This window comes from Allobosea sp. UNC402CLCol, from assembly GCF_000745475.1.
In the GTDB taxonomy this organism is placed as follows: Bacteria; Pseudomonadota; Alphaproteobacteria; order Rhizobiales; family Beijerinckiaceae; genus Allobosea; species Allobosea spartocytisi.
Window position 1 is genome coordinate 225,592 of sequence record NZ_KN050692.1, and the last position, 54,091, is coordinate 279,682.

The 54,091-nt window shown below is 66.0% G+C and carries 60 protein-coding genes (1 of these 60 cut by a window edge); 32 read left to right on the forward strand and 28 right to left on the reverse strand.

Features of this window, described 5'->3' with window-relative positions:
* Nucleotides 1–100, reverse strand: the 5' end (the start) of a protein-coding gene (locus GY40_RS23580; protein ID WP_038368706.1) for an NADH-quinone oxidoreductase subunit A. The gene continues 266 nt to the left of window position 1, outside the view; the window shows 100 of its 366 coding nt (coding positions 1–100); the start codon lies at nt 98–100; its stop codon lies off the left edge, out of view.
* A 347-nt stretch (nt 101–447) separates the two neighbouring features.
* Here GY40_RS23580 and GY40_RS23585 point away from each other — a divergent pair, with 347 nt between their 5' ends.
* Nucleotides 448–1,164 carry a DUF882 domain-containing protein gene (locus GY40_RS23585; protein ID WP_038367721.1) on the forward strand — a complete coding sequence of 239 codons (717 nt, stop codon included), beginning with the start codon at nt 448–450 and terminating at the stop codon, nt 1,162–1,164.
* Between the two features lie 34 nt (nt 1,165–1,198).
* Here GY40_RS23585 and tam read toward each other — a convergent pair whose 3' ends face one another.
* The 9 genes from tam to GY40_RS23630 all read right to left on the reverse strand — a co-directional run bounded on the left by tam (nt 1,199) and on the right by GY40_RS23630 (nt 9,518).
* On the reverse strand, nt 1,199–1,987 hold the full coding sequence (tam, locus tag GY40_RS23590) for a trans-aconitate 2-methyltransferase (protein WP_038367722.1): 789 nt from the start codon (nt 1,985–1,987) through the stop codon (nt 1,199–1,201).
* A 118-nt stretch (nt 1,988–2,105) separates the two neighbouring features.
* Nucleotides 2,106–2,894 carry an amino acid ABC transporter ATP-binding protein gene (locus GY40_RS23595; protein WP_081925630.1) on the reverse strand — a complete coding sequence of 263 codons (789 nt, stop codon included), beginning with the start codon at nt 2,892–2,894 and terminating at the stop codon, nt 2,106–2,108.
* A gap of 89 nt (nt 2,895–2,983) precedes the next feature.
* On the reverse strand, nt 2,984–3,820 hold the full coding sequence (locus tag GY40_RS23600; RefSeq protein ID WP_051988452.1) for a transporter substrate-binding domain-containing protein: 837 nt from the start codon (nt 3,818–3,820) through the stop codon (nt 2,984–2,986).
* A gap of 43 nt (nt 3,821–3,863) precedes the next feature.
* The gene (locus GY40_RS23605) at nt 3,864–4,514 is read right to left on the reverse strand and encodes an amino acid ABC transporter permease (protein WP_038367723.1); all 651 of its coding nucleotides are present in this window, start codon (nt 4,512–4,514) and stop codon (nt 3,864–3,866) included.
* Nucleotides 4,515–4,523: 9 nt separating this feature from the next.
* Nucleotides 4,524–5,192 (reverse strand): amino acid ABC transporter permease, encoded by a 669-nt coding sequence (locus GY40_RS23610; RefSeq protein ID WP_038367726.1) that lies wholly within the window; start codon nt 5,190–5,192, stop codon nt 4,524–4,526.
* Nucleotides 5,193–5,303: 111 nt separating this feature from the next.
* Nucleotides 5,304–6,065: a 3-ketoacyl-ACP reductase gene (locus tag GY40_RS23615; RefSeq protein WP_038367728.1), complete on the reverse strand. Its 762-nt coding sequence runs from the start codon at nt 6,063–6,065 to the stop codon at nt 5,304–5,306.
* A 1-nt stretch (nt 6,066) separates the two neighbouring features.
* A complete protein-coding gene (locus tag GY40_RS23620) occupies nt 6,067–6,840 on the reverse strand; it encodes an enoyl-CoA hydratase/isomerase family protein (RefSeq protein ID WP_038367730.1) in 774 nt (257 codons plus the stop codon).
* Nucleotides 6,837–8,429 (reverse strand): acyl CoA:acetate/3-ketoacid CoA transferase, encoded by a 1,593-nt coding sequence (locus GY40_RS23625; protein WP_038367731.1) that lies wholly within the window; start codon nt 8,427–8,429, stop codon nt 6,837–6,839. Before GY40_RS23625 ends, GY40_RS23620 begins: the two co-directional genes overlap by 4 nt.
* A gap of 21 nt (nt 8,430–8,450) precedes the next feature.
* The gene (locus GY40_RS23630; protein WP_038367732.1) at nt 8,451–9,518 is read right to left on the reverse strand and encodes a LacI family DNA-binding transcriptional regulator; all 1,068 of its coding nucleotides are present in this window, start codon (nt 9,516–9,518) and stop codon (nt 8,451–8,453) included.
* Nucleotides 9,519–9,683: 165 nt separating this feature from the next.
* Here GY40_RS23630 and GY40_RS23635 point away from each other — a divergent pair, with 165 nt between their 5' ends.
* Entirely contained in the window at nt 9,684–10,847 is a 1,164-nt protein-coding gene (locus GY40_RS23635; RefSeq protein WP_038367735.1) for a dihydrodipicolinate synthase family protein, read from the forward strand.
* A 23-nt stretch (nt 10,848–10,870) separates the two neighbouring features.
* Entirely contained in the window at nt 10,871–12,007 is a 1,137-nt protein-coding gene (locus GY40_RS23640; RefSeq protein ID WP_156116094.1) for an acyl-CoA dehydrogenase family protein, read from the forward strand.
* A gap of 21 nt (nt 12,008–12,028) precedes the next feature.
* Here the strand turns inward: GY40_RS23640 and GY40_RS23645 are convergent, their stop codons facing one another.
* Complete coding sequence (locus tag GY40_RS23645) at nt 12,029–13,387, reverse strand: sensor histidine kinase (protein WP_051988551.1); 1,359 nt, start codon at nt 13,385–13,387, stop codon at nt 12,029–12,031.
* Nucleotides 13,380–14,045 (reverse strand): response regulator transcription factor, encoded by a 666-nt coding sequence (locus GY40_RS23650; RefSeq protein WP_038367741.1) that lies wholly within the window; start codon nt 14,043–14,045, stop codon nt 13,380–13,382. Before GY40_RS23650 ends, GY40_RS23645 begins: the two co-directional genes overlap by 8 nt.
* Nucleotides 14,046–14,152: 107 nt before the next feature.
* Here GY40_RS23650 and GY40_RS23655 point away from each other — a divergent pair, with 107 nt between their 5' ends.
* The 4 genes from GY40_RS23655 to GY40_RS23670 all read left to right on the forward strand — a co-directional run bounded on the left by GY40_RS23655 (nt 14,153) and on the right by GY40_RS23670 (nt 19,465).
* Nucleotides 14,153–14,932: an ABC transporter ATP-binding protein gene (locus GY40_RS23655; protein WP_038367742.1), complete on the forward strand. Its 780-nt coding sequence runs from the start codon at nt 14,153–14,155 to the stop codon at nt 14,930–14,932.
* 16 nt (nt 14,933–14,948) lie between these two features.
* The gene (locus tag GY40_RS23660) at nt 14,949–15,815 is read left to right on the forward strand and encodes an ABC transporter permease (protein WP_038368710.1); all 867 of its coding nucleotides are present in this window, start codon (nt 14,949–14,951) and stop codon (nt 15,813–15,815) included.
* 152 nt (nt 15,816–15,967) lie between these two features.
* Entirely contained in the window at nt 15,968–16,984 is a 1,017-nt protein-coding gene (locus GY40_RS23665) for an ABC transporter substrate-binding protein (protein ID WP_038367744.1), read from the forward strand.
* A 141-nt stretch (nt 16,985–17,125) separates the two neighbouring features.
* Nucleotides 17,126–19,465, forward strand: a complete 2,340-nt coding sequence (locus GY40_RS23670; RefSeq protein ID WP_051988453.1) for a xanthine dehydrogenase family protein molybdopterin-binding subunit — start codon at nt 17,126–17,128, stop codon at nt 19,463–19,465.
* 126 nt (nt 19,466–19,591) lie between these two features.
* Here GY40_RS23670 and GY40_RS23675 read toward each other — a convergent pair whose 3' ends face one another.
* From GY40_RS23675 to GY40_RS23700, 6 genes are all read right to left on the reverse strand, one after another.
* A complete protein-coding gene (locus tag GY40_RS23675) occupies nt 19,592–20,683 on the reverse strand; it encodes a hypothetical protein (RefSeq protein ID WP_038367747.1) in 1,092 nt (363 codons plus the stop codon).
* A 1-nt stretch (nt 20,684) separates the two neighbouring features.
* Nucleotides 20,685–22,220: a class I adenylate-forming enzyme family protein gene (locus GY40_RS23680; protein ID WP_038367748.1), complete on the reverse strand. Its 1,536-nt coding sequence runs from the start codon at nt 22,218–22,220 to the stop codon at nt 20,685–20,687.
* A 10-nt stretch (nt 22,221–22,230) separates the two neighbouring features.
* Nucleotides 22,231–23,994, reverse strand: coding sequence for an ABC transporter permease subunit (locus GY40_RS23685; protein WP_038367751.1), 1,764 nt, complete (start codon nt 23,992–23,994; stop codon nt 22,231–22,233).
* Nucleotides 23,991–25,049: an ABC transporter ATP-binding protein gene (locus GY40_RS23690; protein ID WP_038368714.1), complete on the reverse strand. Its 1,059-nt coding sequence runs from the start codon at nt 25,047–25,049 to the stop codon at nt 23,991–23,993. The genes GY40_RS23685 and GY40_RS23690 overlap by 4 nt, the downstream gene beginning before the upstream one ends.
* Before the next feature lie 23 nt (nt 25,050–25,072).
* A complete protein-coding gene (locus GY40_RS23695) occupies nt 25,073–26,140 on the reverse strand; it encodes an ABC transporter substrate-binding protein (RefSeq protein WP_112762082.1) in 1,068 nt (355 codons plus the stop codon).
* 69 nt (nt 26,141–26,209) lie between these two features.
* Nucleotides 26,210–26,983 carry an enoyl-CoA hydratase/isomerase family protein gene (locus GY40_RS23700; RefSeq protein ID WP_038367755.1) on the reverse strand — a complete coding sequence of 258 codons (774 nt, stop codon included), beginning with the start codon at nt 26,981–26,983 and terminating at the stop codon, nt 26,210–26,212.
* A gap of 120 nt (nt 26,984–27,103) precedes the next feature.
* Here GY40_RS23700 and GY40_RS23705 point away from each other — a divergent pair, with 120 nt between their 5' ends.
* From GY40_RS23705 to GY40_RS23720, 4 genes are all read left to right on the forward strand, one after another.
* The gene (locus tag GY40_RS23705; RefSeq protein ID WP_349236415.1) at nt 27,104–27,928 is read left to right on the forward strand and encodes an IclR family transcriptional regulator; all 825 of its coding nucleotides are present in this window, start codon (nt 27,104–27,106) and stop codon (nt 27,926–27,928) included.
* Nucleotides 27,929–28,034: 106 nt separating this feature from the next.
* Nucleotides 28,035–28,367 (forward strand): (2Fe-2S)-binding protein, encoded by a 333-nt coding sequence (locus GY40_RS23710; RefSeq protein WP_051988454.1) that lies wholly within the window; start codon nt 28,035–28,037, stop codon nt 28,365–28,367.
* Nucleotides 28,360–29,721: an FAD/NAD(P)-dependent oxidoreductase gene (locus tag GY40_RS23715; protein ID WP_038367759.1), complete on the forward strand. Its 1,362-nt coding sequence runs from the start codon at nt 28,360–28,362 to the stop codon at nt 29,719–29,721. Before GY40_RS23710 ends, GY40_RS23715 begins: the two co-directional genes overlap by 8 nt.
* On the forward strand, nt 29,718–30,872 hold the full coding sequence (locus GY40_RS23720) for an NAD(P)/FAD-dependent oxidoreductase (protein WP_038367761.1): 1,155 nt from the start codon (nt 29,718–29,720) through the stop codon (nt 30,870–30,872). The genes GY40_RS23715 and GY40_RS23720 overlap by 4 nt, the downstream gene beginning before the upstream one ends.
* Nucleotides 30,873–30,925: 53 nt before the next feature.
* On the opposite strand, the gene GY40_RS23725 is transcribed toward GY40_RS23720, so the two are convergent.
* The 3 genes from GY40_RS23725 to GY40_RS23735 are packed head-to-tail and all read right to left on the reverse strand — an operon-like array spanning nt 30,926 to nt 33,801.
* On the reverse strand, nt 30,926–32,233 hold the full coding sequence (locus GY40_RS23725; RefSeq protein WP_211200308.1) for a TRAP transporter large permease: 1,308 nt from the start codon (nt 32,231–32,233) through the stop codon (nt 30,926–30,928).
* Nucleotides 32,234–32,239: 6 nt separating this feature from the next.
* Nucleotides 32,240–32,761: a TRAP transporter small permease gene (locus GY40_RS23730; protein ID WP_051988455.1), complete on the reverse strand. Its 522-nt coding sequence runs from the start codon at nt 32,759–32,761 to the stop codon at nt 32,240–32,242.
* A 53-nt stretch (nt 32,762–32,814) separates the two neighbouring features.
* Nucleotides 32,815–33,801 (reverse strand): TRAP transporter substrate-binding protein, encoded by a 987-nt coding sequence (locus tag GY40_RS23735; protein ID WP_038367764.1) that lies wholly within the window; start codon nt 33,799–33,801, stop codon nt 32,815–32,817.
* A gap of 203 nt (nt 33,802–34,004) precedes the next feature.
* Here GY40_RS23735 and GY40_RS23740 point away from each other — a divergent pair, with 203 nt between their 5' ends.
* The 6 genes from GY40_RS23740 to GY40_RS26765 all read left to right on the forward strand — a co-directional run bounded on the left by GY40_RS23740 (nt 34,005) and on the right by GY40_RS26765 (nt 42,099).
* Nucleotides 34,005–34,922: a LysR family transcriptional regulator gene (locus GY40_RS23740; protein WP_038367766.1), complete on the forward strand. Its 918-nt coding sequence runs from the start codon at nt 34,005–34,007 to the stop codon at nt 34,920–34,922.
* 129 nt (nt 34,923–35,051) lie between these two features.
* Entirely contained in the window at nt 35,052–37,178 is a 2,127-nt protein-coding gene (locus GY40_RS23745; protein ID WP_051988456.1) for a hydantoinase/oxoprolinase family protein, read from the forward strand.
* Nucleotides 37,171–38,880, forward strand: coding sequence for a hydantoinase B/oxoprolinase family protein (locus GY40_RS23750; protein WP_197062807.1), 1,710 nt, complete (start codon nt 37,171–37,173; stop codon nt 38,878–38,880). Before GY40_RS23745 ends, GY40_RS23750 begins: the two co-directional genes overlap by 8 nt.
* Before the next feature lie 109 nt (nt 38,881–38,989).
* On the forward strand, nt 38,990–39,754 hold the full coding sequence (locus tag GY40_RS23755; protein WP_038367769.1) for an HpcH/HpaI aldolase family protein: 765 nt from the start codon (nt 38,990–38,992) through the stop codon (nt 39,752–39,754).
* Nucleotides 39,755–40,605: 851 nt separating this feature from the next.
* Nucleotides 40,606–40,824, forward strand: coding sequence for a hypothetical protein (locus GY40_RS23760; RefSeq protein WP_038367771.1), 219 nt, complete (start codon nt 40,606–40,608; stop codon nt 40,822–40,824).
* A gap of 435 nt (nt 40,825–41,259) precedes the next feature.
* Nucleotides 41,260–42,099 carry a class I SAM-dependent methyltransferase gene (locus tag GY40_RS26765; protein ID WP_197062808.1) on the forward strand — a complete coding sequence of 280 codons (840 nt, stop codon included), beginning with the start codon at nt 41,260–41,262 and terminating at the stop codon, nt 42,097–42,099.
* Between the two features lie 286 nt (nt 42,100–42,385).
* Here the strand turns inward: GY40_RS26765 and GY40_RS23770 are convergent, their stop codons facing one another.
* On the reverse strand, nt 42,386–42,598 hold the full coding sequence (locus tag GY40_RS23770; protein ID WP_156116054.1) for a hypothetical protein: 213 nt from the start codon (nt 42,596–42,598) through the stop codon (nt 42,386–42,388).
* Between the two features lie 136 nt (nt 42,599–42,734).
* On the opposite strand from GY40_RS23770, the gene GY40_RS23775 reads away from it, so the two are divergent.
* The 12 genes from GY40_RS23775 (at nt 42,735) to GY40_RS23830 (ending at nt 49,478) form a co-directional block, all read left to right on the forward strand.
* On the forward strand, nt 42,735–43,736 hold the full coding sequence (locus GY40_RS23775; protein ID WP_038367776.1) for a hypothetical protein: 1,002 nt from the start codon (nt 42,735–42,737) through the stop codon (nt 43,734–43,736).
* 241 nt (nt 43,737–43,977) lie between these two features.
* On the forward strand, nt 43,978–44,748 hold the full coding sequence (locus tag GY40_RS23780) for a DUF5131 family protein (RefSeq protein WP_051988458.1): 771 nt from the start codon (nt 43,978–43,980) through the stop codon (nt 44,746–44,748).
* A 16-nt stretch (nt 44,749–44,764) separates the two neighbouring features.
* On the forward strand, nt 44,765–45,376 hold the full coding sequence (locus GY40_RS28060; RefSeq protein ID WP_038367777.1) for a hypothetical protein: 612 nt from the start codon (nt 44,765–44,767) through the stop codon (nt 45,374–45,376).
* Nucleotides 45,366–45,995: an HNH endonuclease gene (locus GY40_RS27305; RefSeq protein WP_197062809.1), complete on the forward strand. Its 630-nt coding sequence runs from the start codon at nt 45,366–45,368 to the stop codon at nt 45,993–45,995. The genes GY40_RS28060 and GY40_RS27305 overlap by 11 nt, the downstream gene beginning before the upstream one ends.
* Complete coding sequence (locus tag GY40_RS23795) at nt 45,985–46,272, forward strand: hypothetical protein (protein WP_038367779.1); 288 nt, start codon at nt 45,985–45,987, stop codon at nt 46,270–46,272. The genes GY40_RS27305 and GY40_RS23795 overlap by 11 nt, the downstream gene beginning before the upstream one ends.
* Nucleotides 46,269–46,691 (forward strand): hypothetical protein, encoded by a 423-nt coding sequence (locus GY40_RS23800; protein WP_156116055.1) that lies wholly within the window; start codon nt 46,269–46,271, stop codon nt 46,689–46,691. Before GY40_RS23795 ends, GY40_RS23800 begins: the two co-directional genes overlap by 4 nt.
* Nucleotides 46,691–46,927 carry a hypothetical protein gene (locus GY40_RS23805; protein ID WP_038367784.1) on the forward strand — a complete coding sequence of 79 codons (237 nt, stop codon included), beginning with the start codon at nt 46,691–46,693 and terminating at the stop codon, nt 46,925–46,927. The genes GY40_RS23800 and GY40_RS23805 overlap by 1 nt, the downstream gene beginning before the upstream one ends.
* Nucleotides 46,924–47,730 (forward strand): WYL domain-containing protein, encoded by an 807-nt coding sequence (locus tag GY40_RS23810; RefSeq protein WP_038367787.1) that lies wholly within the window; start codon nt 46,924–46,926, stop codon nt 47,728–47,730. The genes GY40_RS23805 and GY40_RS23810 overlap by 4 nt, the downstream gene beginning before the upstream one ends.
* 101 nt (nt 47,731–47,831) lie before the next feature.
* A complete protein-coding gene (locus GY40_RS23815) occupies nt 47,832–48,476 on the forward strand; it encodes a hypothetical protein (RefSeq protein ID WP_156116056.1) in 645 nt (214 codons plus the stop codon).
* Complete coding sequence (locus GY40_RS23820; protein ID WP_038367792.1) at nt 48,463–48,681, forward strand: hypothetical protein; 219 nt, start codon at nt 48,463–48,465, stop codon at nt 48,679–48,681. The genes GY40_RS23815 and GY40_RS23820 overlap by 14 nt, the downstream gene beginning before the upstream one ends.
* The gene (locus GY40_RS23825; protein WP_038367794.1) at nt 48,674–48,931 is read left to right on the forward strand and encodes a hypothetical protein; all 258 of its coding nucleotides are present in this window, start codon (nt 48,674–48,676) and stop codon (nt 48,929–48,931) included. The genes GY40_RS23820 and GY40_RS23825 overlap by 8 nt, the downstream gene beginning before the upstream one ends.
* A complete protein-coding gene (locus tag GY40_RS23830) occupies nt 48,921–49,478 on the forward strand; it encodes a hypothetical protein (RefSeq protein ID WP_156116057.1) in 558 nt (185 codons plus the stop codon). Before GY40_RS23825 ends, GY40_RS23830 begins: the two co-directional genes overlap by 11 nt.
* A gap of 188 nt (nt 49,479–49,666) precedes the next feature.
* On the opposite strand, the gene GY40_RS23835 is transcribed toward GY40_RS23830, so the two are convergent.
* The 3 genes from GY40_RS23835 to GY40_RS23845 all read right to left on the reverse strand — a co-directional run bounded on the left by GY40_RS23835 (nt 49,667) and on the right by GY40_RS23845 (nt 51,344).
* Complete coding sequence (locus GY40_RS23835) at nt 49,667–50,359, reverse strand: SOS response-associated peptidase (RefSeq protein WP_038367799.1); 693 nt, start codon at nt 50,357–50,359, stop codon at nt 49,667–49,669.
* 72 nt (nt 50,360–50,431) lie between these two features.
* Complete coding sequence (locus GY40_RS23840) at nt 50,432–50,800, reverse strand: hypothetical protein (protein WP_051988459.1); 369 nt, start codon at nt 50,798–50,800, stop codon at nt 50,432–50,434.
* Nucleotides 50,801–51,116: 316 nt separating this feature from the next.
* On the reverse strand, nt 51,117–51,344 hold the full coding sequence (locus GY40_RS23845; protein ID WP_156116058.1) for a hypothetical protein: 228 nt from the start codon (nt 51,342–51,344) through the stop codon (nt 51,117–51,119).
* A 59-nt stretch (nt 51,345–51,403) separates the two neighbouring features.
* On the opposite strand from GY40_RS23845, the gene GY40_RS23850 reads away from it, so the two are divergent.
* The 3 genes from GY40_RS23850 to GY40_RS23860 are packed head-to-tail and all read left to right on the forward strand — an operon-like array spanning nt 51,404 to nt 52,376.
* Nucleotides 51,404–51,655 carry a hypothetical protein gene (locus GY40_RS23850; protein WP_038367804.1) on the forward strand — a complete coding sequence of 84 codons (252 nt, stop codon included), beginning with the start codon at nt 51,404–51,406 and terminating at the stop codon, nt 51,653–51,655.
* Nucleotides 51,652–51,942: a hypothetical protein gene (locus GY40_RS23855; RefSeq protein ID WP_051988460.1), complete on the forward strand. Its 291-nt coding sequence runs from the start codon at nt 51,652–51,654 to the stop codon at nt 51,940–51,942. Before GY40_RS23850 ends, GY40_RS23855 begins: the two co-directional genes overlap by 4 nt.
* Nucleotides 51,943–51,959: 17 nt before the next feature.
* Nucleotides 51,960–52,376 carry a hypothetical protein gene (locus GY40_RS23860; RefSeq protein WP_038367806.1) on the forward strand — a complete coding sequence of 139 codons (417 nt, stop codon included), beginning with the start codon at nt 51,960–51,962 and terminating at the stop codon, nt 52,374–52,376.
* Here GY40_RS23860 and ligD read toward each other — a convergent pair.
* From ligD to GY40_RS23870, 3 genes are all read right to left on the reverse strand, one after another.
* A complete protein-coding gene (gene ligD / locus GY40_RS23865; RefSeq protein WP_051988461.1) occupies nt 52,373–53,416 on the reverse strand; it encodes a non-homologous end-joining DNA ligase in 1,044 nt (347 codons plus the stop codon). The two genes, GY40_RS23860 and ligD, sit on opposite strands and share 4 nt — an antisense overlap.
* An 89-nt stretch (nt 53,417–53,505) precedes the next feature.
* Nucleotides 53,506–53,775 (reverse strand): hypothetical protein, encoded by a 270-nt coding sequence (locus tag GY40_RS28065; protein ID WP_197062810.1) that lies wholly within the window; start codon nt 53,773–53,775, stop codon nt 53,506–53,508.
* A gap of 8 nt (nt 53,776–53,783) precedes the next feature.
* Nucleotides 53,784–54,071 (reverse strand): helix-turn-helix domain-containing transcriptional regulator, encoded by a 288-nt coding sequence (locus tag GY40_RS23870; protein ID WP_038367809.1) that lies wholly within the window; start codon nt 54,069–54,071, stop codon nt 53,784–53,786.
* Nucleotides 54,072–54,091: the final 20 nt, after the last annotated feature.

Consider the following 54,091-nt stretch of genomic DNA (forward strand, 5'->3'; position numbering starts at 1 on the left):
AGGCGATCGCGAAGGGGGCGATCAGCAGCGCCAGGCCGATCACCGCCGAGACGCCGATGAACAGCACCAGCGGCAGGTAGTCGGTCAGAAGGGAATGCACCGGAAGAGCTTGCATCGTCGAACTCGCTTCGCGCGGCCGCACAACGGCTCACCGCCCCGTTCGCTTAGACCCTCGATTAGAATGAAGCAAGACTCCGCCGCGCCGCACAATCGCGTGGGCGGGTTGTATGCGACGCAGGATGCGGCAAAATCGCACCGCCTCCGCTCTCCCTCCCACGGCCATGAGGCAAAATTCGGCCGGAAGCGCGTATTTTTCGCGTTGGGAACCCACAGCAATTCGTTCACCCTGCCCGAATCGCCCGCGGGCGGACGCTTTTTTGAAAGGCCCTCCATGCGCTCCCCCTCCCGGCCATCCTGCGGCGCAACACCGCGCGGAGCCCGGCCGGCGTGAAGCCGCTCGCCTGCCTGCCGGCGAGCCTGGCGCTCGTCGTAGCCCTGCTCCTTGCCGCCGAAGCGCGCGCCCAGGACGGTCAAAGCGTGCTCGCGCCCCAGCCGCCGCAACGTCCCTTCGATCTCGATCTGGCAGGCACGCCGAAACTGCCGCCGATCGTCGTGCCACCCGCGCCGCGCCCGGCGCAGGAGACGCCGGCAAGCCCCGCCGTCGCAGAGACGCCGCCGGCCGCGCCATCGACGGAAACGCCCGCAGCCGGCGGAACGCCCGCATCGGAAACACCGCCCGCAGAGGGCACCGCGCCCATGGCCGACGGGCCGGACGAGGATGAGGGGCCGGAATGGCCGAAGCTCACCCCCGGGCAGAAGGCCGGCGCGGAGCCGGCATTCGACCCGAACGAGAAGGCCGACCGGCCCGGCATCTCCACCGATCCAGGCACGTCGACCGCCTGCCTGCCGCAGCGGCTGAAGCTGATTCTCGGCAAGATCGTCGACAGGTATGGCGCGGTGAAGGTGACCTCGACCTGGCGGCCGCCCTGGCGGGCGCGGCGCGGCTCCTATCACAAGCGCTGCGAGGCGATGGATTTCCGCGTGCCCGGCGTGAAGCCGCGCGTCGTGCTGGAATGGGCGCGGTCACTGCCGGAGGTCGGCGGCAACCAAGTCTACTGGAACGGGCTGATCCATATCGACACCGGGCCGCGCCGACCCTGGTGAGTCGGCGCGGCAATGGCCCGGGCCAGCCTGTCGGTCAGGCCCCGGCCCTGGTCGCGAGGATGAACAGGCGGGGGAAGCGCAGCAGCACCTTGCCGTCCGGCTCAACCGGATAGGCAGGCGCGATCCGCTCCTTGTAGCGTGCAAGGAAGCCCTCGCGCTCATCCGCAGGCAGCGGGTCGAGATAGGGCTTCAGAGCGGTGCTCTTGAACCATTCGACGATCGCGTCATGGCCAGCCAGCGCGTGGACATAGGTGGTCTGCCAGAGATCGACGGTGCAGCCGACCGCCGCGAGCCAGCGGCGATAATCAGAGAAACTGCCCATCGGCGCCCGCGCTGCGGCGGCCTCGACGAGACGCCCCGCCCAGGGCCCTTCCGCCGCGGTCTCGGCCATGGCGACGTGAGAGGGCTCGGCGAGATTGTTCGGCATCTGCACGGCGAGCTGGCCGCCGGGCTTCAGCGCACCCGCGAGCCGGGGAAACAGGCTCGCATGGTCCGGCAGCCATTGCAGCACCGCATTGGCGAAGATCAAATCGTAGTCAGGGCCGGCCGACCAATCGTCGAGATTCGCCAGCACGAAGGAGAGCTGCGGCAAGCGCTTGCGCGCCTTTTCGATCATGTCGGGCGAGGAATCGAGCCCCGTCACCTCGGCATCGGGAAAGCGGGCCGCGACGAGCTCCGTGCTGTTGCCGGGGCCGCAGCCGAGATCGATGCACCGCGTCGGCGCCCGAAGCCCGACGCGCTGGATCAGATCGAGCGGCGGGCGCGTCCGCTCGTCCTCGAAGCGCAGATACTGATTGGCATCCCAGTCGGCTTTGGCAGACATGTCGCATTCCATTCCCTGCTGCGCCGCCATGGGACGGCGGCGCACTCTACAATAGCGGGCCGCATGCCGTGTCCAGCCCGATATCGCAGCGCCTTGTTCTTCGGGCGCGGTTCGCCGCTCAGTGGCTCTCGCCGTGCTTCAGGATCTGGCCGAGGAATTTGCGGGTGCGCTCGTTTTGCGGCGCCGAGAAGAACGATTCGGGCGGCGCGACCTCGACGATCTCGCCAGCGTCCATGAAGATCACCCGGTCGGCGACCTTGCGGGCAAAGCCCATCTCATGGGTGACGCAGAGCATGGTCATGCCGCTCTCGGCGAGCTCGACCATGACGTCGAGCACCTCGCTGACCATTTCGGGGTCGAGCGCCGAAGTCGGTTCGTCGAACAGCATGATCTTGGGGTTCATGCAGAGCGAGCGGGCGATGGCGACGCGCTGCTGCTGGCCGCCGGAGAGCTGGACCGGATATTTGTTGGCCTGCTCCGGGATATGGACGCGCTCCAGAATCCTGCGGGCGTTCGCCTCGGCCTCAGCCTTCGCAATGCCGCGCACCTTCATCGGCGCCAGCGTGCAGTTCTCCAGCGCGGTCAGATGCGGGAACAGGTTGAAGCTCTGGAAGACCATGCCGATCTCGCGGCGGATGTCCTCGATGCCCTTCAGCCCGGCATGGACCGTCGTGCCGTCGATGACGATATCGCCCTTCTGATGCTCTTCGAGCTGGTTCAGGCAGCGGATCAGGGTCGACTTGCCGGAGCCGGAGGGCCCGCAGATGACGATGCGCTCGCCGCGCGAGACGGTGAGGTCGATATCGCGCAGCACATGGAAGTCGCCATAGAATTTGTCGACATGACGCATCTCGATGATCACGTCGCCGATCTCATGGTCGCCGGCGGAGGGAGCGGTCGCGGACATCTGCAAAAGCCGTTCTGGTTCGATTGGAGATGCGCCCGGCACAGGACCGGGCGCATCCGGTTTCAGAAGCCGTCAGGCCCCGTGAGCGATCACCACTTGGTGCCTTCGAACTGCGGCATCGGCGGCAGCTTCGGCAGTGGCATGCCGAACCATTTCTGGTTGATCTTGGACAGTTCGCCGTTGCCCTCGATCTCGGCGATGAACTTGTTCGAGAACTCGGCCAGGGCGGTATCGGCCTTGCGGAAGGCCATGCCGTTGGCCTGTTCCTTGAGCGTGATCTTGGGTTCGATGCCGAGCTGCGGATAATCCTTGTTGAGCTGGGCGAGGATGGTGTTGCTGGCGCCCATGCCCTGGACCTGCCCGGAGATCAGGGCCTGAAGCGCGGTCGCGTCGTCGTCATAGCGCTTCAGCGGGGTACCGGGAGGGGCGACATTGCTGATCGCGATGTCCTGCGTCGAGGCGCGCGCGACGCTGATCGTGACGTTCTTCAGGTCTTCCGGCGTCTTGACGTTCAGGCTCTTGGGGGCCAGCACATAGATCGTCAGCGTGCTGTAGGGGTTGGAGAACAGCACCTGCTTCTGGCGCTCGGGGGTGATGCCGAAGGTGGCGATCAACAGATCGACCTTGTTGGTCAGCAGATAAGGGATGCGGTTGGGACCGGTGACCGGGACGAGCTCGAGCTTGACGCCGAGCGCCTTGGCCATCAGCGCCGCGACATCGGCGTCGTAGCCGGCCGGCTGCTGCTGGGCGTCGGTGCCGCCGAAGGGCGGGTAGTCGGTCAGCACGCCGACCATCAGCTTGCCGCGGGCCTTGATCTCGTCAGGGGTAGCGGCCTGCGCCGGGGCGACGTTGAGCGCGGCGGCGGCAAGGCCGGCGAAGACCAGCGTGCCGAGGCCGCGGCGGCAAATCGATTTAAACAGGGACATGGGGACGTTCTCCTCTGGGACAGGCTGAATTGCATCGCCGCCTTCAGCGGGCGGCGACGAGGAGCTTTTGCTCCATCCTTTTGCTGTAGGCCGAGAGCGGCCTGCAGATGACGTAATAGAGCAGCGCGACGAGCGCGAAGACCGTGAACGGCCGGAAGGTCGCGTTGTTGATGATCTGCGCCGCGCGTGTCAGCTCGACGAAGCCGATGATCGAGGCGAGCGAGGTGCCCTTGATGAGCTGCACCAGGAAGCCGATCGTCGGGGGAATCGCGATGCGGACGGCCTGCGGCGCGATGACGAGCATCATCTTCGGCCAGTAGCGCAGGCCGAGCGAGGTCGCCGCTTCCCATTGTCCGCGCGGCACGACCTCGATGGCGCCGCGCCAGATCTCGCCGAGGAAGGCGCTGGCATGCAGCGACAGGCCGAGCGCCGCCGCCGTCCAGGGGTCGACCGACCAGCCGAACAGCCCCGGCACGAAGAAGGCGAGGAAGAGCTGCATCAGCAGCGGCGTGCCCTGGAAGAGCTTGATGTAGCCAGCCGAGGCGAAGCGCAGCCATTTGTATTCGCCGCTGCGGGCGAGCGCGACCAGCGCCCCGCCCAGCGCGCCGCCGAGGAAGGCGACGAGCGAGAGCAGCAGCGTCCAGCGCACCGCCATGATGATGTAGATGATGTCGCCTGATCCGAGTGTGCGCATGTCGTCACCTCACCGGGTTGGCTTGCGCAGGAAGGCGCGTTCGATCCCGGCGAAGACCGTCCAGAAGAAGACGGAGAGGCCGAGATACAGGCAGGTGGCGACGAAATAGACCTCGAAGCTGCGGAAGGTGCGCGACTGGATGTCGCCCGCCACCGCCGTCAATTCGCTCGCCGCGATCGCCGAGCAGACGCTGGTGTTCAGCATCAGCAGGATGAACTGGCTCGTCAGCGAAGGGTAGATCGCCTGGATCGCCGGCTTCAGGATGATGTAGCGGAAGATCTGGAGCGGGCGCATGCCCAGCGACTTGCCCGCCTCGACCTGGCCCTTCTGGATGCTCTCGATGCCGGCGCGGATGATCTCGATGCCATAGGCGCCAACATTCACCACCAGCGCCAGCAGCGCCGCCGTGTTCGAGGACATCTTCAGGCCCATCGAGGGCAGGCCGAAATAGATCATGAAGATCTGGATCAGAAACGGGGTATTGCGGATCAGCTCGATATATTCGTCGATGATCCGGACCAGCCATTTCGGCCCCGAAGTCTTGCCGAGCGCGCCGGCGACCGAAACCACCATGCCGATCGCCATCGCCAGTGCCGACAGGACCAGCGAATTGAGCAACCCCTGCAGCAGCTCGGGCCACGCCGCGAAGACGTCGGCGAAATCGAATTCATAGCTCATGCGGGCCGCCCGTTCCGGGTGGCGAAAGCAGGGCTGCCTTCATATGCCTTCCTCATCAATCCTCCCGGCCGGCCGGGCCGCCGGTTCTCGCCCGGGGCCGCAGCAGAATCCCTACAATCGCGGAATCAGCAAGCCGCCATCGGCGTTGATCACTGTTCCAGTCGCATAGGCGAACTGTCCACCCGTCAGGGCGGCGACGACCGCTGCGACATCTTCGCCCTCGCCCCAGCGGCCGGCGGGAATCAGCCCCTCGGCGATGCGCGCATCGTATTTCGCGGCGACCTTTGCGGTCATGTCAGTGCGGATCACGCCCGGCCTGACCTCGAAGACCGGAATCCCCTCCGGCGCGAGCCTGACGGCGAGCGCCTTCGCCCACATCGAGAGGCCGAGCTTGGAGACGCAGTACTGCGCCCGGTCGATCGAGACCAGCTCGGTCGAGGCCGAGGTGATGAAGACGATGGCCGGGCGTTCCGGCCTGTCCGCGAGCATGGTCTTGGCCACCTCCTGGCTCAGGAAGGCGGCGCCGCGCAGGTTGACGTCCATGACGACGTCGAAACTCTGCGGCGTGATCTCCAGCATGTCGCCGCGTACCGGCGCGCCGATGCCAGCATTCGAGACGAAAACATCGAGCCGGCCGCACAGCTTTCTGACGTTCGCCACGAGGTCGGCATGGCTCGCGACCGCCGCGACATCGTGCCTGAAGAACCGAGCCGTGGCGCCCGCCGCCTCGAAGAGCTTCAACGCCTCGCTCGCGGCCTCGTCCTCGGCGATATCGGTGAAGGCGATGTCATGGCCCGCCTTGGCGAGCGCGACGCCGATGGCGCGGCCGATGCCGCGCCTTGCGCCGGTGATCAGGGCGACGGGACGGCTCATCTCATTCTCCCCGGTATTGCGGCGTGCGCTTCTGCTGGAAGGCCGCGACGCCCTCCTTCACATCCTCGGTGTAGGAGACGAGCGAACTCGCCAGCGTCTCCATGATCGCGGCGCTGTCCTCGCCCTCGGCCGCGTTGATGAGCTGCTTGACGACGAGGTTCGCCACGGGCCCGCGCTGGCAGACGCGCTCGGCCATGGCCTGCGCGGCCGCGAGCGCCCCGCCCTTCTCCACAACCTGATCGACGATGCCGAGCGAAAGCGCCGTCTCGGCAGTGACGATCTCGCCGGTCAATGCAAGCCGGCGCGCCACCTGCCCGCCGAGCCGCCTGACCAACCGCTGCGTGCCCGACCAGCCGGGAATCATGCCGAGCCCGCTCTCGGGCAGGCCGATCTTGGCCTGCGCCTCGCAGATGCGGATATCGGCGGTGACGGCGAGCTCGAGCCCGCCGCCGAGCGCGTGGCCATTCATCGCGGCGATGACCGGCGGCTTCATCCGCGCGAGCTTGTCGAAGACGCGATGGCCGGAGCGGACCCAGCCCTGCCCCATCTCCAGCGGCGATAGCCCGCCCCAGGCGACGATGTCGCCGCCGGCGCAGAAGGCCTTGCCCTCGGCCGTCAGGATGACGGCACGGACTGAGCGGTCGGCGTCAATGGTGTCAGCAAAGCGGCCGAGCAGGCCGACCATGACGTCGTCGAGCGCGTTGAGCTTTTCGGGCCGGGCGAGCGTGATCGTCGCAATGCCCTGGGCGATGTCGAGGCGGACGGGATCGCTCATGCCGCCCTCGCCGGAACCTCGAGGCCGATCAGCGCCTCATTGAACAAGGCCGCATCCATCAGCTTCGGTGGCTTGGGCACGAGCAGCGGGAACTCGCTCTGGCTGAGGACATCGCGCTCAAGGTCAACGCCGGGCGCGATCTCGGTGACGACGATGCCGTCCGCCGTCAGCTTCATCACGCAACGCTCGGTGACATAGGTTACATCCTGACCCTGTGCGACGGCGCGGGGACCGGAGAACGAAATATGTTCAACGGCTTCGACCAGCTTCTTCACCTTGCCCTCCTTCTCGATGACGAGCTTGCCCTCAGTGATGGCGAGCTTGGCCGCAGCGCTGAAATAGCCGGAGAAGACGATGCGCTTGGCCCGGGCGGTGATGTCGATGAAGCCGCCGGCGCCAGCGGTGACATGCGGACGCACGCCAAGCTTGGAGACGTTGACGCAGCCCTGCCTGTCGATCTGCAGGAAGGAGAGCAGCGATAGGTCGAAGCCCGCTCCCTGGAAATAGGTGAACTGGTAGGGGGAGGGCACGATGGCCTCGGCATTGGAAGCGCAGCCGAACTGGAATTCGAGCAGCGGCACGCCGCCGACGGCGCCCTGCTCGATCACCCAGGTGACGGCGCCGTGCTGGCCTTCCTCGATCAGGATGCGCGGGACATTGGCCGAGATGCCGAAGCCGATATTGACCGCGTCGCCGTAACGCAGTTCCTGCGCGACCCGACGCGCGATCACTTTGGCGACGTCGAAGGCCGGCGTCTCGAAGCTCGATAGCGGCCGGCGCACCTCGCCGGAGATGGCGGGGTCGTAGACCGTCTGCGTCGTCTGCATCTGGTCGGGCGCGACCACGATGGCGTCGACGAGGATACCAGGCACGAAGACCGCTTGCGTGTTGAGGCTGCCGGCCTCGACCACGCGCTTCACCTGCGCGATGACGATGCCGCCATTGTTGCGCACGGCCAGCGCCTGATCGAGCGGGCCGAGATAGCCGCCCTCATGCTCGTAGGAGAGATTGCCGCGCTCATCGGCTGTGGTGGCGCGGATGATCGCGACCTTCGGTACGATGCTGCGGAAATAGAGCCAGTCCTCGCCGTCGAACGCGACGCGGCTGACAATCGGCTCGGCCATGGCCCGCGCGTTCATGGCGCAGCCCTGGTGCTTGGGATCGACGAAGGTGTCCATGCCGATCTTGGTCAGCACGCCCGGGCGCTTGGCGGCGGCTTCGCGATGCATGTCGAACAGGATGCCGCTCGGGATGTTGTAGGCCGGGATCTCGTTACCCGTGACCATCTTCCAGATCGCTGGCGGCTCGGCCGAGGACGGGCCGGACGGGTAGGAACCGCCCATGATCCGGGCCAGCAGGCCGGGCTTGGCGATGTGGTCGACGCCCTTGACGCCCCACATGTCGCCGGCCGCGATCGGGTGCAGCGTCGTCAGGTTGCGGGGATGGCCTGAGGCGTCGAAGCGCCGGCCGATTGCCGCGAGCACGGCGTCCGGGCAGCCGAGGCCGGAGGAGGACGAGACGGTGACGATCGCCTCGTCCGGGATCAGGGCGGCGGCTTCGTCGGCGGAGAGGATGCGGGGAAAAGCCATGTTTCTTGTCTCTTCGAGGTTTCAGCCGGCGGCGGCGAGCGCGCGCTGATAGGCGCCGCAGGATTCGCGAATGACGAGGTTGGCGGGGCCGATGAAGCTTTCGGGCTCCGCGGCGGGGTCATTGATCTGCTTCAGCAGCAGCGCGGCGGCGCGCTCGCCCAAGCCCACGGGATCGACTGCGACGGTGGTCAGAGCCGGCGAGACATGGCGCGCCTCGCTGGTGTCGTCGAATCCGACGATGGCGATATCGCGCCCGACGACGAGGCCGTGGCGCGCCGCCGCCAGCATCGCGCCGATGGCGGTGACGTCGTTGTAGCAGACCACCGCTGTCGGCCGGTCGGCGAGCGAGAGCACGGCGCTCATCGCGCCGAAGCCGCCATCGCGCGTCGGCATGCTTTCGAGGTTGAGCGCCGGATCGACATTGCGCCCGGTCGCCTCCATCGCAGCGAGGAAGCCGCCATGCCGCTCCTGCCGCACCACCATCGAATGCATGCCGCCGAGAAAGGCGATGCGCTCATGGCCAAGATTGATGAGATGGCGGGTGATGCGGCTCGCCCCCGCCAGATTTTCCGGCACGACATGGCTCACAGCCACATCCGGCAGGCGGCGGATCGCCACCAGCAGGGCGGTACCGGCAGCCCTGACCCAGTCGAGATGCTCAGGCCGCGTATCCAGCGCCGGGCAAAGGATGATACCGCCGGCGCCGTGCTCGCGCATCATCCGCATCACCTGCTCCTGGCGCACCACGCTTTCGGCGGTGTTGGCCATGAAGGCGACATAGCCCGCCATCTGCAGGACCTTCTCCACGCCGATCGCGAATTCCGCGAAGAACGGGTTGGAGAGATCGTTGAGGACGAGCCCGACGATGCGGGACTGCGCATTGCGCAGATTGGCGGCGCCGCGATTATAGACGTAGCCGAGCCGGTCCATCGTCTCAAGGACGTGCTGGCGCGTCTCGGGCTTGACCGCGCCGCGGCCGGTGAGGACGAGCGAGACCGTCGATTTCGAGACGCCGGCGGCGTCCGCGATCTCGATGATCGTCACCTTCTTCTTGGTATCTTGGCCCTTGCTGCCCTGCGGCTGCGGCATCGTTTCGTCCCGGGGTGCATCGCGTTGTTCTTTTCTTGGAACGTTCCATTATCAGTGAATGAGAAGCCAAGCAATATCCTCTTTCAAAGGATTTATGCCGGCTGTATAAGGCTCGAAACACGTTTCTGAAATTGGAACGTTCCAATAAACGATTTGGAGGAAGCGATGGCCGAGATCACCCTGCCCCGCTCGGACGGCAGCAGCGAGCGTTACAGGCTTTCGCCGCCTTCGCCTTTTCCGCGCACGGCAAAGGCCAACGGCATCCGCACCGTCTATGCCGCCGCCCATGTCGTCGCCGCCCCGCTGAAGCAGCAGGAGCCCTGGCGCGTCCAGGCCGTGGATTGGGATGCGACGCTCGCCTTCCGCCGCCATCTCTGGGGCCTCGGCTTCAAGATCGCCGAGGCGATGGACACCTCCCAGCGCGGCATGGGGCTGGACTGGCCCAACGCCGCCGAACTGATCGCCCGCTCGCTGGCCGAGGCCAAGGCGACGCCGGGCGCCGACCTCGCCTGCGGCGCCGGCACCGACCAGCTCGATCCGCAGGTCGCGCGCAGCCTCGACGATGTCATCCGCGCCTATGAGGAGCAGATCGGCCATGTCGAGAAGCACGGCGGCAAGATCATCCTGATGGCGAGCCGCGCGCTTTGTCGCGTCGCGAAGGGACCGGACGATTATCTCGCCGTCTATGGCCGCCTGATCCGGCAGTGCCGCGGCAAGGTGATCCTGCACTGGCTCGGCGAGATGTTCGACCCGGCGCTCGCCGGCTACTGGGGCAACCGCGATTTCGAGCCGGCGATGGAGACGGTGCTCACCCTGATCCGCGAGCACGCCGACAAGATCGACGGCATCAAGATCTCGCTGCTCGACGCCGGCAAGGAGATCGCGATGCGCCGCCGCCTGCCGGAAGGCGTGGTCATGTATACCGGCGACGACTTCAACTATGCGGAGCTGATCGCCGGTGACGTGCAAGGCTTCTCGCACGGTTTGCTCGGCATCTTCGATCCGATCGCACCGGCCGCAGCGGCTGCCTTCGCGAAGCTGGAAGCGGGCGACCGCGCCGGCTTCCACGCGATCCTCGATCCCACGGTCGCGCTCTCGCGCCGGCTCTTCGAGGCGCCGACGCAGCACTACAAATGCGGCGTCGTCTTCCTCGCCTGGCTGAACGGCTTCCAGAGCCATTTCCGCATGGTCGGCGGCGCCGAATCCGCGCGCGGCATCCTGCATTACGCCGATCTCTTCCGCCTCGCCGACCAGTCCGGGCTGTTCTTCGAGCCGGAATTGGCAGCGCGCCGCATGGCACATCTCTGCGCCCTCAGCGGCGTTGCCTGAGGAGGAAAGCCATGCACGCCCCCTTGCTCGACGCCGAAATCTACGACCAGATCCGTGAGACCGCCCGGCGCTTCGCCGAGGAAATCGTCAGGCCCGCCGCCAACGATCTCGACCGCGACGAGACCTTTCCCGCCGAGATTTACCGCCAGATGGGCGCGCTCGGCCTGTTCGGCATCACCGTGCCGGAGGCACATGGTGGTGCCGGCCTCGACACCTACGCCTATGCCATCGTGATGGAGGAATTGTCGCGCGGCTATGCCTCTGTCGCCGACCAGTGCGGCCTCGTCGAGTTGATCGGCACGCTGCTGACCCGCTACGGCACGCCCGAGCAGCTCAAGCGCCTGCCCGATATCCTCGCCGGCAAGACGCGCGTCGCCTATTGCCTGACCGAGGCCGAGGCCGGCTCGGACCTCTCCAATGTCCGCACCACCGCGCGCGAGACAGCCGACGGCTATATCATCGACGGCGGCAAGCTCTGGATCCACAACGCGCCGGTCGCCGATCTCGGCTTCGTGCTGGCCTCGACCGATCCCGCCGCCGGCCATCGCGGCATGAGCATCTTCCTGGTCGATCTGCATGCGCCAGGCGTCTCGCGCGGGCCGAAGGAGCACAAGATGGGCCAGCGCGCCAGCCAGGTCGGCGCGCTCAATTTCGATGGCGTCGTGGTGCCGCGCGAGGCTCTGCTCGGCCCGAAGGGGCGCGGCTTCCACATCATGATGAGCGTGCTGGAGAAGGGCCGCGTCGGCATCGCCTCGCTGGCGGTCGGCATCGCCCAGGCCGGGCTGGAGGCGGCGCTAGCCTATGCCCGCGACCGGCGCCAGTTCGGCAAGCCGATCCTCGACAATCAGGGCCTGCAGTGGATGCTGGCCGATATGGCCAAGGACATCGCCGCCGCCCGCGCGCTGGTCGAGCGCGCCGCCTTGCTGATCGATCATGAGAAGCCTGCGACATCTGCCTCCTCGATGGCAAAATGCTTCGCCAGCGACATGGCGGTGGCGCAGACGGCGAACGCCGTGCAGGTCTTCGGCGGCTCCGGCTATATCCGCGGCTTCGAGGTCGAGCGGCTCTATCGCGACGCCAAGATCACGCAGATCTACGAGGGCACCAACCAGATCCAGCGCACCATCATCGCCAAGGAATTGATCAGGAACGGCGCCTGACGCTTCGGCGCCGCGACAGGGTCAGGAACGCGCGAGAACCAGGCGGATGCGCGTCATGGCGCCGTCGCGGGCCAGCACCAGCTCTCCCTTGTGAGCCAGCGCCACCTCGGCGGCGATGGAGAGGCCGAGCCCCGAGCCGCTCGACTCCGGCCCCTTGGCGAAGGGACGCGTGAACTCGGCCAGCGGCGCGGCAAAGCCGTCGCCGTCATCGGCGACCTCGATCCAGGCAGCGCCCCCATCGGCGCCCACCGTCACGACGAGCCGGCTACGGGCGCCATGCCGCAAGGCGTTGTCGATCAGGTTGCTCAGCGCCTCGCGCAGGCTGACGGCGTCGCCGGAGACGATCGGCGCCTGCTCCGCCGGCACGAAGGCGATGTCGACCTCGCGCGGCAACGACAGCGGAACCGCCTTTGCCAGAACGCCCTTGGCGAGCTGGTTGAGATCGACGGCGGCCGCAACCGCGACATCCTTGCGGTGGATCACCATCGCATGGTCGAGGAGCTGCCCGGTGAGACGGCCGAGTTCCGCCGTCCGTTCATGGATGCGCTTGACGGTATCCGCCTTGCGCCGCGATGCGGGGGTGCCGATCAGGATTTCGACTTGCGCGTCGAGCGCCGCCAGCGGCGTACGAATCTGATGGGCGGCATCGGCGATGAAGCGCTGCATGATCGCCATCCGCTCTGAGAGGCGCCGCATGAAGTCGTCGATGGCCTGAACGAGATTGCGGATTTCAAGCGGCGGCTCCGCTTCGATCGGGCGCAGGTCGTCGGGGCGCCGGCTCGCGATCTCGCGCTCGATGCGGGTCAGCGGCTTCAGCGCCAGCGTCACTGCATAGGCGGCCGCCAACAGCGCGAGCACGCTCATCACGGCGATGACGCCGAGCGCCTTGAGCGTCAGGTCGCGGGCCAGCGCGCGCCGGGCGTCGGTCGTCTGGGCCACGACGATCGTCGACCAGTTGTTGGTTCCGGGCATGTCGATCTGCCGGGCAAGTGTCGCGATCCGTACCGGCTGGCCCTGATAGGTGCCGTCTTCGAGAACGACGCCAGCGCGGGTCTCCACCGGATCGGCGTCCGATATGAGATCCTCGTAGCCGGCGACGACGATGCCGCGCGGATCGACCACCTTGTAGAAGACGAGATCGTAGTCGGCGAGCGTCGCAATCGTGGAAACCGGCGGTTCGACCGTGACGACCCCGCCCTGGACATAGACGTTTTCGGCGATCTGCACCGCGCCGCCGCGCAGCAAACGGTCATAGGCCTGCTGGGCTGCGAGCGAGGACGAATGCCAGGCGGCAGCACCCAGCACGACCGCACCGGCCGCCAGCACCGCCGCCAGCACGGCGATGATGCGGAAGCGCAGCGACAGGCGAAGATCAGACAACTGCAAGCTGATAACCCAGTCCGCGCAGGGTCCGGATCTCCACCGGGGCGTCGGCCAGCTTGCGCCGCAGCCTTGCGACGAACTGCTCGACGGCGTTGGGGCTCGCCTCCTGGTCGAAGTTGAAGAGCTGCTCGATCAGCTCCTCCTTGGGCACGATCCGCTCCGGGCGCGCGGCGAGGATCTCGAGCACCGTCAATTCGCGGCGGGTCAGGTTGAGGGGTCTGTCGCCGACGCTCGCGACCCGCCCCGCCCGGTCGATGGCCAGCGGCCCGACGCGCAGCATGTTGTCGGATTGTCCGGCGCTGCGCCGCAACAGCGCCCGCGCGCGGGCTTCGAGCTCGCCATAGTCGAAGGGCTTGACCAGGTAGTCGTCGGCACCGAGGTCGAGCGCCCCGATGCGTTCGTCCACGGCGGAGCGCGCCGTCAGGACCAGCACGGGCGTCGCCAGCCGGCGGGCCCGCATCTGGCGCAGGATGGAGAGGCCGTCCTGCCCCGGCAGGCTGAGATCGAGGATGACGAGGTCATAGGCCTGCACCGCCAGCAGCTCGGCGGCGGTGGTGCCGTCCTGCTCCCAGTCGACGGCGTGGCCGATCTTCTCGAGCCGCATCACCACGGCTTCGGCGATGTCGGCGGTGTCTTCCACGACGAGCACGCGCAAGCGGATCGGCCTCTGGTTATCGAGTCAGGCTGGAGTCAGTCCCGCAGGCTATCACTGTCGGCAAGCGCCCATAAGTGCGCTCGGGAAACGAAAACAAGGGACGGTGCATGTTAGCCCCATTTGACGCCGCATCCGCGACTCCGCTGCTCTCGGTGGAGGGTGTGACGCTGCAATACAAGACGCCGGACGTGGTGGTGACCGCGACGCGGCGCGTCTCCTTCGACGTCTACCCGTCCGACCGCTTCGTCCTGCTCGGCCCGTCAGGTTGCGGCAAGTCGACCCTGCTCAAGGCGATCGGCGGCTATCTGACGCCTGTCGAGGGCGAGATCAGCCTGAAGGGCCGCAAGGTCTCTGGCCCGGGCCCCGACCGGATGATGGTGTTCCAGGAATTCGACCAGCTCCTGCCCTGGAAGACGGTGCGCGAGAACGTGGTCTTCGCGCTGACCGCCTCCGGCCGGGCGATGCCGTCCGAGGCCGGGGAGCGCGCCCGCTCCTATATCGACAAAGTCGGCCTGACCAAGTTCATCGACAGCTATCCGCATATGCTCTCCGGCGGCATGAAGCAGCGCGTCGCCATTGCGCGCGGCATGGCGATGGAGCCCGACGTTCTGCTGATGGACGAGCCTTTCGCCGCGCTCGACGCGCTGACGCGCCGCAAGATGCAGGACGAATTGCTGCGGCTCTGGGACGACACGAAATTCACCGTGCTCTTCGTCACCCATTCGATCGAGGAAGCCATCCGCATCGGGACCCGCATCCTGCTGCTCTCGCCGCATCCCGGCGAGGTCAAGGCCGAGCTCAACAGCGTGCCGGCCGCGGAGATGGGCACGGGCACGCAGGCCGCGCTCGAAACCCGCATCAACGACATGCTCTTCGCGCATCATTGAACCGGAGGTGACCGACATGACCGATCTCGTCAGCTTCCGCCCGGAAATCACCCGCGACGTCCATTCCAGCGACGCGCCGGTCGTCGCCAAGACCATCGGTTTGGCCGAGCGCATCTATCGCCTCGGCTTCGTCCGCAAGGCGGTGATCCTCGCGGTGCTCGCCGTCGCCTGGGAGCTCTATGGCCGCTGGCTCGGCAATCCCCTGCTGTTCCCGACCTTCGGCCAGACGGTCGAGGCCTTCGTCGAGAACATTGTCAGCGGCATCATCCCGCAGCGCACGCTGGTCTCGCTGCAGACGCTGGTGATCGGCTACGGCATCGGCATCGTGCTGGCGGCCCTGCTCACGACGCTGGCCATCGGCTCGCGCATCGGCGCCGACCTGCTCGAGACGCTGACATCGATGTTCAACCCCCTGCCCGCCATCGCGCTGCTCCCGCTGGCATTGATCTGGTTCGGGCTCGGCACCGGCAGCATCATCTTCGTGCTCGTCCACTCGGTGCTCTGGGCGATCGCGCTCAACACCCATGCCGGCTTCCGCTCGGTCTCGAACACGCTGCGCATGGTCGGGCAGAATTACGGGCTGCGCGGCCTGAAGCTGGTGCGGCTCATCCTGATCCCGGCCGCCTTCCCGGCGATCCTGACCGGACTCAAGGTCGGCTGGGCCTTCGCCTGGCGCACGCTGATCGCGGCCGAACTGGTCTTCGGCGTTTCGTCTGGCGCCGGCGGCCTCGGCTGGTTCATCTTCGAGAACCGCAACCAGCTCGAGACGGCGAACGTCTTCGCCGGCCTGTTCACCGTGATCCTCATCGGCCTCTTCGTCGAGAACGTCATCTTCGCCACCATCGAGCGCAAGACGATCCGGCGCTGGGGCATGCAGCACTGACGACCCGGAGCATTTCCGCCTTCTTCTGAAACGTGGAAATGCTCCATTTTCCTGGCTTTATCGCATTTTCTTCACGCGAACCGGCATCCGCTTCGCTCGAAAATGCACTGGTTCCACAAGGCCGAACGGCCGTCACTCGGAGGGAAACACCCATGGCATTCAAGACTATCCTGCGCGCCGCCTTCACAGCCCTCGCACTCGGCACCGCGCTCGCCGCCCCGGCCCGCGCCGAGGTCAGCGAGGTCCGCATTTCCAAGGGCTTCGGCATCCTCTATCTGCCGCTCTTCGTGATGCAGGACCAGCAGTTCCTGGAGAAGCGCGCCAAGGCCGCCGGCCTCGGCGACATCAAGGTGACCTGGCTGATGCTCGACGGCGGCAACGTCATCAACGACGCGATGATGGCCGGGACGCTCGACTTCGCCGGCACCGGCGCGCCGGGCTTCGTCACGCTCTGGGCCAAGGCCAAGGGCATTCCGGGCGTCGAGGTCGTCGGCGTCTCCGGCATGAGCTCGACCTCGCTGTGGCTGATGTCGAACAAGCCGGAGCTGAAGTCGCTCAAGGACTTCACCAGCAGCGACAAGATCGCCCTGCCCGGCATCAAGACCTCGCTCGCCGCCGTCGTGCTGCAGATGATCGCCGCCAAGGAGTTCGGCGACGCGAACTACGCCAAGATGGACCCGATGACGGTGAGCCTGCCGCATCCGGAGGCGCTGGCCGCGCTGATCGGCGGCAAGACCGAGATCAAGGCGCATTTCACCTCGCCGCCCTTCCAGTACATCGAGGCGAAGAGCCCGGGCATCAACCGCGTGCTCAACTCGGTCGACTATCTCGGCAACCTGACGCTCGACGTCACCTTCGCGCCGAAGAAGTTCGTCGATGCCAATCCGAAGATGACCCAGGCCTTCATCGACGCGATGGACGACGCCACCGCCCTGATCGCCAAGGACAAGAAGTTGGCGGCCGAGATCTTCGCCAAGGCCTCGAAGGTGAAGATCGACGCCGCCGAGGTCCAGGAGATGATCGAGGACAAGGACGCCCGCTTCACCGCCACGCCCGAAGGCGTGATGCAGTTCGCCGAATTCATGCACAAGGCCGGGTCGATCAAGGTGAAGCCAACGAAGTGGAGCGACATGTTCGTGCCGCAGCTCGCCGGCCGCTCGGGAAGCTGAGCGCATCGCGAACCCCAACGGGTTTTCAGATGCCGAAGGGCGCGGTCTCCTCTGGGGCCGCGCCCTTTTGCATGGTAGCCATGGTCGTTGGCTCGAAAATTGAAACCGGGCCTCGATACGCGACGGAAGAGTGACGGCCTGATGCATGCGAGAATTCCCGGACACCGGGCAGAGACGCTCGGCCCGGCGCTGACACCGACAGATCCGCGCTCGCTGCGCCGTTTCGAGGATGAGCGCTTCCTGACGGGACAGGGCTTCTATCTCGACGACGAGGCAGTCCCCGATGCGCTGCACGCCATGGTGCTGCGCTCGCCGCATGCCCATGCGGCGATCCTCTCCATCGACGCCGAAGCGGCGCGGGGCCTGCCCGGCATCCACGCCGTCTACACCGCTGCCGAGATCGCCGATCTCGCGCCCCTGCCCTGCTCGCTGGCGGTCGCGGGCGAAGCGCCGCTGATCGTGCCGCCCCGATCGCCTCTGGCCGGCGAACGGGTCCGCCATGTCGGCGATCCCATCGCCTTCATCGTGGCCGAGACGGCTGAGCTTGCCCGCGAGGCCAGCGAGTTGATCGCGGTCGATTACGACATCCTGCCCTCGGTCACCGAGCTTGCCGCCGCCAGCATCCCCGACGCTCCCGAAATCTGGCCGCAGGCGCTCGGCAACCTCGCCCTGCGCTATCGGCTCGGCGACGAGGCGGCCGTCGCCACTGCCTTTGCGCAGGCCGCCCATGTCGTGACCTGCCGGGTCGTCAACAACCGGATCGCGGCAGCGGCGCTCGAACCACGGGCGGCCCTCGGGCGCTTCGACAAGGCGAGCGGCCGCTACCGGCTCTCGCTCAGCGGCGCCTCGGTGCACGACATCCGCCGGGAACTCGCGGCTGTGCTGCGCATCCCTCCGGAGCGGATCGACGTCGCCTGCCCCGATGTCGGCGGCGGCTTCGGCATGAAGAACGTCACCTACCCCGAATATGCGCTGGTGCTCGTCGCGGCCGAGCGCCTCGGCCGGCCGGTACGCTGGCTCGCCGAGCGCATCGAGGATTTCTCCGGTGGCGTCCATGCTCGCGACAATCTGACGACCGGCAAGCTCGCCCTCGACGCCAAGGGCCGGTTCCTGGCGCTTCAGGTCGAAACCACCGCCAATCTCGGCGCCTATGTCTCCTCGCTCGGGCCAGGCAGCGCGACCACCGCGCCGACGCCCGCGATGGGCGGGCTCTACGACATTCCCGCGATGACGATGGATGTCCGCTGCGTCTTCACCAACACCGTCCCGATCGACGCCTATCGCGGCGCCGGCAAGCCGGAAGCGAACTATCTGATCGAAAGGCTGGTGGAGGCGGCGGCCAACCGCTTGCGGATCGACTCCGCCACCTTGCGCAAGCGCAACTTCATCCGCCGCTTCCCCTATCGCAAGCCCTTCGGCGCCGTGCTCGATTGCGGCAGATTCGGCAGCAATCTCGACCAGGTTCTGGCTGCGGCCGACCGCGCCGGCTTCCGGCGCCGCAGGGCGGAATCACGCCGACGCGGCAAGCTGCGCGGCTTCGGCATCGGCTGCTTCCTGGAAACCTCGCGCGGCGCGCCGAACGAGGATGCCTGGCTGTCGTTCCGCGCCGATGGCGGCATCGACATGACGGTCGGCACCCAATCGAACGGCCAGGGTCACGAGACAAGCTTCGCCCAGCTTCTCGCGAGCCGGTTCGGCCTGCCGGTGGAGCGTTTCCGCCTCATCCAGGGCGATACGGCGCGTGTTCCGAGCGGCGGCGGCCATGGCGGCGCCCGCTCGCTGCATATGGGCGGCGGCGCGCTGGCACTGGCGGCCGATGCGCTGATCGAGAAGGCAAGGCCTGCAGCCGCCGAACTCCTTCAGGCGGCAGCGGAAACCGTCAGCTTCCACAATGGCCGCTTTCTCGCTCCGGGTGCCGGCGAAGTCGATCTCGGCAGCGTCGCGCGCCATGTCGCGGAGACGACCGGCAAACCCCTCGCCAGCCATGGCGCCCGCTGCAATGCGCCGCTCACCTTTCCCAACGGCGCGCAGGCCGCCGAGGTCGAGGTCGACCCGCAAACCGGCGAAGTGACCCTGCTGCGCTATGTCGCCGTCGACGATTACGGCACGCTGATCAACCCCTTGCTGACCGAGGCACAGGTCCATGGCGGGCTGGCGCAGGGCATCGGCCAGGCGCTGATGGAGGAAGCCCGCTACGACCCCGATGGCGGCCAGCTCCTCAGCGCGACCTTCATGGACTACGCCATGCCGCGCGCGATGGACCTGCCGGCTTTCGAATTGTCGATGGTGGAATTGCCGACGCAGGCCAACCCGCTCGGCGCCAAGGGGGCGGGACAGGCCGGCTGCATCGGCGCGCCGCAGACCGTGATCCACGCGATCCTCGATGCGCTGCGGCCCCTCGGCGTCACGCATCTGGACATGCCGGCCACTCCGGCGCGGATCTGGCGTGCGATCCGGGAGGCGCAGCAGGCCAAAGATTGAGGAGTCAGCGCTTTCCCGAGGCCCCGGCTAAAGCCTGCTGACTTTGCGCAGAACCACGTCGTCATCCCGGCTCTCCGCTTCGCCCCGGCCGGGATGACTCACGTTTCGATGAAAACGCAGCAGGCTCTAACCCTGCGGCTGCCCCATCAACCTATCGCGCAGGCGGAGCAGCTCCTCGCAGACCGCTTCCAGCTCCCGCACCGCGAAGCCCTCGCGCAGAGCGGGAACATGTTCGCCGAGCCGGGCACCCAGGACGCCGGTGAAACCGGCCCGGCCCTCGGCCGAAACGACGAGCCCGTTCTGCGCCTCGAAGGAGGCATTCCAGGCGACCGCCTCGCTCTCTGCCAATCCGACCGGCAGGTCCAGCACGAGAGTTCCGTCCGTCGTCAGCCGGACCGGGTAGCCGCCGGGCAGGCCGTTCGGCCCCGGCACATGGCCGCGCCATTCGCGGCCGGAAGCCATGGCGAGCAGCATGGGCACGCCGCTCGCTCCCGAGATCTCGATCACCGGCTCGGGCGTGAGCTGGATATCGGCGAAACGCGCATAGACATCCGCGATCTCGGCGCCGTCGAGCCAGACCCGTGGCGCCCGCCCCCCGCGCTCCTCCGGCCGGCGGCGCCAGGCTGCGAGGTTCTGATAGTGGGCGAGGACTTTGACCTCGGCGCCCGGAGGCGTGGCGGCCGAGCCCGCGAAGACATTGGACAGGATCGCGACATTGCCCATGCCGCAGGCGACATCATGGCCCATCGCCTTGATCATGCCGTTGACCACGTCGGGGAAGCCGCAATTGACCAGCGTGACCGCCCTGCCGCTGCGCGTGATCGCCGCGGCGACGCGCGAGGAGAGCAGCGCCTGGAAGACCGCCGTGGCGCTCAGGCCGCCTTCGGCGACAAGCTGCGTCCAGGCGTTGCCGCTCTGGGCGATGACCTGCGAGGTCTGGATCGAGGCGGCCTGCACGACGATGCGCGGGCCGGTCACGGCGAGCATCTCGTCCGAGGCGTTCGGGGCGAGCAGATCGACCGCATGGGTGGTGAAGCGCGCCTTCTTGCCGAACAGGGCGGCGCGGGCATTCGCGGCCGTGCGCAGCCAGTTCAGCCGCTCGCGGTTGCGCCCGGCGATGACAACCGCGACGGGTTCGTCCGCCGTCGCGGCAATGTCGAAGGCGATGCGCGCGGCGAAGCCGCCGGTGCCGGAAACCAGGATGTCACAGCCGGCCATGTCAGCGCCCCGTCGCCATCGCCCCGCGGTCCCAGCAGTCGTCGAGCCGGGGCGAGAGCTTGTGCTTCATGATGCGCTGGCTCGCGGTGCGCTCGAACTCGTCGACGACGGCGATGTAGCGCGGGTTCTGGTAGGGAGCGAGGCGCTGGCCGAGCCAGCCGGACAAGGCCTGCGGATCGATGACGGCGCCGTCGCGCGGCTTGACGAAGAGCTTGATGTCCTGCTCGCCGACATCGGCCGCGACGCCGATCATCGCGCAATCCTCGACGGCCTCATGCTCGGCCGCGACATGCTCGACCTCCCAGGCCGAGACGTTCTCGCCCCGGCAGCGCACGCTGTCGGTCATCCGGCCGTGGAAGTAGAGATTGCCTTGCGGATCGAAGGAGCCGAGATCGCCGGTGTGGAAGCCGTCCGCGCGCAGGGCCTTCGCGGTCGCCTCGGGATTGTCGAGATAGCCTGGGAAGATCGCGCCGGGGACGTTGGTCTCGATCACGATCTCGCCGCGCTCTCCAGGGGGAACCGGCCGGCCATCCGTATCCTGGAGCTTCACCGTGAACCAGGGCATGGGCCGTCCCACCGAGCCGACCACGCCGCTGACGTTGCAGGTCGTGAGGCTGGAGGCTTCCGTCATGCCGTAGCATTCGCGGATATCGATGCCGAAGCGGTCGCGGAACTGCGGCCAGATATCGGGCGGGCAGCCCCCGCCCCAGGCGATGCGTACGCCGTGCTCGCGATCGCGCGGCGATGGCGGCTGCTTCAGCAGGATCTGGAGGATGCCGCCGAGATAATGGATATGGCTCGCGCCTTCCTCCCTGACCTGATCCCAGAAGCGGCTGGCGCTGAAGCGCTCGACCATGGCGAGCGTGATGCCGCTGATCATCGGCAGGGGCAGAAGCTGCGCGCCGCCGATATGGTAGAGCGGCTCCCAGACGAAGAAGACGTCGCCCGGCCCAGCATCGGAGAGCCGCACCACGCTCTCGGCCGCAAGCCGCAGCATGCGATGAGAAACGATCACGCCCTTGGGCCGCCCGGTCGTGCCGGAGGTGTACATGATCGCGAAGACGGCATCTGGCGGCGGAGCCGGTTCTGAAAAGAGCTCCCGACCTGACAGGATGGCGTCGAGCTCTCCGCCCGGCGCATGGGTGAGGAGCGGCAACTCCGCCTCGGAGGCCATCGCCTCGGCGATCTGCGGCGCCAGCTCCGCATCGGCGACGACAAGGCGCGGCTGCGAATGGGTCAGCAGGTAGCGCAGCCCTTCGCCGCGCTGCTGCGCGTTGACCGGCACCCAGGCAACGCCGGCCCGCGCAAGACCGAAAACCACCGCGATGGTCGCGATCGAATTGCGCATCATCACGGCGACCCGGTCGCCAGCCAAGATGCCCCGCGTTCTCAAATGCGCGGCGAAGGCGGCCGAACGCCGCTCGATCTCGGCATAGGTCACAGGCTCGCCGCAGAAGCGCGCATAGACACGCTCCGGTTCAGTCGCAGCGCGTGTCGTCAGAAGGCTCACGAAGCCATCGTCGTCGAAGGAGGTCATCGTCGTCGGTTCAGTCGAGTCGGGAAGAGGAGCGGAAGCGTTCCGCGACGAGCAGCATCGCCGTCACCACGATGAAGACGACCACCGAGACCGCCGCGAGCGTCGGGTTGAGCTGCAGGATCATGTCGTCCCACATCTGCTTCGGCAGCGTCGTCTTGAGGCCGCCCGAGACGAAGATCGCAATGGTCAGCTCGTCGAAGGAGGTGATGAAGGCGAAGAGAAAGGCTGCGACGAGGCCGCCCTTGACCAGCGGAATGGTGACGCCGGTCAGCGTCCGCACCCGGTTGGCGCCGAGGGTCGCCGCCGCCTGGTCGAGCCGCTGGTCATAGGTCTTCAGCACGGCGGCGATGGTGACCAGCGTGAAGGGGATCGCCAGCACGGTATGGCCGATGACGAGGCCGAGATCGGTCGCGATCAGGCCGAGCCGGGCGAAGAGATAGAACAGCCCGACCGCAATGACGATGCGCGGTACGATCATCGGCGCGAGGAAGAAGGCGAAGATCAGCCCGGCCCAGCGGGTGCGGCTGTTTGCCAGCGCCAGCGCCGCGAAGCCGCCGATCGCCGTCGCCGCAAAGGCCGTGACGAAGGCGACCGCGAAGGAGCGGATCGTCGCCTGGATCCAGAGCGGCGATTCGAAATAGGTGCGGAACCAGTTCAGCCCGTAGCCCGGCGGCGGGAATTCCAGGAATTGCGAGGAGGTGAAGGCGAGCGGAATGACGAGTAGCGTCGGCAGCACCAGAAAGGCGATGACGAGCCAGCAGAAGCCGGGCAGCAGCATCGCGCAGACGCGCTTGCCGAGCAGGGATCGCGTGACCGCCCCGAGACGCGCGGCGGCCGCCGCGATGAGGGAGAGGATCGCCAGGCCGAGATCGCGGATACGGCCGGTGCCGACCTGCCCGGAGCCGCCGGCGATGGTCGAGAGCCCGAAGATCCGGTCGTAGACGACGCATGAAACCAGCGCGGCCAACAGCATCATCGCCGACAGGGCTCCCGCGAAGGACCAGTTCAGCAGCTCCTGGACCTGGGTGATGATGAGCTGCGCCAGCATCGTCTCCTGCCGTCCGCCGAGGAAGGCCGGCACGATGAAGAAGCCGAGCGAGGAGATGAAGACGAGCAGCCCCGCCGCCGCGACGCCGGGCAGCGAGAGCTTGAAATAGACCAGCCAGAAGGCGCGGGCGGGCGCTGCGCCCAGCGTCTGCGCCGCCTGGACGAGGCGCCGGTCGATGCCGGCCATCACCGGCAGCATCGTCATCACCGCCAGCGGCACCATGGCATGGACCATGCCGACCATGACGCCGAACTGGTTGTTGATCAGCGAGAGCGGCTGGTCGACCGCATGCGTGCCGGTCAGCAGGGAGTTGATCACGCCGCTGCGTCCGAGGATCAGCATCCAGGCGAAGGTCTTGACGAGATAGCTCGTCCAGAACGGCACCATGACGAAGAGCAGCATGCGCCCGCGGAACATGTCGGGCAGGCGCGCCAGCCAGTAGGCGAGCGGATAGCCGATCAGCAGCGACCACAGCGCCGTCCAGCCGGCGATGCGGAAGGTGATGCCGAGGACGCGCAGATAGACGTCGGTCGCGGCAATCCGCTGATAGGAACTTGCCGAGAAGGCTCCATTGTCCGGATCGACGACGCTCAAGCCCAGCAGCTGCGCGACCGGCCAGACGAAGAAGACCGCGAGGAACAGGACGCCGGGCACCGCCAGCCAGAGCGCGTTGAGGCGCAGCCTGCCCGCACGCGCCGGCGCGCTCGTGACGCTTACGGCGCTCATGCGACCAGCACCGCCTTGTCGCGCGGCCAGCCGGCGACGATGGCCTCGTCGATGGCCGGCACTGCATCGTCGGGGCCGAGGCGCAGCACGAGCTGGCTGCCATCCTCGAGCGCCGCGATGACGCGCGTCTCCGAGCCGGCATAGACGATCTCGCTGACGCGCCCGTTCACGGCGTTGCCGTCCTGCGCGCCGAGGCGCAGGTTTTCGGGCCGGATCACCAGCGCCGCATCCCGGCTCTCGCAATGCGCGCCGTGCGGCAGGGCGAAGCGGCCATGCGCGGTTTCGAGCGAGCCGTTGCCGTCCCAGCGGCCGCGGAAGATGTTGGAGATTCCGATGAAATCGGCGGCGAAGGCGGTGCGCGGGCGCTCATAGATCTCGCGCGGCGTGCCAAGCTGCTCGATCTTCGCGTGATTCATCAGGCAGATGCGGTCGGACATGGCGAGCGCCTCCTCCTGGTCATGCGTGACATAGACGATGGTCGAGCCGCTCTCGCGGTGCAGCCGCTTGATCTCGATCTGCATGTGCTCGCGCAGCTTCTTGTCGAGGGCGCCGAGCGGCTCATCCATCAGGATGATCGAGGGCTGGTAGACGAAGCAGCGCGCCAGCGCGACACGCTGCTGCTGGCCGCCGGAGAGTTCGCGCGGGAAACGCCCGGCGAGATGGCCGAGATGCACCATCGCCAGCGCATCGGAGACGCGCTTGGCGACCTCCGCGCCCGGACGACCGCGCATCTTGAGCGGAAAGGCGATGTTCTCCGCCACGGTGAGGTGCGGGAACAGCGCGTAATGCTGGAAGACCAGGCCGATATCGCGCTGGTGAACGGGCGTTGCCGACTGGTCGCGGCCGTCGATGACCACCCTGCCCTCGCTCACCTCGACCAGCCCGCAGATGAGCTGCAGCAAGGTGGTCTTGCCGGAGCCCGAGGGCCCCAGCAAGGTCAGGAACTCGCCTTCGGCGACGCTGAGCGAGCTTGGCTCGAGGGCCGTGGTTGCACCGTAGCGCTTGCACAGCCCTTCGACCACGAGCTTCGCCGGTTTTGCTTCGGTCACGGTCATCCCGGCGCTCGTCGCCATCGCCATCAGGTCAGGAGCCAGGAATTGAAGCGCTCGGTGACCTTGGCGCGATTCTCGCTCCACCAGCTCTCATTGGCGATCGCCATCTGCTTCAGGTTTTCCGGCGAGGTCGGCAGCAGCTTGGCGCGCTCGGGCGAGATCGTCTGGTAGGCGTCCAGATTGGTCGGGCCATAGGCCAGCGCCTCGGTATAGACCGCCTGCTGCTTCGGGTCGGAGCAGAAGCGGATGAACTGGCGCGCCACCTCGGCCTTCGGGCCGCCCTTGGGCAAACCCCAGCCCTCGATCGAGTAGAGCCCCTGGTTCCAGATGATCTTGGCCGGCGCACCGCCATCGATCGCGGCCTGAAGGCGGGCGTTCCAACCCGTGGTCATGTCGACCTCGCCGCTTTGCAGGAGCTGCGTCGACTGGGCGCCGCCCGTCCACCACACCGAGATATGCGGCTTGATCTTGTCGAGCACCTTGAAGGCGCGCTCGACATCGAGCGGATAAAGCTTGTCGAGCGGCACGCCATCGGCAAGCAGCGCCTGCTCGATGCTGTCGATCGGGTTCTTGCGCATCGAGCGGCGACCCGGGAACTTCTCGACGTTGAAGAAGTCGGTCCAGCTCGCAGGCGCGTTCTTCACCTTGTCGGTCCGGTAGGCGAAGATCGTCGAATAGACGTCCGTGCCCATGAATTCGGGCGAGATCGCCTCCGGCATCAGCTTCGGCACATCGGCATGCGAAAAGCCGATCGGGTCGAGCAGGCCTTGCGCCTTCAGGATGTCGCGCGCCGACAAGGTCAGCGTGCACACGTCCCAGGTATAGGACTTGGTCTCGACCATCGCCTTGAACTGCGCGGTCGGCTCGGCCTCGCGGGCGACGTTGACGACCTTGTTGCCGGTCGCCTTCTCGAACGGATCGTAAAAGGCCTTGCGGAAGGCGGGACCGAACGGACCGCCGGGGTCGGCGACCGTGATCTGCGTCGCGGCGCGCGCCGTGCCGATGAGATAGGGCGCGGCGACCGCTCCGGCGGCAACGCCGCCGGCCAGTTGCAGCAGGGTACGCCTCGTCGGATTCGTGGTTCTGCTCGTCATCATCTTCTCCCCTTCAAGCGGTTTTCCGCATTTCCCCGTGGGTGATCAGATCGTCAGGCGCTCTGAGTTTCAGGCGCTTTTGCGTGCCGCTCGCTGGGCGAGAAACGCCTCCATCATCCGCGCCGGCTCGCCGGTGGCGTAGGCTTCGCGCTGGGTGCGGATGCCGGCGGCCAGGCACTCGCGGAAGCTCGCCTCGGTCACCTCGCGGAAGCGCGCCTTGTTGAGCCGCATGGCGACGGGCGCCTTGGCGGCGAGCTCTTCCGCCAGGGCGAGCGAGGCTTCCATGACCTTCTCCTTCGGCACGATCCGGTTGATCAGGCCGATGCGGAAGCTTTCCTCGGCATCCATCATCCGGCCCGTCAGGGTGAGGTCGATGGTGCGGGCGATGCCGATCATCTCCTTCATGATCCAGGGACCGGTCACCGAGGCGATGCCGGAATTGATCTCGGGCTGGCCCATGGTGACGCCGTCATGGCCGATGCGCAGGTCGCAGAGCAGCGCGACCTGGAAGGCCGAGCCCGCCGCGACCCCGTTCAGCGCCGCGATCAGCGGCTTCGAGAGCGAACGGATGCGGTCATAGAGACGCTCCCATTCATGCATCCAGGCCTCGGCGCGGTCCGGATCGAAGGTCTTGGTCTCGTTGAGGTCCTGGCCGGCGCCGAAGGCGCGGTCGCCTGCCCCGGTGAGGATGATGGCGCGCACCGCCTCGTTCGCCTCCAGCTCGTCGAAGCATTCGACGAGCCGCGCGCGCATCGGCGCGTTCCAGGCATTGAGAACCTGCGGGCGGTTGAGGGTCACGATGCCGACAGCACCGCGCACCTCGATCAGAACTGAATCCTTCATACCGCCCTCCGATGGCTATTTATCACAATGCGATAAATTCTATTGAACATTCTGCGCGAATGGCCCAGCTTGTCAAGGCAGCCGGCCACGGCCATTGATCGAGCGAGGAGAGCAGGTCCGATGACGATGCCCGAGACGCGACAAAACGGCCGCAAGAGCGCGGCACCGCCAGCCGACCGGCCGGGGCGCAAGGACGATGCGCTGATGGTCAATTCAGTCGAGAAGGCATTCCGGGTGCTGTCCGCCTTCGGCCGCCAGCACCAGACGCTCAACCTGTCGCAGGTGGCGTCCGAGACCGGCATGGATGTCAGCGCCGCGCAGCGCTTCACCCACACCCTCACCAGGCTCGGCTATCTCCACAAGGATGCGCAGACCAAGCGCTTCGAGCTGACCGCGAAGACGCTCGATCTCGGCTACCATTTCGTGCGCAGCAGCCGCCTGCTCGACCGGGCGATGCCCTATCTGATGCATCTGAGCAAGGAGACCGAGGAGACGGTCAACCTGACGGTGCGGGACGGCACGGAGATCATCTTCGTCTCGCGCTTTCTCAGCCGGCATGTGCTGAACACCGACGTCATCATCGGCACGCGGATGCCCGCCTATTGCACGGCGCCGGGCATTGCGATGCTGTCGCGCCTGCCGGAAGAAGAGGCGATGGCGATCATCGACGCTTCGGACCTCAAGGCGCACACCCCCGCGACGACATGGCAGAGCGACGCGCTGCGCGAGAAGCTGCGCCAGGCCGCGGCTCAGGGCTACGCCACGGCCTTCGAGGAGGTCTATATCGGCGACGCCTCGATCGCCGCGCCGATCGTCGACCATCACGGCCGGCCCGAGGCGGCCGTCAACATCGCCACGTCGACCTCGCGCTTCAGCCATGCCGAGGTGGTCCAGCGCTTTTCCTCGCTCGTCATCGCCACCGCGCACGCCATTTCGCGGGTCTGATCTGCGAGCGCGCTGCTCAAGCGTGCGGCTCGCTTGACAAGCCGCTTTGCGCTTTATCAAATTACACGAATAGTTATCGTATAGAGATAAAATCCAGAGAGTGCGCATGGAGCCTCCGAAAGCCCAGTTCCGCCGCGTGGCTGTCCGTACCGGGCAACTGGCGACACTCAGCTTCGATGGCGCACCCATTCGCGCGACAGCGGGCGACAGCGTTCTCGCTGCGCTCCTGGAAAACGGCGCCCTGCTCCGCCGCCTCGAATTCGGCGGCGAGCCGCGCGCCGGCTTCTGCCTGATGGGTGCCTGCCAGGATTGCTGGGTCTGGAGTGCGGCAGGCGGCCGGATCAGGGCCTGCACCACGCCCGTCGCCGACGGGATGGCGCTGTTCACCGAGCCGCAGCCTCCGATCGACAGCCAGCCCATGGACCGCAATCATGGCTGACATCGTCATCGTCGGCGCCGGCCCGGCCGGCATCGGCGCAGCCGAAGTGCTTTGCGCGGAGGGCCTGAAGCCCGTCCTCATCGACGAAGGCACTCGGGCCGGCGGCCAGGGCTATCGCCGGCCGGCGGAGAATCTCGCCCTCGACATGAACAGGTTGATGGGGTCGGAGGCGACGAAATACGCTTCGCTCCACCGGCGCTTCCAAGCCCTGCTGCCGCGCATCGACTATCGCCCCGGCACGTTGGTCTGGGCGATCGATGGCAACACGCTGCATCTGCTGCGCGACGGGCGGGCGGAGACGCTCGCCTTCGACAAGCTCCTGATCGCCACGGGGGCGATGGACCGCATCGCACCGCTGCCCGGCTGGACCCTGCCCGGCGTGTTCACGCTCGGCGGCGCGCAGGCCGTTCTGAAGGATCAAGGCTGCCTGATCGGGAACCGCGTCGCGTTTCTCGGCTCCTCGCCGCTATTGGCGCTGGCCGCCAAGCAATATCGCGACATGGGCGCCGAGATCGCGGTGATCGCCGATACGACGCCGTTCGCCACCAAAGCGGCGGCAACGCCTGCGCTGCTGCGGGCGCCGCGCACGCTGTTCCGGGGGCTCTGGTATATGGGCGCCTCGCTGCGGGCTGGAACCGAGATGCTGCACGGGGTGACGCCCGTCGCGGTCGAAGGGAGCACCCATGTCGAGGCGCTGGTCCTGCGCGACGCCCGGGGCCGCGAGCGCCGCTTCGCATGCGACGCGGTGGCGCTCGGCTATGGGCTGAAGCCGGAGACGCAGCTTGCGGACCTCGCCGGGGCCGCCTTTGTCTATGACGCCGACTTCAGGCTGTTCCTGCCCAGGATCGACGGCATGGGCCGGGCGCGGCCGGGGCTCTATCTCGCCGGCGACGGTGTGCGGATCGGCGGCGCCGATGCCGCCGAGGCCAGCGGCGCGCTCGCTGCACATGCGATCCTCGCCGATCTCGGCCGACCCCAGGACATCGAGGCTACGAGAGCACTGGCCCGGCAGGTCCAGCGGCTGCGCGGCTTCCAGCGCGGGCTGGCGCGCGCCTTCGCCTGGCCGAAGGCGCAGATCGCCGCCTTGCCGGATGCGGTGACGCTCTGCCGCTGCGAAAACGTGACGGTCGGCGAAGTCCGCGCCGCGATGGCGAAGGAGCTCGGCCCGGTCGAGGTCAACCGGGTCAAGGCGATGACGCGCTGCGGGATGGGCCGTTGCCAGGGCCGCGTCTGCGGCCCCGCCTTGCAGGAGATCGTCGCGGCAAAGGCCGGGAGCGACGCCGCCGCCGGGCGGTTGCGCGGCCAGGCCCCGGTCAAGCCGATCGCACTCGCGGCAGCCGGGGACAGCGCATGAGCGGCCGCACCACGGATGTCGCCATCGTCGGCGGCGGGCTGATCGGCGCCTGGACCGCCTTCTTCCTCGCCCGGCGCGGCCAGCGCGTCACCCTGATCGAGAAAGGCGTCGTCGGCGCGCAGTCGAGCGGCGTCAATTTCGGCAATCTGCGCCTTCAGGGGCGCTTTCCCGGCCAGTATCCGCTGTCGCTGCGGTCGCAGGCACTCTGGGAGGATTTCGACGCGCTGATCGGCGAGGATTGCGAGTTCGAGCAGACCGGGCACCTCTATCTCGCCTATGACGAAGAGGAGCACGCTAGGCTCGAAGGCTACGCCAAGGTTTCCGAATCCTACGGCCTCGCCATCGAGCGCGTCGGCCCCGCCGATCTCAGGCGGCGCTGGCCCTGGCTCGGCGAGCGGGCCGTCGCCGCGACCTTCTCGGCCCGCGACGCCACCGCCAATCCGCGCCTCGTCACGCCCGCCGTGGCCCGCGCCGCCGCGCGGCTCGGCGTCGATATCCGCGAGAACACGCGCGTCGCCGCGGTCGATCGTTCGGGAGACGGCTTCACGCTGACCCTGGCGGATGGAGCCACACTGAGCTGCGGCACGCTCGTCAACAGCGCCGGCGCCTGGGCGCTGGAGATCGCCGAGCGCTTCGGCGAGACGGCTCCGGTCTTCCCCGCCGGCCCGCCGCAATTCGTGACTGAGCCGTTTCCCTACCTGATCGGCCCGTCCGTGCAGGCCATCGACGGCTCGGTGATCTTCCGCCAGATCCCGCGCGGCAACATCATCCTCGCCGGCTATCCGCGCACGGCGGCCGATGCGCAGGCCAACCGAGCGCCGGTGCCCCCTCTGAAGACGCTGGCGGCGATGAAGGCGCTCGCGCGCGTCGCGCCGATACTGGCGCAGTGCCATGTCATCCGCGTCTGGTCCGGCATCGAGGCCTATCTGCCCGACATGATCCCGGTCATCGGTCCGAGCGAGACGACGCCCGGGCTCTTCCACGCCTTCGGCTTCTGCGGCCACGGCTTCCAGATCGGGCCCGGCGTGGGCCTATGCCTCAGCGAGATGATCCTCGACGGGGCGACGCCGACGCCGCTGGAGCCGTTCGCGATCGGGCGTTTCCGTTCGGCCACGACCGTGAGCGAGAAGTTCCGCAAGGAATTCGATTGAAAGCGTCCAGCGCCGGCCGATCCGGCCGGCGCTGGACGGGACAGGTCTTGCCCCTACCCCGTCATCATCTTCGGCAGCGCCGTGACGATCTGCGGGAACAGCGTGATCAGCACCAGCAGCAGCATCAGCACGAAGAAATAGGGGATCGCCGCCTTCGTGACCGTCAGGATGTCCTTTCCGGTGATGCTCTGCAGCACGAAGAGGTTGAAGCCCACCGGCGGGGTGATCTGCGCCGCCTCGATCAGGATCACCACGAAGATGCCGAACCAGAGCAGGTCGATGCCGGCCGCCTGCACCATCGGCAGCATCACGGACGAGGTCAGCACGATGATCGAGATGCCTTCGAGGAAGCAGCCGAGGATCAGCATGAAGACCGCGAGCATCGCCAGCAGCGCATAGGGCGACAGATGCATGGCATCGACCCAGCCCGCCAGCGAGCGGGGAATATCGACGAAGGCGACGGCGATGGTCAGGCAGGCGGCGCAGGCGATGATGAAGGAGATCATGCAGGAGGTCCGCATGGCCGCCATCAGCCCGTCCATGAAGCTCGCGCGCGTCAGACCGCCGCCGACCGCCGCCAGGATCAGCGCCCCGATCACGCCGATGGTCGCGGCCTCGGTCGGCGTGGCGATACCGCCATAGATCGAGCCGACGACCGAGCCGATCAGCAGCGCCACGGGGATCAGCCGGCGCGAGCGGTAGACCTTCTCCAGGAACGGCACCGCCGGCTCGGCCGGCGGCATCTTCTCAGGGTTGAGCAGGCTCCAGATCGCCGTATAGCCCATGAACAGCGCCATCAGCAGGATGCCGGGCAGCACGCCGGCGATGAACAGCCGGGCAATCGAGACCTCCGCCGTGACGCCATAGACGATCATGATGATCGAGGGTGGGATCAGCAGGCCGAGCGTGCCGGAGCCGGCGAGCGTGCCGATGGTCATGTTGAGCGGGTAGTTCCGCTTCTCCAGCTCGGGCACGCTGATGCGGCCGATCGTGGCGCAGGTCACGGCAGAGGAGCCGGCGACCGCCGCCATGATGCCGCAGCCGAGCACGTTGACATGGAGCAGCCGGCCCGGCAGCCGTGACACCCAGGGCGCCAGCCCCTGGAACATGTCGGCCGACAATTTCGAGCGGAACAGGATCTCGCCCATCCAGATGAAGAGCGGCAGCGAGGTCAGCGCCCAGCCCCAGCTCGAATCCCAGAGCGTCGAGGCGATCAACGAGCCCATCGGCGCGGTGGTGAAGAGCCCCATCATCACCATGCCGACGGTCAGGAGCGAGAGCGCCACCCAGACCCCGCTGGCGAGCAGCAGGAGCAGGGTCCCGGCGAGGACCAGCGAGGCGAGAACGATCGTATCCATCATTGGCCCCTATGCCACCGGCCGGTCGAGCTCGACCTCATCGGGCGTCTCGTAACGATGCTCGCCGCCGCCGATGAGCCAGAAGAGTTCGTCGATGAAGGCAATCGCGAGCGCCGTCACGCCCACCGCGACGCCGGCCTGCGGAATCCAGAAGGGCATGGCGAGCAGGCCCGGGCTGACATCGTTGAATTCGCGCGATTGCAGCGCCAGCGCCGCGACATGCCAGGCGAGGAACGACACCACGACCGCGCCGAGCAGGCAGTTGAAAAGCTCGACGCCGCGTCGCCAGCGCTTGGGGAGCCGGTCGACGATCAGGTTGATGCGCACATGCGCGCCGCGCCGGAAGGTATGGGCGAGGCCGAAGAAGGTCGACGCCGCCAGGCACAGGCCCGCAGCCTCGGTGGCGTCGAGCGTGACGCCACGCATGCGACCGACGATCTGCGTGACGATGGCCAGCCCGATGCCGACCAGGAAGGCCGCGGCAAGATAGCCGCATGCCTCATAGAACTTCTCCAGAACTCCACGTATCACCGGTCACTCCGCTGGCCATGGTTTATGTGAAAGGGCGGCGTGCGGAAGGCCGGTTAGTTGAGGCTCTTCTGGTAGGTCTCGTAGACGGCCTTTTCCTCGGCGCTGGCCGTGGCCAGCCAGTCGGCCACCATGCCCTTGCCCGCGGCCTCGATGGCGTCGAGAACATCCTTCGGCGACTGGGCGATCGTCACGCCGTGGCTCTTGAGCACGGCCTCACGCTCCTCGCCCGCCTTCCGGGAAAGCTCCCAGCCACGCTTCGTCGCGGCCTCGCCGGCTTCCAGCACCACCTTCTGCGTCGCCGGGTCGAGCTGGCGGAAGGCGCGCTCATTGACGAGGATCGCGTTCTTGTTGTGCATCGTGCCGGTATAGGTGAAGTGCTTGACGTAATCCCAGATCTGCACGTCGGTTCCGGTCTGGGCGCTGGTCCAGAGCGACTGGATCATGCCGGTCGAGAAGGCCTGCGGCACCTCGGCGAAGGGCAGGATCAGCGCCTCCATGCCGAGCTTCTCGCCCATGATCTGGGTCTGCTTGGAATAGATGCGCAGCTTCTGGCCCTTGAGGTCGGCAAGCCCCGTCAGCGGCGCCTTCGTGTAGAAGCCCTGGCCCGGCCAGGCGACGTAGCTGATGGCGCGCATGCCGGCCTTCTTGAACATGGCGTCGAAGAACGGCGCCTGAGCCTCAGTCAGCTTGGTCGCCTGCTCGTAATTGCTCGCGACGCCGGGAATGTTGTCGAGATTGTACATCGCGCCTTCGTTGCCATAGACGCCGAGGCGGATCTCGCCGATCTGGATCTGGCCGGACTGGACGGAGCGCTTGACCGCATCGAGTTTGATCAGGCTGTCGTTGGAGCGCAGGTCGATCTTGAGCTTGCCGCCGCTCTTCTCCTCGATCTCCTTGATCATCTGCCGGATGTTCTGGGTGAAGAAGCTGCTCTCCGGATAGCCCGAGGCCATGGTCCAGTTGGTCTGGGCAGCGGCAGGAGCGGCGAGCCCGATGCTCAGGGCAAGGGCGGCGGAGGCGATCAAAGCTGTACGGTTCATGGTTCCCCTCGTTCTTGTCGCGCTGCGGAGAGACCGTGCGCGTTTAGGAGCCGGAGCCGTGCCGAAGCCCGATTGACGGCCAAGGGTCAGTCCATCGCGTTATCGCGATAGCATCCAATTGAATTTATCTGTTGTTGCGATAGATTTTGTTTATCGGCCCGCAAAGCGGCCCAAAAATTGCTTGTCTGAAGGTGTGGGAGCCGATGCCGAACTGGACGCTGAAGCAGCTCGAAAGCTTCGTCTGGGTCGCGAAGCTCGGCAGCTTCCGGGCGACGGCGGAGCGCCTGAATACGACGCAGCCGAATATCTCGGTGCGCATCTCCCAGCTCGAATCCGTCCTCGGCGTGCGGTTGTTCCACCGCGACTCCGGCTCGGTCGCGCTGACACCGATCGGGCATTCGCTGCTGGGGCAGGCCGAGCGGGTGCTGCAAGCGTCCGAGGAATTCTCGCAGCAATCGATCCGCTCGGACCAGCAGGTCGGCGTCCTCAGGCTCGGCGTCGCCGAGCTCATCGCCCAGACCTGGCTGCGCGACTATCTGCTCGACCTGCGACAGGTCTTCCCCAATGTCGATGTCGAACTCAGGGTCGATCTGACGATCAACCTGCGCGAGGAGCTGGTTTCGCGGTCGCTCGACCTATGCCTGCTGAACGGCCCGATCTCCAACTTCAACATCAGCAATGTCGATCTCGGTTCCGTGCCCTATCTCTGGGTCGCCTCGCCTCGGCTTGGGCTCAGCGGTTCCGACCTTGCGACGATGGCCTCGCATACGATCCTGACCCATGCGCGCAATACGCGCCATTTCGTCGAGCTCTCGGCGCATTTCCGCGACAACTGGGAGAGGCCGGTTCGGATCGTGCCGTCGAGCAGCCTCGCCGCCAGCCTGCAGATGACTCTCGACGGGCTGGGCATCGCACCGATGTCGCGGACGCTGGTGGAAAAGTACCTGGACGCCGGAGAGCTCGTTGAATTCCCCTATGAATGGAAGCCCAGCCCTCTGATTTTCACGGCATCATATGCCCACACGCCGGCCAGCTTCCTGCTCAAGCGAGCGGCCGAGCTGGCGGGGGAGCGGGCCGCGCAACAGCATCGCGGCAACATCGTCGAGCCGATGACACAATAGCCCGGCGGCAGCGTGCAGAAGCGTTGTGTCGATAAACATTCTCTATCGAATAGTATTGAAAATAATAATTCGACGACATCGACGCCGCGTTCCATCCTCCGTCTCTCGAACAACGGAGGCGCGTAAGCCATGTCCATTCTCGGGGCCCGCCTGGGCGTCGATATCGGGGGAACCTTTACGGATGTCGTGCTTGAGCAGGGCGGACAACGGTTCTCGACCAAGGTTCTGACGACCTATGCCGCGCCCGAGGATGCGATCATCGAGGGCATGCACCGGGTCTGCGCCAAGGCCGGCATCGCAGCCTCCGCCATCGGGCAGATCATCCATGGCACGACGCTGGCGACCAATGCGCTGATCGAGCGGCGCGGCGCCAAGACCGCGCTCATCACGACCGAGGGTTTTCGCGACGTCATCGAGATGCGGACCGAGAGCCGCTTCGAGCAATACGACCTCAACCTGACGCTGCCGGAACCGCTGCTGCCGCGCAACCGCCGCTACACGGTCAAGGAGCGCATGGATGCGCGCGGCAAGGTCCTGATCCCGCTCGATCGCGCCACCGTCGAAACCCTGGTCGATGAACTGCGCGAGGCCGGCTACGAGAGCGTCGCGGTCGGCCTGCTGCATTCCTATGTCAACGGCGCGCATGAACGCCTGATCCAGGAGGTTCTGGCCGAACGCCTGCCGGGCGCGATGGTCTCGCTCTCCTCGGAAGTCTCGCCGCAGATGCGGGAATACGAGCGCTTCAACACGACGATCGCCAACGCCTATATCAAGCCGCTGATGAAGAGCTATCTCGTCCGGCTGAAGGGAAGGCTCGCGGCCGAGGGCGCCTCCTGCCCGATCTTCCTGATGCATTCGGGCGGCGGCATCATCTCGCTGGAAAGCGCCTCGGAATTCCCCGTGCGCCTCGTCGAATCCGGCCCGGCGGGCGGCGCGGTCTTCGCCGCCGACATCGCCGCGCGGCACGGACTGAAGAAGGTGCTCTCCTTCGACATGGGCGGCACCACCGCGAAGATCTGCCTGATCAAGAACTACACCCCGAAAACCGCCCGCGTCTTCGAGGTCGCCCGGACCTATCGCTTCAAGAAGGGCTCGGGCATGCCGATCTCGATTCCCGTGATCGACATGGTCGAGATCGGCGCCGGCGGCGGCAGCCTCGCCCATGTCGACTCGATGAACCAGATCCGCGTCGGGCCGGAAAGCGCGGGCTCGGAGCCCGGCCCCGCCTGCTACGGCCGCGGCGGAAAGCGCCCGGCCGTGACCGATGCCGACGTCATCCTCGGCAAGATCGACCCGGACAATTTCGCGGCCGGCACGATCCCGCTCTTCGCCGACCAGTCGGCCGCAGCGCTGACGGGCGAGATCGGCGGCAGGCTCGGTATGGACGCCTTGGAAAGTGCCTGGGGCGTCGCCGAAGTCGTCGACGAGAACATGGCCAATGCCGCCCGTGTCCACGCCGTCGAGAACGGCGAGGACCTGTCGGAATACACAATGATCGCCTTCGGCGGCGCGGCTCCGCTCCATGCCGGCCGGCTCTGTGAGAAGCTCGGCATCGCCCGCTGCCTCGTGCCGCCCGGCGCCGGTGTCGGCTCGGCCATCGGCTTCCTCAGGGCACCGTTCAGCTTCGAGGCTAACCGCACCCTGTTCATGCGGCTCGCCCAGTTCGACACGAGCCGCGTCACGAAGCTCTTCGACGAGATGGAGGAAGAGGCGACGCGGGTGGTGCGCTCCTGCGGCTGGTCGGGCGCGATCGAGGCCGAGTACAAGATCTACATGCGCTATGCCGGCCAGGGCTGGGAAATTCCGGTCACGCTGACGCCGGAGGAAGCCCGCGCCGCCGATCCCGCCGTCATCCTCAAGCGCTTCGAGCACGAATACGCCAATCTCTTCGGCCGCACCGTGAAGGGCCTCGCCGCCGAGATCACCGTCTGGTCGGTCAATGCCCATACGCCGCAGGAAGCGGTTACCCCGGTTGCGGCGGTCTCTCAGATGCGCGACGCGCCGGCCGAAGGCAGCCGCTCCGTCTTCGATGCCGGGCTCGGCCGCCGGGTGGAAGCGCAAGCCCATAGCCGCGACGCCCTGCCGGCCGGCAGCCGGATCGCAGGCCCCGGCATCGTCACCGAGGACGAGACCACCATCGTCCTGCCCTCGAGCCGCTTCGCCGTCACGCTGAACGACGGCTGCATCGACATCCGCCTCACCGAAGCCGCACCCGCCGCTGCCGTCGCCGCGCGGAAGGAGCCCGCCCATGTCTGAGATCTCGAAGGTCGCCTATCAGGTCATGTGGAACCGCCTGATCTCGGTCGTCGAGGAGCAGGCGCAAGCGCTGATCCGCACCTCCTTCTCGACCTCGGTGCGCGAGGCCGGCGATCTTTCGGCCGGCGTCTATAACGAGAAGGGCGAGATGCTGGCGCAGGCAGTGACCGGCACGCCCGGCCACGTCAACGCCATGGCCGATGCCGTCGCCCATTTCATCCGCCGGATCGGGCGCGAGAACATCGCCGAGGGCGACGTCTACATCACCAACAATCCCTGGGAGGGCACCGGCCATCTGCACGACATCACTGTCGTCAGCCCCTCCTTCCACAAGGGCCGCCATGTCGGCTTCTTCGCCTGCACGGCGCATATCGTCGACATCGGCGGGCGCGGCTTCGGTGCCGACGCCAACTCGGTCTACGAAGAGGGATTGCACATCCCGATCATGAAGTTCGTCGACCGCGGCACGGTCAACGAGACACTGGTCACGATCATCCGCGGCAATGTCCGCGAGCCCGACCAGCTCGTCGGCGACATCTACGCGCTTGCGACCTGCAACGAGATCGGCCATCGCCGACTGGTCGACATGATGGTCGAGTTCAAGCTTGCCGACCTCGCCGGCATCTCCGATTTCATCCTCACGAATTCCCGCCAGGCGACGCTCGACAAGATCGCCGCCCTGCCCCGCGGTGAAGCGGAAGGTCATATGCGGATCGACGGCTATAGCCGGCCGATCGACCTCAAGGTGAAGATCTCGATCGAGCCGGACGGCGTGCTCTGCGACTGGGCCGGCACCTCCGGCGTCGACAAGAACGGCATCAACGTGCCGCTGGTCTATACGAAGGCCTATACCTGCTATGCGCTGAAATGCGCGATCGCGCCCGAAATCCCGAACAATGCGGCCTCGCTGGAGCCGTTCCGCATCACGGCGCCGGAGCACACCATCGTCAACGCGGTCTGGCCGGCGCCGGTGGCGCTGCGTCACATCATCGGCCACATGGTGCCGGACACGATCTACGACGCTCTCGACAAGCTGCTGCCCGGCCTGGTGCCCGCCGAGGGCGCCGGCAGCCTCTGCAACTTCCAGGTCTCGCTCCGGCCGCGCAGCGACGGCCCCTGGCCGGCCGACGCCGTGCGGGCCGAGGTTCTGACCTTCAACTCCGGCGGCTCGGGCGCACGGCCGGCGCTCGACGGCATGAACGCCACCGCCTTTCCCTCGGGCGTGATGACGATGCCGGTCGAGGCGACCGAGCAGGTCGGCCCGGTGATCGTCTGGCGCAAGGAACTCCGGCCCGATTCCGGCGGCGCCGGCCAGCATCGCGGCGGCCTCGGTCAGCATATGGAAGTCGGCGCCTGGGAAGGCTACGAATTCGACATCCAGGCGATGTTCGATCGTGTGCACCATCCGGCCCGCGGCCGGCGCGGCGGCGGCGGCGGCGCGCCGACGACGATCGCGCTCGACGACGGCACCGCGATGAAGGGCAAGGGCAAGCAGTTCGTGCCGCATGGCCGCAAGGTCGTCATGGCCTTCCCAGGCGGTGCCGGCTACGGCGCGCCTGCAGAGCGGGGGCAAGCCAGCATCGAGCGTGACCTGGCGCTGGGCTACATCTCGGCCGATGCCGCCCGCGTCGATTATGGCCTGACCGAGGGCCGCGCGGCGGATGTCCTTGCGACATCGCGCCGTGGTGAACTGCCTCGCTAGAGCATGCGCGATCCGATCAGGTTGGTTCAGCCTGATCGGACCCGGCTTCAGGCCCGCTCGGGTAACGCTCCGGCGGGATGGTCTCCACCTTCTTCATGAAAGCCGAGCGATGAAACTGCCTTCCAACAGATTCCTGGCGTCGATCCGCAGCGGGCAGCCGCAGATCGGGCTTTGGCTCAGCCTTGCCAGCGGGTACGCGACCGAGGCCGTCGCAGGCGCCGGCTTCGACTGGCTCCTGATCGATACCGAGCATTCGCCCAACGACCTCAGCTCCGTCCTGACCCAGCTTCAGGTTCTCGCCGCTCATCCGGTGACCCCGATCGTGCGCCCGGACTGGAACGACCCGGTCCTCGTCAAGCGACTGCTCGATATCGGGGCGCCCGGCCTGCTCTTCCCGATGGTCCAGTCGCCCGAGGAGGCTGCGCGAGCCGTCGCAGCAACGCGCTACCCGCCGCACGGCATCCGCGGCGTCAGCGGCTGCACCCGCGCCAATGGCTTCGCGCGCATGAGCGACTATTTCAGCCGGATCGAGGAAGAAACGGCCGTGCTCGTCCAGGTCGAGACACGGGCGGCGATCGCGCAGGCGCTGGAGACCGGGCGCGTCGAGGGCGTCGACGGCGTCTTCTTCGGGCCCGCCGACATCGCCGCCGATATCGGCCTGCTGGGGAAGCCGAGCGATCCGGCGGTCTGGGATGTCATCCGCCCAGCCGCGCGGAAACTGATCGAGGCCGGCATCCCGGTCGGCACCCTCGTATTCGATCCCGCCTTCGCAAGGAGCCTCGTCGCCGAGGGCTTCTCCTTCGTCGCCTGCGGATCGGACGCCGTGCTCCTGGCCCGTGGTGCCGACAGCCTTTCAAGGACGATGAGAGGCTGAGCTCCAGCTCGCCTCGCCTTCTCACATGACCTTGCCACGGCGAGGTCGTCGCCTGATGGCGCCAGTCGGATCGCCGGCCTTATCGGGCCGGCACCGTCGGTCGAGATCGCCAATTTTTGGAGCTTGCTCCATTCGAGCGTGCTCCAACATGACTTCCCGGTCGAGCCCGGAACGACCGGGCGGCGGCGCTCGAGATCGGCAAGCCCGCTCGCCGACGCGATGAGCCCTCCTCCGCGCAAGCCGACGATTCTCACTTCTTGGGCTCGGAGGGGCGGCGGTCGGACGACCAGACGAGCTTCAAAGTCGGCGTTTTGCTCTCTGTGGGCTGTTTCGTCAGGCGGCGCCTCTTGCGGGCCAGCGCCAAGCGCGAAATGAAACGAAGATGATTCCGTGGATCCTGCATCATGTGCCCCGGGTGATCTGGTTTGTTTCGATTTGGCCGGCACAGGCGTAGCGAGACAACAAACCGCAAGATCGAGGCCAGCACCTCATTCGATCGATGGAGGCAAGCGGGAAGCCGGATTCAACAGAGTCATAGCCCGATCGACACCGCCGTGATCCGCGACGTCGATACCTATCGACCAGCGGACGGGGCGACGCTCGGACAGAATAAATCGAAGAGAGAAGGGTAAGGGCCGCGCGCAAGACGATGCGACAAGCGGCAGGGTTCCCGAGTTAAACCCTTGATTTAAATGGCGCGGGCGACGGGGCTCGAACCCGCGACCTCCGGCGTGACAGGCCGGCTAAATATGAGGTGAGCGCTCAATCATTCGGAAATCCGTTCCACGGATGTCCCGCCCGATTTCCGATTCTTCCGAACCGTTCGCCCCTCTCCCCGAGGAGTGCTCGCCATGGGTGAGCGGGACTGGACCATTCTGGACGACGAGGCATTCGTCAGGATCGCGGAACAGCAGATTTGGCTCTCCGCCTTCGCCTCCAACAATCCTCGCGCACCGGTACATAAAGAGGCCGATGCCGCCTATGACGAAGCCGAGCGCAGGCAGAAGCCTTGGCTGTATCAGCGCGCCTGGAACAAAGCCTCCCGCTCCTGCGGCTACGAGCCCAGCTAGGAGGAAGTTGCGCGCGCCCTCGCCCCCACCCCCACCGGGGAGGCCTCCGATGTCTGAGGGGCTCAGGGTGCTTGTCGCCTGCGAATTCAGCGGCACGGTTCGCCGGGCCTTCGCCGCGCGCGGGCATGATGCGTGGTCGTGCGACCTCCTGCCGGCGGAAGCCCGCGCCCCCGTTGGAACGCCTGGACGGCCGCCTTCGTCTTCGGCCCTGGCTTCCCGTCAACGACAAGCGAATAGCCGAGCGCGACCAGCGCCCGCTGAACTGCGGTCGTGTCCATGAAGTGCTCCGGATGTGAAAAAGCCGCCTCAGAGGGCGGCGAAAAGGCGTAGGGCGGCTCGCTCCCAGGACAACAAGAGACGGGACGCAACGCGCACCGCTTGCCAGACAACCGCCGCGTGTGCGATGCCCACATGATGCTAACCACCGAGGGCGCCATGCTCGCGAAGACCGCCGACGTTGTCTCGATCGACTTCGAAAGCATGGACGAGTGGCGTGCCTGGGCAGCGGCCAATAGCTACCGCATGCGCGACGAAGCGCTCGCCGAGGTCCGGTCGCACGGACAAGCGAACGGCGTCATCGAACCCCTTACCGGACGGACATTCACGGCCGAACAGATCGAATGGAACCCGGAGAACATGCGCGAGTCCGGCGCCGCGGCCGGACTGATCTCTCGTCACCGCGCGACACTGTTGGCCATCGCTGAGTGCCTGCCGGATATCAACAAATACGAGACGAAGATTTATGGCGCCGAAGCGCTGACGGAGTTCGCGCTTGCTCTCCGCTCGATCTATCCGAAGTTCATCGGCTCTGAATACGCCATCAACGAGCACGTCACCCGATGGCTTTATCCGATCCCGAGCGAAGACCTGACCGCCCTCTCATTCGGTGACGAGACGTTTGACCTCGTCACGACGAACGAGGTTCTAGAGCACGTCCCTTCCATCGACGCGGCGTTGGCCGAGATCAAGCGCGTGCTCAAACCTGGCGGGTGGCACGTCGGAACCTGCCCGTTCGTCTACGGCCAGCAAGAGTCGATCGTGAAAGCTCGGCTCGACGCGAACGGTGCCATCATCGAGATGATGAAACCGGAATATCACGGCAACCCGATGAGTGAAAAAGGCTCGCTCGTGTTTGAGTTGCCGGGATGGGACATCCTGAGCAGGGCAAAGGCAGCGGGCTTCTCCCGCGCCTTCTGGAAATACCTTCGCTCGGCCTCTTACGGCATTGCTGCCAACGACACCGGCGGCGTCTTTGTGCTCTGCCTGCGGCGCTGAGACGGTCGGCTCCCCAACAGATAGATTGCCGGGTTAATTGCTATTGCTGCGAAAAGTAGTACTCCCCATCGGGCTTTACGGCATGATCCAGAGTTTCAACGCGTCTAACTGGATCGTTATAGCGTTGCTCGGGACAGTTCTTGGCGATCCGAAGCAGCGATCCTGCATCGCACGACTGTTGTACGATAGGCTGCCAGTCTAAGCTGCGCGGATATCTTTAACTGCCCGCGCCACTAGGCAAATCTCGACCGCGTCACGCCCCTTTAACCGTGGCCTCGTGTCCTTGCTACAGCGCCTCGATTGTGCCGCCACCAGTGAGCCGCATGTCTTCGAACATGCCAAAAGAGCCATCGCCGCGCTGAATGCTCATATTCTGGCTTCCGCCCGTGATGATGCCTTGAAACATCTGGCTTTGGAGGCCTGCGGTGAATAGTACGCACGTGCTGCGCTTCGGGCAAAACGGCAGGGCCACATTCGCCCACAGGGTGGCAGAACCCATCTGTCCTGGCCCGATCGCCATGGAATAGCTGAAAGTGACAAGGTTCTGATCTTTAAGGTGACGACGCCAATAGCCCGAACCGGTTGCGCCGGGCTTCGCGGCTCGGCCTCTTGGGCCTGCTGGCGAGCAAGCGCGGATGGTTGCTGCGAAGCTCTACAATGCGATGTGGAAGGCGCGGCGCGGGGGCGCTGGCGACGAACAGGACAACAAGCCGAAGTACCCGAAGGGTTCGATCGGTGAAGCCTGGGAGCTTTATCGCCGTACACCCGAATGGCCGAAAAAAGCGCAACGGACCCGCGAGGAGTGGGATCGGGTCTGGGCTCGGGTCGAGCCGGTGTTCGCCGACCAGAAGCCGAAGACCGTCACGCTCATTGATGTGAGCGAGTGGCGCCAGTTCGTCGAGGAGACCGTATCCCTCCGCGAGGCGCACCGCTGCATCAAAATCTGGCGCGCTCTTTGGCAGGTCATGGCCGCGATGAAGTACTGCGATGCGGAGAACGACCCGTCGTTCGGCGTCCGCAACACCGAGCCGGCTCCGAGGTCGCAGGAATGGCAGCTCGCGGAGATCGTTCGGATCGGGAAGCGGGCATGGCGGGAAGGCTACAAGGGCCTCGCAGCGATCCTGGCGGTGATGTGGGACGGCATGATGTCGCCAGTCGACGCGCGCACCATCAAGCCCGCTCAGCGGATCAGGCACGGCAACCTGCAGGCGTTCGCGATCACTCGCGGCAAGACAGGCGCCCTCGCCTACGCCCCGATCACTCGTCGCGCAGCGAAGGTCATGGATGCCTATCTGTCGGATAGGAAGGTCGTGGATCTGGAGAGACCGCTTTTCCGGACCCGGCGCGATTCGGACTACCGGAAGAACAGCCTGGCCGAGGACTTCCGCGATATTCGCAATCTCGTCTATCCGGGCGACACCAGGACCCTCACCGACATCCGTCGATCGGGCGCTCTGGAGGCATCAGCCGGCGAGGTCGACCCGAAGGCTCTGTCCGATGTGATGGGGAATACGCTGGCGCAATCAAAGGCACTGCAGCGCACTTACACGCCTGCGCAGATCGCGACGGCGGCCACCGTTCCTGAAGCGAGACGACGCGGCCGGCGGGCAAGATCGGCGAACGAAAACAGCTCATAATTCCGAAATTGCCGGCGTGGCCATTCCGAACTGACCGCAGCCCCCGAAGGGGAAAGATCAATAAGGTGCTGAATTTCTTGGAGAAACATGGCGCGGGCGACGGGGCTCGAACCCGCGACCTCCGGCGTGACAGGCCGGAAATATGCTAATAGCGCCAATGGCGCGTTACAAACTTCAGCCCAGGAATATGCGGGAGAAACGCCCAGTTTTGTAACGCCCCTCTCCCCGAGGAGCGCGCGCCATGGGTGAGCTGAGCAAAATCGAATGGACGGACCACACGTTCAATCCGTGGATCGGCTGCACCAAAGTCTCACCGGCATGCGACCATTGCTATGCCGAGGCGATGATGGATACGCGCTATGGCCGCGTTCGCTGGGGGGCTGGCGAGGATAGGTCGAGGACATCGGCGGCAAACTGGCGCCTGCCTACCCGCTGGGACCGTGAGGCCGCTGCGGCAGGTACGCGGCCATTCGTCTTCTGCGCCTCGCTAGCCGATGTGTTCGACAACGAGGTCGATCCGCTTTGGCGCAGCGACCTCATGGTGCTGATCGAGAAGACGCCAAACCTGATTTGGCTTCTGCTGACGAAGCGCATCGGCAACGTCATCAAGATGACCGACCCCGCGCGCGGCAACCACATGCTGCCGCCGAACGTCGCGCTGGGCGCCACGCTGCCGAACCAGATGGAGTACGATCGCGACCGCATCAAGCTTCGCGAAGCCGGTGCGGCGAACGGCGTGTTGTTCACCTTTGGCAGCTTCGAGCCGATGCTCGGGCCGGTCATCCTCGACTGCAATGCGCCGGACTGGATCATCTGCGGCGGCGAAAGCGGCCAAGGCGCGCGCGAGATGGATCCGCAATGGGCGCGTTCCCTTCGCGATGGCAGCAAGCGGTTCGGCCGCGCCTTCTTCATGAAGCAGATGACCGGCAAGCGTCCGATCCCTGACGACCTGATGGTGCGCGAGTTGCCCGCCTTCGCCCCCACCCCCACCGGGGAGGCCTCCGATGTCTGAGGGGCGGAACACAGAGATGGTGTCGCGGCTTCGCGAGATCGCGATGGGCCGTCTCAAGCCGGACAACGGATCGTCGGTTCCGCTCGCTGACGAACTTCGCGCCGCAGCCGACGCCCTAGAGTCGACCTCCCGCGCCCTGAGCGAGAAGGAGGGGGAGCTGGCGGAGGCGCGGGCTCGAATTCAGGCTCTGGCATGGGAAAAGGACGTAGCGATTATTGCGGCGCGGGATGCGGTCCTCTCCGCAATTGCCGCAAGCCCCGAGGAAGGGTGGCACTACAGCATCAACTTCGGCCCGGACGGAGAGGCCAATTACGCCAACGTCTACGCTCCGAACGATGCTTTCGTCGGCAACCTCAAGACCCACCACGCGGCGATGATTGTCGCTGGCATGAACGCCGCAGCATCCGCCACCAGCCAGCGCGACGAAGCCCTAGCCGCCCTCAAAGCAGCGCGGGAGGCTTTGGAGCCGTTCGCGCGGATCGCTGAAGAATATGCCGACCAGGAAGACGACGACTTTCAGGTCTGGCGCGACTTCGACGTTCTCGGGGCTACGCTTCCGCTTCGCATCTTCCGCGCCGCCCGATCGGCTCTGGAGAACGGCCCTGGAGGTTCTGGTCATGGGCAATAAGCCGACACGCGCAGACCGCATCATTCGACCGGTGAGGATCGAGGGCGACTTGGCTTTCATCCCGCTCAGCCAAAACCTTGAGGCAGTCATTGACGCGTCAGATGCACCACTCGTTGAAGGGCGAAATTGGCACGCGGTCGAAAACCGCAACGTCTTCTATGCGCGGGCTTGCGGGCCTCGCGGGACAAAGCCGCGCCGCATGATCCCGCTGCATCGTCTGCTGATGTCCCCGCCTGACGGTCTCTTGGTCGATCATATCGACGGCAACGGTCTCAACTGCCGTCGCTCAAACATGAGGCTGGCGACGGTCGCAGAGAATACACGCAACCAGCGTCTCAGCGTGGCTAACACAAGCCAGCGAAAGGGCGTTACCTGGCACAAGCGACTGCGCAAATGGGTAGCTTACATCGGCGTATCGGGGCGCACTCTTCATCTGGGGCGTTTCGATGACATCGAAGAGGCCGCAGCCAAGCGCGCCGAAGCTGAAGCGAAATATTACAACGACTTCGCCACCCGTAATAATCGGGGGTGCCTTGTCATGAGCGACGCAAGCGGCTGCGCCAGTCCCACAAAAAAAGATCCAGGGACGGAACAGAGGGAGGCGGGCAATGCGCGCTGATGCTCTCGTTCGCCAGACCCTTGAGGCCGTCTTGCCTCCCAATGTGCCGCCATCGTTCCGCGATATCGTTGGCGCTCGCTTTGTCGGGAAGAATGCCGTCACCGCCGGGCTGATCATGGTCGACGGTCTTCCCGCCACCGTCAGCCTGACGCGATGGGCGTTTGGCTGGTCTCACCGTTTCACCCACATGGAAGGCGGCGCGCTGTCGTTCGAGAACGGCGCATGGGTTCGTGTTGACGACCCACAATATGCGCTGCCGCTCACGGAGGCAGCATGACCCCTCTCTCACCCCCCGCCGCGCAGGGGACGGCAGCGCGACCGAAGCCGATGGACCTCCCGGCCTTGCTCCGAGACGCTTTCCTCGCCGGGCGCGGGCTCAAGGACGGCGACAAGCTGTCCGATGCCGATCAAGCGGCATGGGTGGCCTACGATCCCGAACCCATGCTCGCGTACCAGCGGCTAGTCGCGTTCCTATCCGCCTCCCCATCCCCTGAAGCCTTTCCGGCGAGCGGGGTGGAAAAGCTGCGTGAAGCGGCCGAGTTCGCTTGGTTTCGCGCCGACGATGTTTCGGAGCGCATCCATTCGGGGAAATACCGGGCCAGTCTGAGCGATGTCGAGGATTTACGAAACCAAATCCGCAAGCTCGTCAACCTGACCCGCGCCCTCACCGCTGCCCCAGCGCCGGAAGATCGGTGATGGGCGTTCGGGAAGATATCCGTCGAGCACTCTACGATGCGATCGACTGGCAGGAGAGCCTTGCCGACGCGCAGCGCGGAGACCCGGAACAGTTCAAGGAGTGCAAGGAGCAGGCTCGTCGCTATAGGGCAATTCTCAAGCGCCGATACGGGACATCGAAGTCCATTGCCGAGCAGGCGCTTGAGGGCACGTCCGCAGTCCCGATCACGGAATTGATGCGGAGGAACCGCCCATGACCACGACCAACGACGCCCCAGCGCCGGCTCCGAGCGGGCTGGTCAAGAAGCTCGAAAACGCGGCTGAACTCCTCGCGATGAACGATGCCTTTGGAGGCGTTCAGCTTGTGATCGCCGAGACTATTGCTGCCCTGTCGCCGGCTCCGAGCGGGAGCGGGGTGCGGGAGGCTCTGGCACACGAAGCGAACGAATGGGCCGATCTCGCATCGACTGGTTTTCAATGGCTCAAGAACATTCGCGACGGCATCTCAACCGTCGAGGACGCTATCGCCAATATGGAACAGGGCTTCAAGCACTGCCACGAGGTTCGCGCCCCCCTCGCCAGCGACGCCAGCCCGAGGGGTGAGGCGATCACGGCCCGCTATACGAATTGGCGCGGCGAAACGGCGGAGCGCACCTTCATCCCGCATCGCGTGTTCTTCGGCTCAAACGAGTGGCATCCCGAGCCGCAAGTCCTAATTGAGGCCATGGACTGCGAGAAGGGCGCGCTTCGGACCTTCGCAGCGGCCGGGTTTGCGCATCCCGCGCCCGCCACGGTGGAGAGCTGGCAGGACATTGCGAGCGCGCCGAAGGATGGGACGGTGTTCTTCGGTATCGGCCATGACGATGCTTACCCGCAGGCGATGCGCTGGCAGGCATATTCAGCCGACGAGATCGAGGAAATCGGGGAGCCTGGATACTGGGCCTATTGTGAGGATCTGATCGGCGACGTCACCGGATCAGCCTCTCCTCTGCATTGGCGCCCGATGTTCCCACTGCCATCCGCCGCCCTAGCGCCCGCGACCGAGGGGGGGAAGGGATGAGGGGATTTGATGTGGCATCCGCTAGTGTCCGGCCAGAGACTAGCGAGCGCGAAGCAGATCGAGACGCTGCCAAGATCGCGCGCGCTCATTCGCACCATGCGATGTGGGCTGGCCTGCCGACTGGAAGCATTGAGCAATTCGGTATCGCCCTCGCCCAACGGATTGAAGCCGCCATAGCCTCTGCACCTGCCACAGCAACCGCAGAGCCGCACGAGCGCATTCGAAAGCTGATGCAGGCTCTGGATGAAAGCGCGGCATCCGAAGGGCGTTGGCAACATCGGGCGCAGCACTTCGAAAGGCTCTACGAGGAATGCCAAGCTGCGATGGAGAACGCCGGCTATCTCGGATCGGTGCCTAACTGCATCAAAGAGCTTTGCGCCCGCGCTGAGAAAGTCGAAGCCGCGCCCCCACCTCCGCCCCAATTCCTCGCGACTGAAGACGGAGAGTCCAACGGGAACGAGGAGCGGTTCCCGATCTTTGACAAGCAGCGCTTGGCTCGTCGGATGTACGAACATGAGTGCTACGACAATGGGGTCCGCCCAGAATGGGATAAGGAACTCAAGCCGGTTCGCGCTCGCTACGAAGGCTATGCGGCAACAGCGATTGCCGACCTCTGCCCTGATGAGGTTCTGGAGAACCAGCCTGTAGCACTCGCGGATGCGCGCTCAAAAGACCCCTCCCGCCCCGCCATGCCGAAGGAGGAAGACACCAGCACCACCAAGGAGAAACACGATGGTCAACCGTGAAGCCACGAACGTCGAGAAGGTCGCGTTCGCCATTACCAACCTGACCTATGCCGAGATGATCGAGGTGGGCGCGAGCCTTCGCGACATCATCGGGGACCGGATTGCCGACGACCCCGAAGTGATGACGACCGCGCATGCCGTGGCTGACATCCTCCATAGCTGGGCGGCCGGCGAACTCGTCGAGGAGAACGAAGGCCATGGCTAAGCTGACGAAGGCGCAGCATGCCGTTCTAGAGCGCATGGCGACTGGTGACGAGGTCTGGACGGTCTCGCCGCCCAACCCCTCAACATTCTGGCACGGAGACATGAACGCGCGAGCGCCGTCCTTTGCGACCCTGCATGTGCTGTGGAAGCGCGGCGCAATCGAAGACGGTGAAGCCGAGCGCGGGCGTGGGCACAAATACCGAATCACCCCCGCAGGCCGCGCCGCCTTGGAGCCCAGCGATGAGCGCTGACACAGCCCCTGCCGCGATGCCGGGGGATGAGGACGTGGCGCGGCTTGTCGCTGGCGTGATGAGTCGCGACAACCATGCGCTGGCCTTGCATACCGCCCGAAAGATCAAGGCCCTCTTCGCCCCGATCCTGGCGGAGAAGGAGCGGGAAAAGGAAGCCGCCATTCAAGTCGCTGAGATGAATGCCACAGCCGGCGCATTCTGGGCTGAGCGCGGCAAGAACGCCGAAGCCCGCGCCCTAGCCGCCGAAGCAGCGCTCGCTGCGGAGAGGGCCAACACGGTCGATGGCTCGATCGTCATCCGGCTGGATGACAAAGGCGGCATCGACGAGATTTTCGGCAACGGTGTCCTCTGTCACATTGAGCGGCTGGACAAGGGGCACTGGTTCATCATCCTAACCCGGCCGGACCAGACCCAGGAGGCGTTCTGGCTCAACGGCAAGGGGAAGGTCGAGTTCACGATGCATGAGCATCGGCCGGCCCCAACGACAGGCCCGAATGTCGAGCCATGGACCGTTGCCGCAGCCATCCGGGCGCAGGGCGCACCATGACCCGCGCCAACGGCTTCACCATCACCGGCTGAGAAGCGTCATCCAGAGTAAGACACCGGCCGCAACCCATGCAGCGGCGACGAGCGCAGCTTCAGCATGGCGACGAAGCGCGCGCCGCCACCAAGGCAGCGCCGCCCGCCGCGCCCGCTCCTCGGCATTGTCCCGGCCGATCTGCTCCCAATGGCCCATCAGAACAGATCATCCTTGAAGGGCTCGATGGTTCTCGGATCGTCGTCGCCTTCGCCGGCCTTGTTCACGCGCTTCGAGACGATCCACTCGCCCAGCTCCCGCGGCGGCTGCTTCAGCAACTCCATTCCACCCGAGCCGTCGAGCCAGGCGTCGAAGTCCTGCTTCAGTAGCATGCACGGCATCCGGTCGTGATACTGCGCCGTCCAGGCATTGGCCTCCCGCACGATCATGGTGCAGGTCGTGATCTCTTCGCCGCTCTCCGGATCGCGGAAACGCTCGTAGAGCCCAGCGAAGGCCAGCAGATCGCCATCGGCCGCGGAGAAGAAGTGTGGCACCCGGTCCTTCTTCTCACCCGTCCATTCGAAGAAGCCGCTGGCAGGGATGATGCAGCGCCGGCTCTTATAGGCATGCTTGAAAGTGCCGCTGGTATCGACCGTCTCGACCTTGGCGTTGAAGGTTGAGAGCTTGAAATCCTTGAGCCCGCCCTTGTGCCAGCCGGGGATCAGCCCCCAGCGCGCCTCTCGCAGCTCGCGGCCGGTCTCGCCCTTCACGATGATGTGGATCAAGGTCGTGGGAGCGATGTTGTAGCGCGGCTGCAGATTGCCCTTCTCGGCCGGCAGCTTGTTCGTCAGCGGCTGGCTGAAGGCGACGATCTCGCCCCAACTATAGGCCTGCGAAAAACGCCCGCACATGAACGCCACCCTTTCCCAACGCGCTGGCGCCGCGTCGTCCGTTGTCGAGACGGCCCATGAGGCCTCCCGGCCTCAGCTTACCGCAGCTTCCGCCTTTGGAAACAGGTGGAGGACATAGCGCTCCGGCCTATTGGACTGCCATCCGGCGCAACAGGCCTCGATCGCGGCGCGCTCCGCCTCCTCCCAGACATGCATGTGCTCGATCGCCTCGGACGGCACCTTATCCACCCATCCCAGGTCATCGGCACTCTCAAGTTCGCAGATCGCCCAGTACGCCTTGCCGGCTGTCACGCCCGCTTTCTCGAAAACCGCCTGCGCGGCCGCGAGGCCACGGCTGGTTTCCTCCGGGCTCGCGCCTTCAATCTGCAGATAGACGCTCCTAGTCGCCTCCAATGCGGCGGCGGTTCGGCTCTCCGGGTTGCTCAGATGGAAGTTGGTCATCCTTCCCTCCTTCGATCAGGGTGAGCCCGGTCATGCTGGGGGGCAGATCGGGCGGTGAGGTCCGGCCGATATCGGGACAGTAGGCTCCGCACTTCCTGCCGTATTTCTGCGGCTTTCGGGCCGGGTTGTGCGGGTCCCATGGGCAGCGAGACATGAAGATGGCGACGATCTGAGCGAGTGTCGCGCCCGCTCCATAGTGCCAGGACAGGACCGCGAGGCGGGCGTCGCCCTTGCGCTGGCAGAAGTGGCAGCGAAGGCGCACGAGGATCCACGGAAAATCCCGCAGCTCGGTCTTGTCGTTCGGGGGCTCCATAGCTCATTCGGTCTCGCGAACTGGCCGCGCTCCCTGCGAAAACAGCCCACGCAGATAGCCTCGCGATGTCGAGCGGTCGGCATCCGCCAGCAGGATGATGAAGTCATGAGCCAAGGCGCGTAGGGCAGCGGCCTCGCTGCCGTGCTCCTCCATCAGCATGGAAACAATGCCCGTGATTTCCGCGTCCAGCGTTGTGTCTTCGACATGTTGGTCGGCTGGCTGGGCTGACATGGCTTGCGTCCTCGTGTATGAGAACATTATGAGAACAAACAGCACCGGGGAGTCAAGCCATGAACGTCGACACCTTCTTTCTCCAGCCCTTCAAGACGCACCGAAAGAGGCTCGTTCCGAGCCAGCGCGTGCCGGCGAAAACGAAGCATCACGCGCTGAATGAAGGGGAACGCCTGGGGCGCACGGCCGAAGGCGTCGCCGTTGTCCATGTCGTCGCAGATGATGAGACCGGCGAAGTCGCGTCGATCGATGTCCTCGCCCGCCATGGTGCCATCCCGGAGGAGTTCGAGGAGCAGATCCGCGCGCTATGAAACGCAACCCGCGGCGCGCCTATGACAAGGATGGCAGGGAAATTCCGCCCGCCACCGTTGGTAGCCGCCTCGCTTTGGGCCTGCGCTGTGTCGAGATTTTCTGCAACGAGTGCAAGCACAACAAGAACGGCATCGACGTGAGCGACCTGCCGCCCGAAACGCCGATCCCGGATATTTACCTCCGCTATATCTGCTCCCGCTGCGGCTCGAAGAATCTCATAAGCCGGGGCGATACGCATGAGTTCTATGAGCAGATCGATAAGCGCCGAAGGGAACGATCGGATTAGGCGCCGGTTGATGCTCAATGGGCCGCCTCGTCATCCGCAATAAGCAGGATTTGGCCGCTGCGCTGGAGCGGGCCGACGAATTGATGGGCTGCACGACCGACAGCGACGAAGAACGCGAGATTGCGGCGATCGCGGATGCTGTCGAGACCTATCTGCAATCCATCAGCGTGGCCGGCAAGGCGTCAGAGGGATCGCACATGGAACCCGAAGAACCGATTTCCAACGGAAGGCAACTCGCGCTTCGCATGCAGAAGGCTTACCCCGATCAGGATTGGGTGGCCTTGATAGCGGACCGCTCCGGTGAAACGCGGGATAAGATCGAGTGGCATCTGCAGCAGGAGATCGCGCCGACAGGGGCTATACTTTTCGCGGCCGGGGAACTGCTCGCCGAAGCACATGAGAAGGAAGCCGGTGAAGGCGAGCCGCCGCTCTAGCCAGTCGGCATCTCGTAGACCGTCGCCTCGTCTGCTTCTTCGCGCAGGCCCTTGTAGGAGGCATGACGGAGCTTGCCGTCATCGGTCCAGCCGCGGAACTGGATCTCGGCGACAAGCGCGGGCGTGAGCCAGCGATAGGAGCGTTTGCGGCCGGTCATGTCGATGGCCGGGCGCGGAATAATGAGCCTGTCCATCGCCTTGCGCAGCGCCGCACCGCTTTCAAAGGTGAAGCCGGTGCCGACGCCGCCGACATAGACCAGGTGGTCGCCCCGCCTCGCGGCCAGCAGCAGCCGCCCGATTCCGCCCAGGGCGATCGTCGACGGTTCATAGCCGACGATGACGAAGCTCTCCGACTGGCTGCATTTGATCTTCAGCCAGTCACCACCCCGTCCCGATCGATAGGGCGCATCGCGGCGCTTGGCGATGATGCCTTCAAGCTTCATCTCGCAGGCGAGCTTGAGGAAGGGAGCGCCATCGGCGTCGATCTCTTCGCTCAACCGGATCGAGCCATGAGGCTCGGCCAGCAGAAGATCCTCCAGCATCTGGCGCCGTTCGCTCAGCGGCATCGGGCGCAGATCATGGCCGTTCAGATAAAGCAGGTCGAAGGCATAAAAGATTGCCTCCGAGGCGAAGCGCTTGCCGCCGCGGCCGCCGAGAGCCTTTTGCAGAGCGCCGAAATCGGAAGCGCCGCGCTTGTCGAGCACCACGGCCTCACCGTCGAGGATGGCGCTTTCCACGCCAAGGCTCAGCGCATCATGCCCGATCGTCGGAAAGCGCGGCGTCCAGTCATGGCCACCGCGCGTGATGATGCGTACCCGGCTTCGCTCGATATGGACGGCAAGGCGATAGCCGTCCCATTTCACCTCGAAGGCCCAATCCGGACCGACTGGCGCCCTGGCCTTCAGCAGCGCCAAACAGGGCTCGATGCGTTCGGGCATCGGATCGGAAAACAGATCGCGGTCAGGTTTCCGGCGCCGGGTGACCGGTCCCTTCACGGTGTCGACACCCGGCCCGGCCCTGAGAACGCGACGCGTACCCATCAACGCAACTCCGCAACGAAACGAGTCGCCAACTAACGGCAAGGCGAATCGTTCCCTAACGGAAGCGCAGGCGGTCAGGCCGGGGTGAGCTACGGCGACTTCTCGCGGAATCGCTCGACCGAGCGCCTGACGAGCTCTTTCTCGCTCTGGGCGACGAGAGCGAATGCGGCCACGATATACGCTAGACGCGCCCGTTCTCGCTCGTGGTCTTCTTCCGGAAATTCTCGCTTCAGTTCCTGCCATGCGGCTTCGAGCGCCCCATGAGCCCGCGCGAGATCGACCGGATCCTTCAGTGATGAGAACGGCATATCCGGCGGCTTAAACGCCCGCGGTGGTCCCGGCAATGAAAAAGGACCCATCCTGCCTCTCAGTCAAAGTCTTCGCGGAAGTCCACGCCAATCAGCTCGAGCGCCCTAAACAGGGTAGTCAGGGTGGGATTTCCGCCATCGCGGATGAAGGCCTTGTAGATAGCTGACCGGCTGAGCCCGGTCTGCGCCGCGAACTCCTTCACGCCGATCTCAAGGATGACATCGCCAATGGCCTTCGCGATGGCGCGCGGATCGCTGTTCTTGAAGGCAGCCTTGATGTGAGCGACGCGGCCCTCAGCCGTGTCAAGATCATGCTGGACGAGTGGCCGGGTCGTTTCGGATGCCATCGGTTGGTCGCGCTGCTTCG

Coding starts and splice junctions, on each gene's coding strand:
- GY40_RS23795 (WP_038367779.1), top strand. CDS start 45,985: ATGCGCGCTGATGCTCTCGTTCGCCAGACCCTTGAGGCCGTCTTGCCT.
- GY40_RS23750 (WP_197062807.1), top strand. CDS start 37,171: ATGTCTGAGATCTCGAAGGTCGCCTATCAGGTCATGTGGAACCGCCTG.
- GY40_RS23680 (WP_038367748.1), bottom strand. CDS start 22,220: ATGACCTCCTTCGACGACGATGGCTTCGTGAGCCTTCTGACGACACGC.
- GY40_RS23830 (WP_156116057.1), top strand. CDS start 48,921: ATGAGCGCTGACACAGCCCCTGCCGCGATGCCGGGGGATGAGGACGTG.
- GY40_RS23855 (WP_051988460.1), top strand. CDS start 51,652: ATGAAACGCAACCCGCGGCGCGCCTATGACAAGGATGGCAGGGAAATT.
- GY40_RS28060 (WP_038367777.1), top strand. CDS start 44,765: ATGGTGTCGCGGCTTCGCGAGATCGCGATGGGCCGTCTCAAGCCGGAC.
- GY40_RS23775 (WP_038367776.1), top strand. CDS start 42,735: ATGGTTGCTGCGAAGCTCTACAATGCGATGTGGAAGGCGCGGCGCGGG.
- GY40_RS23760 (WP_038367771.1), top strand. CDS start 40,606: ATGGGTGAGCGGGACTGGACCATTCTGGACGACGAGGCATTCGTCAGG.
- tam (WP_038367722.1), bottom strand. CDS start 1,987: ATGTCTGCCAAAGCCGACTGGGATGCCAATCAGTATCTGCGCTTCGAG.
- GY40_RS23870 (WP_038367809.1), bottom strand. CDS start 54,071: ATGGCATCCGAAACGACCCGGCCACTCGTCCAGCATGATCTTGACACG.
- GY40_RS23600 (WP_051988452.1), bottom strand. CDS start 3,820: ATGTCCCTGTTTAAATCGATTTGCCGCCGCGGCCTCGGCACGCTGGTC.
- GY40_RS23715 (WP_038367759.1), top strand. CDS start 28,360: ATGGCTGACATCGTCATCGTCGGCGCCGGCCCGGCCGGCATCGGCGCA.
- GY40_RS23755 (WP_038367769.1), top strand. CDS start 38,990: ATGAAACTGCCTTCCAACAGATTCCTGGCGTCGATCCGCAGCGGGCAG.
- GY40_RS23835 (WP_038367799.1), bottom strand. CDS start 50,359: ATGTGCGGGCGTTTTTCGCAGGCCTATAGTTGGGGCGAGATCGTCGCC.
- GY40_RS23810 (WP_038367787.1), top strand. CDS start 46,924: ATGACCACGACCAACGACGCCCCAGCGCCGGCTCCGAGCGGGCTGGTC.
- GY40_RS23740 (WP_038367766.1), top strand. CDS start 34,005: ATGCCGAACTGGACGCTGAAGCAGCTCGAAAGCTTCGTCTGGGTCGCG.
- GY40_RS23630 (WP_038367732.1), bottom strand. CDS start 9,518: ATGCCGCAGCCGCAGGGCAGCAAGGGCCAAGATACCAAGAAGAAGGTG.
- GY40_RS23710 (WP_051988454.1), top strand. CDS start 28,035: ATGGAGCCTCCGAAAGCCCAGTTCCGCCGCGTGGCTGTCCGTACCGGG.
- GY40_RS23860 (WP_038367806.1), top strand. CDS start 51,960: ATGGGCCGCCTCGTCATCCGCAATAAGCAGGATTTGGCCGCTGCGCTG.
- GY40_RS23660 (WP_038368710.1), top strand. CDS start 14,949: ATGACCGATCTCGTCAGCTTCCGCCCGGAAATCACCCGCGACGTCCAT.
- GY40_RS23805 (WP_038367784.1), top strand. CDS start 46,691: ATGGGCGTTCGGGAAGATATCCGTCGAGCACTCTACGATGCGATCGAC.
- GY40_RS23845 (WP_156116058.1), bottom strand. CDS start 51,344: ATGTCAGCCCAGCCAGCCGACCAACATGTCGAAGACACAACGCTGGAC.
- GY40_RS23745 (WP_051988456.1), top strand. CDS start 35,052: ATGTCCATTCTCGGGGCCCGCCTGGGCGTCGATATCGGGGGAACCTTT.
- GY40_RS23850 (WP_038367804.1), top strand. CDS start 51,404: ATGAACGTCGACACCTTCTTTCTCCAGCCCTTCAAGACGCACCGAAAG.
- GY40_RS26765 (WP_197062808.1), top strand. CDS start 41,260: ATGCTCGCGAAGACCGCCGACGTTGTCTCGATCGACTTCGAAAGCATG.
- GY40_RS23625 (WP_038367731.1), bottom strand. CDS start 8,429: ATGGCTTTTCCCCGCATCCTCTCCGCCGACGAAGCCGCCGCCCTGATC.
- GY40_RS23705 (WP_349236415.1), top strand. CDS start 27,104: ATGACGATGCCCGAGACGCGACAAAACGGCCGCAAGAGCGCGGCACCG.
- GY40_RS23840 (WP_051988459.1), bottom strand. CDS start 50,800: ATGACCAACTTCCATCTGAGCAACCCGGAGAGCCGAACCGCCGCCGCA.
- ligD (WP_051988461.1), bottom strand. CDS start 53,416: ATGGGTACGCGTCGCGTTCTCAGGGCCGGGCCGGGTGTCGACACCGTG.
- GY40_RS23720 (WP_038367761.1), top strand. CDS start 29,718: ATGAGCGGCCGCACCACGGATGTCGCCATCGTCGGCGGCGGGCTGATC.
- GY40_RS23725 (WP_211200308.1), bottom strand. CDS start 32,233: ATGATGGATACGATCGTTCTCGCCTCGCTGGTCCTCGCCGGGACCCTG.
- GY40_RS23700 (WP_038367755.1), bottom strand. CDS start 26,983: ATGAAGGATTCAGTTCTGATCGAGGTGCGCGGTGCTGTCGGCATCGTG.
- GY40_RS23655 (WP_038367742.1), top strand. CDS start 14,153: ATGTTAGCCCCATTTGACGCCGCATCCGCGACTCCGCTGCTCTCGGTG.
- GY40_RS23610 (WP_038367726.1), bottom strand. CDS start 5,192: ATGAGCTATGAATTCGATTTCGCCGACGTCTTCGCGGCGTGGCCCGAG.
- GY40_RS23780 (WP_051988458.1), top strand. CDS start 43,978: ATGGGTGAGCTGAGCAAAATCGAATGGACGGACCACACGTTCAATCCG.
- GY40_RS28065 (WP_197062810.1), bottom strand. CDS start 53,775: ATGGGTCCTTTTTCATTGCCGGGACCACCGCGGGCGTTTAAGCCGCCG.
- GY40_RS23690 (WP_038368714.1), bottom strand. CDS start 25,049: ATGACCGTGACCGAAGCAAAACCGGCGAAGCTCGTGGTCGAAGGGCTG.
- GY40_RS23800 (WP_156116055.1), top strand. CDS start 46,269: ATGACCCCTCTCTCACCCCCCGCCGCGCAGGGGACGGCAGCGCGACCG.
- GY40_RS23820 (WP_038367792.1), top strand. CDS start 48,463: ATGGTCAACCGTGAAGCCACGAACGTCGAGAAGGTCGCGTTCGCCATT.
- GY40_RS23615 (WP_038367728.1), bottom strand. CDS start 6,065: ATGAGCCGTCCCGTCGCCCTGATCACCGGCGCAAGGCGCGGCATCGGC.
- GY40_RS23635 (WP_038367735.1), top strand. CDS start 9,684: ATGGCCGAGATCACCCTGCCCCGCTCGGACGGCAGCAGCGAGCGTTAC.
- GY40_RS23815 (WP_156116056.1), top strand. CDS start 47,832: ATGTGGGCTGGCCTGCCGACTGGAAGCATTGAGCAATTCGGTATCGCC.
- GY40_RS23825 (WP_038367794.1), top strand. CDS start 48,674: ATGGCTAAGCTGACGAAGGCGCAGCATGCCGTTCTAGAGCGCATGGCG.
- GY40_RS23670 (WP_051988453.1), top strand. CDS start 17,126: ATGCATGCGAGAATTCCCGGACACCGGGCAGAGACGCTCGGCCCGGCG.
- GY40_RS23620 (WP_038367730.1), bottom strand. CDS start 6,840: ATGAGCGATCCCGTCCGCCTCGACATCGCCCAGGGCATTGCGACGATC.
- GY40_RS23735 (WP_038367764.1), bottom strand. CDS start 33,801: ATGAACCGTACAGCTTTGATCGCCTCCGCCGCCCTTGCCCTGAGCATC.
- GY40_RS23605 (WP_038367723.1), bottom strand. CDS start 4,514: ATGCGCACACTCGGATCAGGCGACATCATCTACATCATCATGGCGGTG.
- GY40_RS23595 (WP_081925630.1), bottom strand. CDS start 2,894: ATGTCCGCGACCGCTCCCTCCGCCGGCGACCATGAGATCGGCGACGTG.
- GY40_RS23695 (WP_112762082.1), bottom strand. CDS start 26,140: ATGACGAGCAGAACCACGAATCCGACGAGGCGTACCCTGCTGCAACTG.
- GY40_RS23675 (WP_038367747.1), bottom strand. CDS start 20,683: ATGGCCGGCTGTGACATCCTGGTTTCCGGCACCGGCGGCTTCGCCGCG.
- GY40_RS23685 (WP_038367751.1), bottom strand. CDS start 23,994: ATGAGCGCCGTAAGCGTCACGAGCGCGCCGGCGCGTGCGGGCAGGCTG.
- GY40_RS23665 (WP_038367744.1), top strand. CDS start 15,968: ATGGCATTCAAGACTATCCTGCGCGCCGCCTTCACAGCCCTCGCACTC.
- GY40_RS27305 (WP_197062809.1), top strand. CDS start 45,366: ATGGGCAATAAGCCGACACGCGCAGACCGCATCATTCGACCGGTGAGG.
- GY40_RS23770 (WP_156116054.1), bottom strand. CDS start 42,598: ATGGGTTCTGCCACCCTGTGGGCGAATGTGGCCCTGCCGTTTTGCCCG.